Annotated in this window: 50 protein-coding genes (1 of these 50 cut by a window edge); 32 read left to right on the top strand and 18 right to left on the bottom strand. The window is 42.3% G+C overall.

Going from position 1 to position 57,671, the window contains the following annotated elements; translation table 11 throughout:
• Together ASG14_RS14130 and ASG14_RS14125 are read right to left on the bottom strand one after the other, a co-directional pair.
• Positions 1-2,138 carry the 5' portion of an ABC transporter permease gene (locus ASG14_RS14130; RefSeq protein ID WP_056871678.1) on the bottom strand. The gene continues 409 nt to the left of window position 1, outside the view, so only the first 2,138 of its 2,547 coding nucleotides appear in the window; its start codon is at positions 2,136-2,138; its stop codon lies off the left edge, out of view.
• Positions 2,128-2,820 carry an ABC transporter ATP-binding protein gene (locus ASG14_RS14125; RefSeq protein ID WP_056871796.1) on the bottom strand — a complete coding sequence of 231 codons (693 nt, stop codon included), beginning with the start codon at positions 2,818-2,820 and terminating at the stop codon, positions 2,128-2,130. The genes ASG14_RS14130 and ASG14_RS14125 overlap by 11 nt, the downstream gene beginning before the upstream one ends.
• A gap of 102 nt (positions 2,821-2,922) precedes the next feature.
• Between ASG14_RS14125 and ASG14_RS14120 the strand changes: the two genes are divergently transcribed.
• Both ASG14_RS14120 and ASG14_RS14115 read left to right on the top strand, forming a co-directional pair.
• The gene (locus tag ASG14_RS14120; RefSeq protein WP_056871677.1) at positions 2,923-3,603 is read left to right on the top strand and encodes an arylesterase; all 681 of its coding nucleotides are present in this window, start codon (positions 2,923-2,925) and stop codon (positions 3,601-3,603) included.
• A 9-nt stretch (positions 3,604-3,612) separates the two neighbouring features.
• Positions 3,613-4,158 carry a hypothetical protein gene (locus ASG14_RS14115; RefSeq protein WP_157274933.1) on the top strand — a complete coding sequence of 182 codons (546 nt, stop codon included), beginning with the start codon at positions 3,613-3,615 and terminating at the stop codon, positions 4,156-4,158.
• On the opposite strand, the gene ASG14_RS14110 is transcribed toward ASG14_RS14115, so the two are convergent.
• Positions 4,155-5,369 carry a glycosyltransferase family 87 protein gene (locus ASG14_RS14110; RefSeq protein WP_082491589.1) on the bottom strand — a complete coding sequence of 405 codons (1,215 nt, stop codon included), beginning with the start codon at positions 5,367-5,369 and terminating at the stop codon, positions 4,155-4,157. The genes ASG14_RS14115 and ASG14_RS14110 overlap by 4 nt on opposite strands.
• Positions 5,370-5,952: 583 nt before the next feature.
• Here ASG14_RS14110 and ASG14_RS14105 point away from each other — a divergent pair.
• Complete coding sequence (locus ASG14_RS14105; RefSeq protein ID WP_056871674.1) at positions 5,953-7,155, top strand: GAF domain-containing sensor histidine kinase; 1,203 nt, start codon at positions 5,953-5,955, stop codon at positions 7,153-7,155.
• Positions 7,156-7,441: 286 nt separating this feature from the next.
• Here ASG14_RS14105 and ASG14_RS14100 read toward each other — a convergent pair whose 3' ends face one another.
• Entirely contained in the window at positions 7,442-8,728 is a 1,287-nt protein-coding gene (locus ASG14_RS14100; RefSeq protein WP_056871673.1) for a gluconate:H+ symporter, read from the bottom strand.
• A gap of 3 nt (positions 8,729-8,731) precedes the next feature.
• The gene (locus ASG14_RS14095; protein WP_056871672.1) at positions 8,732-10,216 is read right to left on the bottom strand and encodes a gluconokinase; all 1,485 of its coding nucleotides are present in this window, start codon (positions 10,214-10,216) and stop codon (positions 8,732-8,734) included.
• A 315-nt stretch (positions 10,217-10,531) separates the two neighbouring features.
• Between ASG14_RS14095 and ASG14_RS14090 the strand changes: the two genes are divergently transcribed.
• Positions 10,532-11,410 carry a manganese catalase family protein gene (locus tag ASG14_RS14090; RefSeq protein ID WP_056871671.1) on the top strand — a complete coding sequence of 293 codons (879 nt, stop codon included), beginning with the start codon at positions 10,532-10,534 and terminating at the stop codon, positions 11,408-11,410.
• 136 nt (positions 11,411-11,546) lie between these two features.
• Here ASG14_RS14090 and ASG14_RS14085 read toward each other — a convergent pair whose 3' ends face one another.
• From ASG14_RS14085 to ASG14_RS14070, 4 genes are all read right to left on the bottom strand, one after another.
• The gene (locus ASG14_RS14085; protein ID WP_056871670.1) at positions 11,547-11,927 is read right to left on the bottom strand and encodes a LytTR family DNA-binding domain-containing protein; all 381 of its coding nucleotides are present in this window, start codon (positions 11,925-11,927) and stop codon (positions 11,547-11,549) included.
• 170 nt (positions 11,928-12,097) lie between these two features.
• Positions 12,098-13,342 carry an arsenic transporter gene (locus ASG14_RS14080; protein ID WP_056871669.1) on the bottom strand — a complete coding sequence of 415 codons (1,245 nt, stop codon included), beginning with the start codon at positions 13,340-13,342 and terminating at the stop codon, positions 12,098-12,100.
• Positions 13,343-13,697: 355 nt separating this feature from the next.
• A complete protein-coding gene (locus ASG14_RS14075; RefSeq protein ID WP_056871668.1) occupies positions 13,698-14,402 on the bottom strand; it encodes a response regulator transcription factor in 705 nt (234 codons plus the stop codon).
• A 2-nt stretch (positions 14,403-14,404) separates the two neighbouring features.
• Positions 14,405-15,853 (bottom strand): sensor histidine kinase KdpD, encoded by a 1,449-nt coding sequence (locus tag ASG14_RS14070; protein ID WP_056871667.1) that lies wholly within the window; start codon positions 15,851-15,853, stop codon positions 14,405-14,407.
• Positions 15,854-16,039: 186 nt separating this feature from the next.
• On the opposite strand from ASG14_RS14070, the gene ASG14_RS14065 reads away from it, so the two are divergent.
• Positions 16,040-17,440: an alpha-L-fucosidase gene (locus ASG14_RS14065; RefSeq protein WP_082491588.1), complete on the top strand. Its 1,401-nt coding sequence runs from the start codon at positions 16,040-16,042 to the stop codon at positions 17,438-17,440.
• Between the two features lie 24 nt (positions 17,441-17,464).
• Here the strand turns inward: ASG14_RS14065 and ASG14_RS14060 are convergent, their stop codons facing one another.
• From ASG14_RS14060 to ASG14_RS14045, 4 genes are all read right to left on the bottom strand, one after another.
• Positions 17,465-18,100, bottom strand: coding sequence for an alpha-ketoglutarate-dependent dioxygenase AlkB (locus ASG14_RS14060; RefSeq protein ID WP_056871666.1), 636 nt, complete (start codon positions 18,098-18,100; stop codon positions 17,465-17,467).
• A 33-nt stretch (positions 18,101-18,133) separates the two neighbouring features.
• Entirely contained in the window at positions 18,134-19,711 is a 1,578-nt protein-coding gene (locus ASG14_RS14055; protein WP_056871665.1) for a glycosyltransferase family 39 protein, read from the bottom strand.
• 53 nt (positions 19,712-19,764) lie between these two features.
• Positions 19,765-20,067: a hypothetical protein gene (locus ASG14_RS14050; protein ID WP_056871664.1), complete on the bottom strand. Its 303-nt coding sequence runs from the start codon at positions 20,065-20,067 to the stop codon at positions 19,765-19,767.
• A gap of 113 nt (positions 20,068-20,180) precedes the next feature.
• Positions 20,181-20,567 carry a hypothetical protein gene (locus tag ASG14_RS14045; RefSeq protein ID WP_056871663.1) on the bottom strand — a complete coding sequence of 129 codons (387 nt, stop codon included), beginning with the start codon at positions 20,565-20,567 and terminating at the stop codon, positions 20,181-20,183.
• 456 nt (positions 20,568-21,023) lie between these two features.
• Here ASG14_RS14045 and ASG14_RS14040 point away from each other — a divergent pair, with 456 nt between their 5' ends.
• The 3 genes from ASG14_RS14040 to ASG14_RS14030 all read left to right on the top strand — a co-directional run bounded on the left by ASG14_RS14040 (position 21,024) and on the right by ASG14_RS14030 (position 24,495).
• On the top strand, positions 21,024-22,235 hold the full coding sequence (locus ASG14_RS14040; protein ID WP_056871662.1) for an AraC family transcriptional regulator: 1,212 nt from the start codon (positions 21,024-21,026) through the stop codon (positions 22,233-22,235).
• Positions 22,236-22,328: 93 nt separating this feature from the next.
• On the top strand, positions 22,329-23,282 hold the full coding sequence (locus ASG14_RS14035; RefSeq protein WP_056871661.1) for a TonB-dependent receptor: 954 nt from the start codon (positions 22,329-22,331) through the stop codon (positions 23,280-23,282).
• On the top strand, positions 23,257-24,495 hold the full coding sequence (locus ASG14_RS14030) for an outer membrane beta-barrel family protein (protein WP_082491586.1): 1,239 nt from the start codon (positions 23,257-23,259) through the stop codon (positions 24,493-24,495). Before ASG14_RS14035 ends, ASG14_RS14030 begins: the two co-directional genes overlap by 26 nt.
• Positions 24,496-24,589: 94 nt before the next feature.
• On the opposite strand, the gene ASG14_RS14025 is transcribed toward ASG14_RS14030, so the two are convergent.
• The 4 genes from ASG14_RS14025 to folE all read right to left on the bottom strand — a co-directional run bounded on the left by ASG14_RS14025 (position 24,590) and on the right by folE (position 27,527).
• Positions 24,590-25,426: a phytoene/squalene synthase family protein gene (locus tag ASG14_RS14025; protein ID WP_056871659.1), complete on the bottom strand. Its 837-nt coding sequence runs from the start codon at positions 25,424-25,426 to the stop codon at positions 24,590-24,592.
• A 127-nt stretch (positions 25,427-25,553) separates the two neighbouring features.
• Positions 25,554-26,156 (bottom strand): MarR family winged helix-turn-helix transcriptional regulator, encoded by a 603-nt coding sequence (locus ASG14_RS14020; protein ID WP_056871658.1) that lies wholly within the window; start codon positions 26,154-26,156, stop codon positions 25,554-25,556.
• A gap of 10 nt (positions 26,157-26,166) precedes the next feature.
• Entirely contained in the window at positions 26,167-26,886 is a 720-nt protein-coding gene (locus tag ASG14_RS14015; RefSeq protein WP_056871657.1) for an SDR family NAD(P)-dependent oxidoreductase, read from the bottom strand.
• A complete protein-coding gene (gene folE / locus ASG14_RS14010) occupies positions 26,883-27,527 on the bottom strand; it encodes a GTP cyclohydrolase I FolE (RefSeq protein WP_056871656.1) in 645 nt (214 codons plus the stop codon). Before folE ends, ASG14_RS14015 begins: the two co-directional genes overlap by 4 nt.
• 185 nt (positions 27,528-27,712) lie before the next feature.
• Between folE and ASG14_RS14005 the strand changes: the two genes are divergently transcribed.
• From ASG14_RS14005 to ASG14_RS20050, 15 genes are all read left to right on the top strand, one after another.
• Positions 27,713-28,846, top strand: a complete 1,134-nt coding sequence (locus ASG14_RS14005) for an NAD(P)/FAD-dependent oxidoreductase (protein WP_056871655.1) — start codon at positions 27,713-27,715, stop codon at positions 28,844-28,846.
• The gene (locus ASG14_RS14000) at positions 28,847-29,557 is read left to right on the top strand and encodes a methyltransferase domain-containing protein (protein WP_056871654.1); all 711 of its coding nucleotides are present in this window, start codon (positions 28,847-28,849) and stop codon (positions 29,555-29,557) included.
• On the top strand, positions 29,554-30,606 hold the full coding sequence (locus tag ASG14_RS13995) for a type III polyketide synthase (protein ID WP_056871794.1): 1,053 nt from the start codon (positions 29,554-29,556) through the stop codon (positions 30,604-30,606). Before ASG14_RS14000 ends, ASG14_RS13995 begins: the two co-directional genes overlap by 4 nt.
• A gap of 1 nt (position 30,607) precedes the next feature.
• The gene (locus ASG14_RS13990) at positions 30,608-31,054 is read left to right on the top strand and encodes a 3-hydroxyacyl-ACP dehydratase FabZ family protein (RefSeq protein WP_056871653.1); all 447 of its coding nucleotides are present in this window, start codon (positions 30,608-30,610) and stop codon (positions 31,052-31,054) included.
• Positions 31,047-32,327, top strand: coding sequence for a beta-ketoacyl synthase (locus ASG14_RS13985; RefSeq protein ID WP_056871652.1), 1,281 nt, complete (start codon positions 31,047-31,049; stop codon positions 32,325-32,327). The genes ASG14_RS13990 and ASG14_RS13985 overlap by 8 nt, the downstream gene beginning before the upstream one ends.
• Entirely contained in the window at positions 32,320-32,580 is a 261-nt protein-coding gene (locus ASG14_RS13980) for an acyl carrier protein (protein ID WP_056871651.1), read from the top strand. The genes ASG14_RS13985 and ASG14_RS13980 overlap by 8 nt, the downstream gene beginning before the upstream one ends.
• Positions 32,570-33,115, top strand: a complete 546-nt coding sequence (locus tag ASG14_RS13975; RefSeq protein WP_056871650.1) for a 4'-phosphopantetheinyl transferase superfamily protein — start codon at positions 32,570-32,572, stop codon at positions 33,113-33,115. Before ASG14_RS13980 ends, ASG14_RS13975 begins: the two co-directional genes overlap by 11 nt.
• 137 nt (positions 33,116-33,252) lie before the next feature.
• On the top strand, positions 33,253-33,726 hold the full coding sequence (locus ASG14_RS13970; protein WP_056871649.1) for a Dps family protein: 474 nt from the start codon (positions 33,253-33,255) through the stop codon (positions 33,724-33,726).
• Between the two features lie 67 nt (positions 33,727-33,793).
• On the top strand, positions 33,794-34,489 hold the full coding sequence (locus tag ASG14_RS13965) for a LytTR family DNA-binding domain-containing protein (RefSeq protein WP_056871648.1): 696 nt from the start codon (positions 33,794-33,796) through the stop codon (positions 34,487-34,489).
• Between the two features lie 78 nt (positions 34,490-34,567).
• Positions 34,568-36,772, top strand: coding sequence for a hybrid sensor histidine kinase/response regulator (locus tag ASG14_RS13960; protein ID WP_056871647.1), 2,205 nt, complete (start codon positions 34,568-34,570; stop codon positions 36,770-36,772).
• Positions 36,773-36,783: 11 nt separating this feature from the next.
• Positions 36,784-37,842, top strand: coding sequence for an NADH:flavin oxidoreductase/NADH oxidase (locus ASG14_RS13955; RefSeq protein ID WP_056871646.1), 1,059 nt, complete (start codon positions 36,784-36,786; stop codon positions 37,840-37,842).
• 20 nt (positions 37,843-37,862) lie between these two features.
• Positions 37,863-38,414, top strand: a complete 552-nt coding sequence (locus tag ASG14_RS13950; RefSeq protein WP_056871645.1) for a hypothetical protein — start codon at positions 37,863-37,865, stop codon at positions 38,412-38,414.
• A 272-nt stretch (positions 38,415-38,686) separates the two neighbouring features.
• Positions 38,687-39,508, top strand: a complete 822-nt coding sequence (locus ASG14_RS13945) for an alpha/beta fold hydrolase (protein WP_056871644.1) — start codon at positions 38,687-38,689, stop codon at positions 39,506-39,508.
• Positions 39,509-39,606: 98 nt separating this feature from the next.
• Positions 39,607-40,851 carry an FAD-dependent oxidoreductase gene (locus tag ASG14_RS13940; RefSeq protein WP_056871643.1) on the top strand — a complete coding sequence of 415 codons (1,245 nt, stop codon included), beginning with the start codon at positions 39,607-39,609 and terminating at the stop codon, positions 40,849-40,851.
• A 4-nt stretch (positions 40,852-40,855) separates the two neighbouring features.
• Positions 40,856-41,128 (top strand): UBP-type zinc finger domain-containing protein, encoded by a 273-nt coding sequence (locus ASG14_RS20050; RefSeq protein ID WP_082491584.1) that lies wholly within the window; start codon positions 40,856-40,858, stop codon positions 41,126-41,128.
• 164 nt (positions 41,129-41,292) lie between these two features.
• Here the strand turns inward: ASG14_RS20050 and ASG14_RS13935 are convergent, their stop codons facing one another.
• On the bottom strand, positions 41,293-42,027 hold the full coding sequence (locus ASG14_RS13935; protein ID WP_056871793.1) for a GntR family transcriptional regulator: 735 nt from the start codon (positions 42,025-42,027) through the stop codon (positions 41,293-41,295).
• A 380-nt stretch (positions 42,028-42,407) separates the two neighbouring features.
• On the opposite strand from ASG14_RS13935, the gene ASG14_RS13930 reads away from it, so the two are divergent.
• The 9 genes from ASG14_RS13930 to ASG14_RS13890 are packed head-to-tail and all read left to right on the top strand — an operon-like array spanning position 42,408 to position 57,345.
• On the top strand, positions 42,408-44,228 hold the full coding sequence (locus tag ASG14_RS13930; protein ID WP_200940345.1) for a class I mannose-6-phosphate isomerase: 1,821 nt from the start codon (positions 42,408-42,410) through the stop codon (positions 44,226-44,228).
• Positions 44,229-44,234: 6 nt separating this feature from the next.
• Complete coding sequence (locus ASG14_RS13925; protein ID WP_056871642.1) at positions 44,235-45,656, top strand: sugar porter family MFS transporter; 1,422 nt, start codon at positions 44,235-44,237, stop codon at positions 45,654-45,656.
• Positions 45,657-45,711: 55 nt separating this feature from the next.
• Positions 45,712-48,864 carry a TonB-dependent receptor gene (locus tag ASG14_RS13920; protein ID WP_056871641.1) on the top strand — a complete coding sequence of 1,051 codons (3,153 nt, stop codon included), beginning with the start codon at positions 45,712-45,714 and terminating at the stop codon, positions 48,862-48,864.
• Between the two features lie 22 nt (positions 48,865-48,886).
• Entirely contained in the window at positions 48,887-50,509 is a 1,623-nt protein-coding gene (locus tag ASG14_RS13915) for a RagB/SusD family nutrient uptake outer membrane protein (RefSeq protein ID WP_056871640.1), read from the top strand.
• A 12-nt stretch (positions 50,510-50,521) separates the two neighbouring features.
• Positions 50,522-51,649: a SusE domain-containing protein gene (locus ASG14_RS13910; protein ID WP_056871639.1), complete on the top strand. Its 1,128-nt coding sequence runs from the start codon at positions 50,522-50,524 to the stop codon at positions 51,647-51,649.
• 48 nt (positions 51,650-51,697) lie between these two features.
• Positions 51,698-52,903, top strand: a complete 1,206-nt coding sequence (locus ASG14_RS13905) for a glycoside hydrolase family 76 protein (RefSeq protein ID WP_056871638.1) — start codon at positions 51,698-51,700, stop codon at positions 52,901-52,903.
• 15 nt (positions 52,904-52,918) lie between these two features.
• Entirely contained in the window at positions 52,919-55,276 is a 2,358-nt protein-coding gene (locus ASG14_RS13900) for a GH92 family glycosyl hydrolase (protein WP_056871637.1), read from the top strand.
• Between the two features lie 25 nt (positions 55,277-55,301).
• Positions 55,302-56,480 carry a glycoside hydrolase family 76 protein gene (locus ASG14_RS13895; protein ID WP_056871636.1) on the top strand — a complete coding sequence of 393 codons (1,179 nt, stop codon included), beginning with the start codon at positions 55,302-55,304 and terminating at the stop codon, positions 56,478-56,480.
• A 4-nt stretch (positions 56,481-56,484) separates the two neighbouring features.
• Positions 56,485-57,345 carry an ROK family protein gene (locus ASG14_RS13890; RefSeq protein WP_056871635.1) on the top strand — a complete coding sequence of 287 codons (861 nt, stop codon included), beginning with the start codon at positions 56,485-56,487 and terminating at the stop codon, positions 57,343-57,345.
• Positions 57,346-57,671: the final 326 nt, after the last annotated feature.

Below are 57,671 nucleotides of genomic sequence, written 5' to 3'. Positions count from 1 at the left end.
TCCAGAAGTCTCAGCACTAGCCCTAAATCAATAACAGAAATGTTAGCGAACTTGCGCACAACTGTGCCTTGGAATTTTGCCGATGTTTCGCTATTCGGTACGCGGGTCATTAGTACATGAAACTGAGGTGCCTGCTCGAGCACGCCCGAGGGAAAAACAACGCGGAAGTTTGTCTGCATCCTGCTCCAGTTAACCTCTCGCAAACTTCCTACCACGGTTGGTAGCAGCATACCCTGGACATTAAAAACTACTTTATCATTCACTTTAGCCTTAATGCTTCTGGCAAAGTTTTGATCTAAAGAAATGTAGATAACATCATTTGGGGCCGTTACTCTTCCCGTCCATTTTCCTTCTACGAGCTTCTCTGCAGCGGTAAGCGTATCCTGATATGTTGCCCTTATTTCGTTTCTAAATGCTCTTTTATTTGTACTGTCTGCACCAGCTTTTTTTCCATTTATCTCCTCAATACGCATGGTGATAACGGGTACCTGATTCATTAAAGGCAGGCTGAATGATTTTGCCAAATCCGTAACAGCCGCACGTTGCGAAGTTTGAATGTCAAACAAAACCATATTTGGCTGGTTACTACCCGAGGAAAGCGTAACGCGGCTTATCAGGATTCCCTGAACAAAATAAAGTGTACAGATAAAAGCAGTCGACAGGCCAATTGACACCGTTAACATAAGGGTTTGATTATTTGGACGATAGAGGTTTGCGAAACCCTGGCGCCAAAGATAGTTGAGCGATGCTGGCATTAGTTTTTTGACTAAGAACATCAGCACGCCCGAAAACAGCATAAGCAGTAAGAAGGCGACAAAAATCGCTGTTGTAAATGCAATGGCTTGCATCCAGTTATTCATCTGTAAATAAGAAAAAGCGATTACGAAGCCAATCATGAGCAAATAAACCACCAACTTTAACAAATCTCTTTTCGCCGGTGCGTTCTGTTCAAATATTGCACGTATCGCGTTGAGTGGAGAAATTTTCCTTACAGCCAGTAATGAAGGAAGCGCGAATAGCACAGAGATTACCAGACCAAGTAAAATGCCCTGGCCAATTGCTCCCCAAGAAATTTGCATCGTGATTTCGACAGGTAAAAAATCTTTTAGTACAATCGGAATTAAAAACTGAATTAGAGTTCCTAGTGTAGAACCAATAATTGCAGCAACTAAGCCAATAAATGATACCTGAATTAAAAAAATTAAGAAAGCATCCCAAGCTTTTAATCCCATGCAGCGTAAGGTGGCAATTGCGGATAGTTTTTCCTGAATGTAAACGTGAATTGCGCTGCCTACACCCACACATCCAAGCAGCAAAGCAATGAAACCAGTTAACGCCAAAAACCGGTTTAAATCGCGGAAGGAGCGGCCGGTTTGCGCTTTTCTATCTGCAACGGTATCTATATCCAATCCTTCTTTTTCGAGTTTTGACTGAAGCTTTTTTATCGTTGCATCGAGCTCGGCTGCATTGTTAAATTTATAATAGTATTTATAGTTTACCCGGCTTCCTGTTTTAATTAAACCGGTTTTACTCAAATATTTTAGTGGTATGTAAATTATCGGTGCCACGCTTGCTGCAATGCCTGTTTGGCCTGGCGCCTTATCTAACACGCCGGCAATTTTAAATCTCAGATCGCCAATGCTAATGGAATCTCCGGTTTCCGCGTTAAACTGTAGCATCAGTGTTTTATCAACCAATGCATCTTGTGCGGTAAAAAAACTTTTTGCAGCGCTGGCTGGTGTTGTTTCAATACTGCCATAAAATGGATAATTGCCTTCTAAGGCCTTCATTTGTACCAACCTGCTCCCGCCGCTTTTAACGAAATAAACCATTGATGCGAAAGTGCTTTCAGCCGCACGGTCATTGCCCATGGTTTCCAGCATCCGCTGGGTCTCCTTAGTGGCAGCTTTCCGGCTTTCCACAATTAAGTCGGCGCCAGTTAATTCTTTCGCTTGCCGGTCTATATCATTTTGGAGATTATCTTTAAAGGAATAAACAGCAACCAGTGCTGCAATGCCCAGTACAATAGAAGATATAAACAAAAGTAAACGCGATCGGTTCTTGCGGCTATCCCGCCAGGCCATTTTAAACAACCACGAAATTGGAACGCGCTGCTTAGGAAGGTTATTATCGGGCATAATTTGGGTTCTCGTCAGCTATAATTAATCCACCTTTCATTTTAATCACTCTGCCGGTTCTCATTGCCAAATCAGGGTCGTGTGTTACAATCACAAGCGTAGTTCCGGCATCTTTATTCAAATCGAACAAAAGTTTAATGATTTTTTCGCTTGTTTCTGCATCAAGATTACCTGTAGGCTCGTCGGCGAATAATAAGGATGGTTTATTCGAAAATGCCCGTGCCAATGAAACACGCTGCTGTTCACCACCCGAGAGCTGGATGGGGTAATGATGGCTTCTATCAGCCAAACCTACCTTATCAAGCAACTCCATTGCATGTGCTTTAATGTTTTTTTCGCCTCTCAATTCGAGCGGAACCATCACATTTTCGAGGGCAGTCAGGGTAGGTAACAACTGGAAATTCTGAAAAATGAAACCCACATATTGGTTGCGGATGGCCGCACGCTCATCCTCCGAGCGCTTATCAAGCAGCACCCCGTTTAACTCAATACTGCCTGTACTTGACCGGTCTAAACCGGCACATAAGCCAAGAAGTGTTGTTTTTCCACTTCCCGAAGGACCGGTAATGGCCACGGTAGAACCTTTTTCTATTGCAAAGTTTATATCATTCAATACAGTGAGTTCGCGGCCGGCACTTTGATAAATTTTACTTACATTTCGGACGTTCAGTATGCTTTCCAATGGCTGAATTTTAAAGTTTAAAACAGGCACATCGAAACATTCATGCTGCCTGCTTGGTTAAAGATAATGGCTTTTTGATTTTAAGAGATACATTAAATAGATATGTTACGAAAACGTGTAATGGCATTAATTGTTTTGACAGGAATATTACAAGCCTGCTCGAATACAGACAATAAGGCGGAATCTGCAGGAAAACACTCAGCTCAAAACGTTGTAAAGGAAACTGCAAAGGCAACAAAAAATATTTTGTTTTTTGGAACAAGCTTAACGGCGGGATTAGGGCTTGATCCAACAGAAGCTTATCCTGCATTGATTCAAAATAAAATTGATTCCCTTAGGTTGCCTTATAAGGTTATCAATGCTGGCCTTAGCGGTGAAACTTCAGCCGGTGGTAAAAGCAGAATAGATTGGCTTTTGAAACAGAGAGTTGATGTGTTTGTGCTGGAACTTGGTTCTAACGACGGTTTGAGGGGCGTTCCGACAGATGAAACTACAAAAAATTTGCAGGCAATAATAGACAAGGTTAAAGCAAAATATCCTGATGCAAAGCTGGTGATGGCAGGCATGCAGATGCCACCAAGCATGGGTAAAAAATACACTTCTGATTTTAAAAATATCTTCCCGGATTTGGCCAGGAAAAATAATATGAGTTTAATACCTTTTTTGCTCGAAAAAGTTGGTGGAATCCCAAAGCTAAACCAGCCTGATGGCATTCATCCAACGGCAGAAGGTGATAAAATTCTCGCAAAAAATGTTTGGGCAGTTTTAAAGCCTTTACTGTAATTGACCGTTTTGTCTGAGGAAAAACTAGCTAAATGGGTTGCACAAAAGCATAATGGGCAGCTAATAAAGCAAACGGGTTTGCCTTACTTCAGTCATCTTTTAAATGTTGCAAACACCAGTAAAATTTTTTCCGCATTTGGTTTCGAGATCGGGCTTTGTCATGATTTACTTGAAGATACACAAACAACGTTTAGAGAACTTATTGATGCGCTTAAAAAATCAGGATATGATGATGCAGTTGCCAACCACATTGGAAAATGTGTTACCGAATTAACAGATGTTTATGGCAAGCGGGATTTCCCCGCGTTTAGTAAAAAAGAGCGTAAAAAACGCGAAGCGAGACGCCTGTTAACAATCAGTCCGGATGCCCAAACCGTAAAATATGCCGACCTTATAGACAACATCGCATGGATGTTAGCATTTGATAAAAAGAACGTGAAAAAATACCTTAAAAGAAAGCAGATACTGGTGCTCAATCTCGATCAGGGAAATCCTCAACTGAGAGCTAAGGCGCTTAAATTAATTGTAAACAGTCTGAAAAACTTGAAAGCTTAAAGCGTTTGCAAAGTTGTCCTTAGCAGTGCATCCTCTTCATCATGTTTAAATATTTTTTTGTACATGAATGCTTTATACAATACTCTAATCCAAACCAGAAAGTAAGGAAAACTAAGCATAGAAAGCAATATTCTGTGGCTCTTTGAGAATTCGGGAAAAAACAAGAGTGGAAAATCGCAGGCTGTTATCAATAAAACAGGCAATAGTATGTACTTCAAAACTTTGTTTTTTTCCAAAACATACCAAATGCCAACGCCTGCAATCGAGATTATAAAGGTACAATCTTCAGCGCCGGTGCTAAAAAGTATCGGAAACAGTAAGGCAGACGAAAGCATCAGAAGCTGAAACCTTTTTTTATTATAGCATTTGTAGTTCAGGAACGGGATAGTAAAAAGAATCGAACCAATGGCAATGCATATGGAATTTGTTAAGACAGGCAAATGAAACAGTTCCCTGAAAAAACCCATTATAGACATGTCTATTCCTTCACCGGAAACATTGGTTGCATTTTTATGGGTAAGGGAAATAAACCAGTCGAAATAGGAATCTGTAACAAAAAGCGGCGAGGAAAACAACATAGGTAAAGTAAAAAACACAATTGCCCAAAGCAGCGAATACAAAATGTATCTTGGTTTATCCTTAACAAAAAAGAAAAAGGCCATACCAACTATTCCGTACAATTTAACAAATACACCTAAAACCATAAACATTGCAGACCAGAACCCCTTTGCCTTGTTAAGCTGAGTATAGTTTAGTATTATTAAAGCGCCCGCAGCAGCATTAAATTGCTGATTTAGCATCGATTCGATTAAACAGGGTATTGCGATGTAGCAAAAAATTAAACGGTCTTTTTGGCTTACGGGCAGTGTTTGAACAGCCTTGAAAAGAAATACGCAATTGAACAGGTTCCAGAAAAGCAAACCCAGCCAATTGGGTAGTGCCGCGAATGGTGCTACAATCAGGCTGAAAATTGGACCGTAATGGTTTGCATCTTCATGAAAGGCCGGATACAAAGCGTAAAACGATTGCTGGTGCAGCAAGTTTCTAAAGGTGTTTTCAAAAATGAGGTAATTGTTAAGTCGCTGCGTTATCCAGGAGTCTATCACGAAGAATAGCGTTACTGCAAGCCAGAGTGAGAGTGCAAAACGATTATCTTCGTTAAGCTTTGATAATAACGAATTAGGTTGGTTAGGATGGGATGGGGAATTCATTGTAATGATTGTGTTACACAATGATAGAATGAAGTTTCAACATTTCAAAATTGACAAAACGAAAATTTCTAGATTTCGCACTTCGTAAAGTTGTATCATCAGGAATACATAAATTTACTTTTTTGTTAAAATATCATGTAAATTTTAGCGCTTTCTATCGACTTTAGATTGAAACCGTCTAAACTGAAAACATTTTATCAATTAACTTGTATTTCTAAATGAGGCGCAGATTTTAGATGGCAAAGGCATTCCCCGGTTAATGGTTGTTAAGACTTAAATATTTGGGATTTCAGTATTTTATTGTGCAGAGGATTAATGCGGGGTACTCAAGCAAGCCATTTCATAGCTGCGCCTTTTATCAAATTTAGCCAGTTAAGTCAGGTTTTTAGCGAATTGAGTTTGCTTTTTGACTACAATGTCGTTCGGCACCACTAAAAGAAGAACTGATGCTCATCGCAACAATTTCACTTATATTTTTCTTGAATTAATTGTTTATGTAAAGTTGCTGTGTATTTTTGCCGGATTTATTTTAAATCAGAGATGGAAATCCTAAATTGCATCGCGCTCTGATTTTACCAAACATATGGCATTAGCAACTGAACCCATTCGTCCAATCCCGGCGAACGAAGTAGAGCGATTAAAAGCATTAGCAGCATTCGACCCTGACTATACTGCGCTTCAAGCTGAATTTGAAAACTTAACGGCTTTAGCCGCGAAGATTTCTGGCAACGACATTTCGCTGGTCAACTTAATTGATTCGTTTACACAGTGGACAGTCTCCAACCATGGTTTGGACATCGACCAAATGAAGCGGGAGGAATCAATCTGCCAGTATACTATATCTGGCGACGACCATTTCGAGATTAGTGATATGTCGCTTGATGAGCGGTCAAAAGATTTTTTTTACGTTGGCAGCCCTTTAAACTTACGACACTATTTAGGCATTCCATTAAAAACGAAAGATGGCTACAACATCGGCGCCCTGTGTGTGCTCGATGCTAATGCTAAAAAATTAAGTGCTGAAAAGATTGAGTTGCTTAAGTTGCTGGCCAGTGAAGTGGTAGATAAGATGATTAAATTAAAGTCGTTACAGCAAACCAGGCAAGCTTTTGATGAACTTAAGAAAAAACAACGCAAATTAGCACATGACATTCGTGGGCCGCTATCCGGTATAAATGGCATTATTGAGATTATTAGAAAACGAGGTTACCAGAACAAAATGTTTGATGTAATGGATTACCTCTTCATGATTGACAAAAGCAATAATGAAGTGCTGAATCTAACTGAAGAAATTTTGCTTCAGGATAAGAAAATCATCGGCGAAGTTTTCAATATGGTAATTTTTAAAGATAAATTAGATAAGCTTTATACGCCACAAGCCAAAACAAAAAATATATTCTTCAAGGTTAAAGTTATTGGCGAGCATAAAGAAGTTAATTTCTCCAAAGACAAATTGCTGCAAATTACTGGCAATCTGGTATCTAATGCAATTAAGTTCAGTTCTGATTATGGAACGGTTACCGTGAAACTCGATTTAGTAATTGTTGACAAACGTAAAAGCCTTAAAATTAATGTTTCTGATAACGGTAACGGATTATCTCAGGAAGCCATTGATAAAATCATGAACGGAAAACTCGAATCTTCTGAAGGTACTATTGGTGAACGAGGTTACGGACTTGGGTTGCCAATGGTAATGGCCGACATCAAGGCGCTGAACGGAACCATGGAAATTTCATCTGAAGAGGGTTGGGGAACAAATTTTGAGATAACAATACCGCTTTCTTAATCCAAAAATTACGAGTCGTTTTTTGCTTTTTTTTGTGTGCGTGAGCATACAATTATATCCAAAATGCTACAGAAAACGGAATTTCAAATGATTATATTTGGCTATGCAGCATCAGCGTCAAAATATGGTTGTCCAGTCTTCAAAGCCACAAAACACTTCGAATGAAATAAAAACATTCGATAAATCTATGGCGGAAAATCTGAAAGCTGCCCTGCTTTTCAGTCAATGGCAGAGGCAAAAATAAGCTACAAGCTGTTTAACGTTGTTTCTAAATCTTATCTTTTGGTTAAAGTGAATTTATAAGTAATACGCCTAAAAGGCCTAATACCGATACGATACTTTCCATCATTGTCCAGGTTTTAAATGTTTCCTTCAGGCTAAGGTTAAAGTATTCTTTGAACATCCAAAACCCCGTATCATTAACGTGCGATAGCATCAGGCTGCCTGCGCCAACCGAAAGTACCATCAGTTCGGGCGGTGCATTTAAGCCCACCAATGGCAATACAATGCCCGATGCGGTTAACGCCGCTACGGTAGCCGAGCCTAATGTTACCCGCAATGCCGCGGTAATTAACCAGGCCAGGAAAAGTGGCGACAAATTCAGGTCTGCAGTTAATACTTTTACGGTTTCGCCCACGCCACTATCTACTAAAATTTGTTTAAAAGCGCCCCCGGCTGCTATAATGAGGATTATCATCGCAATACTTTTTACACCCTCAACGCAGGATTCCATTGCTTTGGAAATGCCAGATTGCTGAAAGAGAACGGTAATCACTACGGCGAGCAACAAAGCCGCAGTTGGATCGGCCAGAAAGCTTAAAACCGGTTTAAGATAATAATTTCCCTGGATGGCGCTTCCGATTGTGCCGGCCACAATTAGTACCACTGGCAACAATGCGGTAAAAAAACTTTTCAGGCCAGACGGCAACGTTTCTACTTCCGATAGAAAAAAATCACCCTGAACAATGCCCATATTTCGCTTAATAATCAATTTTGGAAAATAAACGCCCGCAATAATCGCGATTGGAATGCTCAGGCATAGGCCGTATATTAAAGTTTTTCCAATATCAGCATGAAAAATTGCAGCGAGTGCAACTGGTCCCGGATGCGGCGGCAGAAAGCCATGAGTAACCGACAATGCTGCGGCCATTGGAATGCCGACATAGAGCTTTGGAAGCCCAGTGGCAGAAGCAATTGCAAATACAAGAGGTATCAATACAACAAAACCTGCATTATAAAATAGGGGAATGCCTACCAAAAGTCCGGTTAACAAAACCGCCCACTGGATATTTCTGCGCCCAAAGAGTTTAATTAGTACGAAAACAATTTTCTTTGCTGAACCACTATCTTCAATAAGTTTTCCCATCATAGCCCCCAATGCGAGTACCATAACCATACTTCCAAGCGTATTGCCAATTCCGGCACTTACAGAGGTCATTACTTTTGCTGCAGGCATGCCTAGAAATAAGCCAGTAATTATTGCAGTAATCAGTAAGGCAATCATTGGATTCAGTTTTTTGATGATCATCAAAAAAAGCAGCAAAATGCCACCAAGAACGATTATTAACGACATGTTTTAGGAGTTTAAATGCTGGTGCATGGTTTCACTTAAATTTGCATATACCTGCTTAAATATGAGGAATTTTTTCTCGTAAATCATTTGATTTCCCCGGTTTGGCAGTATCACTTCCGGTGTTAAATTTGCGAAAGCGGGATAATCTTTTGACAGGTTTATCGTTTTTGCAGCCAGGTAAGCAGCACCCACCGCCGATGCATCCTCCTGCATTATCAAAACCAGCTTTTTCCCTGTTATATCTGCCAAAATCTGCATCCAAACTTTGGAATGGATGAATCCACCGCTCACATTAATTTGGCTGACTTTATGTGAACTGCTTTCGAGCGCAATTAGTACATCAAATAATGCATAGCAAATACCTTCAATAACTGCTCTGGCCATATGTGACTTTTTATGCCTCAAATTTAAACCAAAGAAAGTTCCGCAAGCTTCGCTATCCCAAATCGGCGCACGCTCGCCAGTTAGGTAAGGGAGAAAAATCAAGCCCTCGCAACCTGCAGTTACGGTAGCCACAGATTGAAAAAGCGAATCGTAAACCGCTTCCGACAGGGCTTTTTCTTCAAAAATATTTTCAAGTAGCCATTTTAGTGCAATTCCTCCGTTGTTTACGGGTCCGCCACAAATAAAAATTTGATTATCCAGAATATAGTTAAAAGTCATCGCCTTGCGATTGATCAATGGTTTGGTGCTGGCCATCCTTACGGCGCCGCTTGTGCCAATGGTTATCGTTGCAACACCTTCTGTCGTTGCTTCGCTGCCAAGATTTGCCAGGCATCCATCGCTGGCACCGATTACAAACGTTGTTTTTAAACCCGGCAACAATGCTGCGGCATCTGCTAGTAAAACGTTATCTGTATAGTTTGTGGGTACAGGCTGCGACAATTTTTCCTGATCGATATTCGCTATTTGCAGGGCATTTATATCCCACTTAGTGTTTAAAATATTGAATAAACCAGTAGCGGATGCAATGGAATAATCTATTTTGAAAGTGCCGAATAACCTGAACCATATGTATTCTTTTATCGATATAAATTTGCCTGTTTTATAAAATAAATTTTGGTTATGCTTTTTTAGCCATAGCAATTTGCAAAGTGGCGACATTGGATGTATTGGCGTACCGGTTTCCTCGTAAATTGTGTAACCATAATCCGATTGCTTCAGGCTATTGGCTTCCTGCGTACTGCGGCTATCTGCCCAGGTAATCATTGGCGCCAGCACGCCACCTAAACTGTCTACCATAATCAGACTATGCATTGCAGCACTTAAACCAATTGCTTTTACATCAGGCCCAAGTGCGGCCACGAGCTGATTGATAGCGTTAATAAATGCTTGCCAGATAAGTGCTGGTTCCTGCTCACTATACCCTTGAGATGATGAAGTTGTGGGATAAAAGAATTGACTGGTTTGAATAGGTTCATAATTTAGATTTAAAGCCACCGCTTTAGTGCTACCTGTACCAATATCAATACCGATTAAATATTCCATGCAAAAGGTTTAAACTGCAATCTACATTTTTTATCTGCACCTGTAAAGCTTAATGTTAAATTAGAAGCGGGCATAACTACACCCTAAATGAGGTATTTTCTCCACCCAATACCGTATTTATCAAGGTTTGGGATTTAAACTTTAGGTTTTTTGGGAATGTTTTTTAAAGAGCTCATCTTGATTTTTTCCATCGCCATACAGCAATGTTCGCCTTGTTTGACTAGTCACTAAAATTCAGGCGGTTTAAGGTTTTTGGAGGATTTCGATAGCTACAAAAGATGTTAATAATCAATTCATTAATTTAATTTAAAATCTATGTTTTATCATGACAACAGTTTGCAGTACAAAGTACGGGTAGACAAACCAAATCCTGCATTTGCAAAACTATTACAGCAAGCCATCGGCGGAATCGAGGGTGAAATCAGAGTCTGCTTACAATACCTTTTTCAGGCATGGGGAAGCCGGGGTCCGAAGAAGTACCGCGATATGCTGCTTGATACCGGTACAGAAGAAATCTCGCATATTGAAATGCTTTGCACTGCGGTAGCCTTAAACCTTGATGGTGCTACAAACGAGTTGAAAGATAAAGTGGCAGGCGAAAATCCAATTGTAAGTAATATTCTGGGTGGAATGGATCCCCGTCAGGTTATCTCATCCGGACTTACCGCAATGGCAGTGGATAGCAATGGTGTCCCTTTTAACGGTTCGTGGGTGGTAGGAAGTGGAAACATTGCCGCAGATATGTATGCTAACGTGATGGCAGAATCTACCGGAAGGGTATTGGCCACGCGTTTGTATGAGCTAACAGATGACTTCGGTATGAAAGATATGCTGTCATTTTTAATTACCAGAGATGCGATGCATCAAAATCAATGGTTAGCGGTGTTGGAAGATTTAGGCGGCGTTGGAGTAAATTTGCCAATCCCCAATACATTCCCTACGGAGATAAAAGTGCCGGAATTTGACTATGCATTTGTATCAACAAATATCGACCAGTCAATGACACAGGACGGAAGGTGGACAAGTGGTTCATCAATTGATGGTAAAGGCGAATTTCGTGTTGTTCCGGCGGTTCCTGGTGCTCCAACGCCCGATTTAGGTATGCCCGACGTAAAAGGTTATGCCCAGGCGCAGCAAATGAGTGGGGAAGATAAAGGCCTTTTAGAAAACATTAAAGACACTATTCTACCTTAATATTTAAATTCAGCCTTTCGTTGTTCTAAATACTGGTTTCTACTAGGTCACGAGCAGCGGAAGGTTTTTTTTGTTAAACAGTTAAATCTGTTATTGTTTGCTTGGGCATAATAGGCCTTAAACATTCGACCCACAGTTATAGAACTTTGGAAGAAATGCCTGCATTCAATACATTCAGGAATTTAGAAAAACTCACTGGTTTTACGAGGAAATTATCAGCTTCGGCGCCAAAAGCAGCCAATGCATGCTCGGGATGGCCGGTAACGAAAACCAAATACTTAACCTTATCTCTCAATAACTTTGCAACGTCAAAACCCGAAACAGGCATGTTAACATCCAAAAAAAGGAAATCTATTTCACCGCCTTTCGTGAGGTCTTCTATTGCCGTTAATGGATTTTGAAAACTCTTGTACAATTTCAATTTTGGAACCATTGATATGTATTGAGTCAAAATTCCTATCGAACTGAAGTCGTCATCTATTACAGCACATGTATATTTCCTTTCCGAAATTTTCATAAAGAATACAACATGAACTTCGTTCAAAAGTTTTCAGAACTATTGTGCTGATTTGCCAGGATAACGGTATAAGGGGTTGAAAATTAAGCTAAAATCAAAGCCTAAGGCTTTTAAGGATTGTTGCCGTTACGGACTTTACACTTTTTTTTAAGTGAACAAACTTCTACCCTTTAAATAAATAACGATGCGATAACCAGAAGAAGTGGAATTGTCATAACAAAAATGCCCGTTTTTAAGAAACTCCAGCCGCTGATCACATAATTTTCACGCCTTAAAGCAACCAGCCACAGAATTGAAGCCAGAGAACCAGTAAGAGAAAGATTCGGTCCGAGATCTATACCGATTAAAACTGCCCTTCTAATTAGTTCTGGTGGATTTGCAGCAAGGATTACATTAGATGCGGTGAGCCCCGCAGGAAGATTATTCATTAAATTGCAGGCAAAGGCTGTTAAAATTCCACTTTGCCAACTTGTAGCAACCAAACTTTGCCGGGCATGCTGCATAAGTAAATGTGCGGCAGAATCTGTTAAACCTGTTTGGCTTAGTGCCTCCACAATTACAAACAAGCCTGCAACCAGCGGTAAAACTTGCCACGATATACCCTTTGCAATATAAATCGGATTTCTTGCAGCAATAAAAAATACAACAGTTACCACCATCAAACCTGCAACGAACGTTGGCATGCCAAGCGCAATATCTTTTGCAGAACAAATGAGTAAAATGACTGCGGATAATACAATGCCTGCAAGTGCGGTTTTTCCACCAGGTGATAAATTGGGAACCGGGATTTCTCTTTCTACCGGCTGTTTTAATCCTTTAAGTTGCAAAAGGAACAAAACAACGAAGGTTGCAATAATAGAAACGATTGAAGGAAGCAAGAATCCGGACATCCATTGGAGTAGGGAAGGAAGATGTTTCCCATACATGACCAGGTTTGCAGGATTTGAAATTGGTAAAACAAATGATGCCGCATTGGCGATAAAGGCACATATTAAAAGATAAGGCATCGGGTTTTTGACTTTCCCGGCTTTCATCGCCGCAATTACCGCTGGGGTAAGTACAACTGCGGTTGCATCGTTAGAGAGGAATACCGTTACAATTGTGCCTACGAGGTAGATAAGGAAAAACAATTTTATAGCCGAGCCCTTTGCGAGGTTGGTGGCTTTGGCAGCAAGCCAGTCGAACAGTCCTTCAATTCTTGCAACTTCAGCAAGCATCATCATGCCTACAAGAAAGAAATACACATCGGTGCCTTTCAATATACCAGAAAGGGCTCCGGAAACTGTCAATAAACCCAGCAAAACTAAAAGCACGGCACCTGCACATGCCCAAATGTATTCGGAAACTTTTAAGGGTCTGAAAATTACGCCCGCTATCGCCAGAATCGAGATAAGTATTATTAATGTTGTATCCATGCGTTCGCCTGCAACTTGTTTATAAAGGAATGAACGTCTTTATCTGTGCAGGGTTTAGTTTGCAAGATAGCTGCTTTTAATTTGGCATTGAGGCGAAATACTTATCACATCAGTTTTGCTAAAAAACAATACTAAGTAATTGCAGAGCGCATGCAGAAACCATAAAAGCAATACGCCCATACCGCCAGAAGTTATCAATTAATTGCGCATGCAAGTGTATATAAAATTCTTTTAATACTAAATATTGAGCGCAAACAAAAAAGTTCTAATTACTATCCAGCCTTGCTTAGGATTTTAAGGAGAAAGCATTTTAAGCAAACTTAGATTAATGAAAACGGTGTTTGCTTTACGTCATTTACCTCACCCGCAGAATGTAGCCCATTCCATAAACATTTTCAATACTAACTTCATTTGAAGATTTAAAAAGCCTTCTTAGTCTGGATATAAAAACTTCGAGGCTTTTTCCGTTGAAATAGTCGTCATTTCCCCATAACGCGAAAAGGATATCTTTTTTCTTAACGAGCGAATTAATATTTCGTGCCAGGTGCTCCAAAACTTCGGCTTCACGCACGGTAAGCGATACTTCACGATTATCCGGCATGATGAGGTAAAGCTGATCGGGATGGTAGCGCATGTCGGCAATTTCTATAAATGAACGTTGCGTGTGAGCAGTTTTGGCAGGCAGCTCTGAGAATTTGCTGATGACATTACCAATCCTAAGCACCAGTTCTTCAATTTCAAATGGTTTGGAAATATAATCGATGGCGCCTAATTTCAGCCCTCTTATCCGGTCTTGTTTCTCGTTGTGTGCAGTAAGGAAAAAGAAAGGCTGATTCGCATTTATTTTAATTATCTCGGCGGCGAGTTCAAATCCGTTCATGCCGGGGAGCTGAACATCTACAATAAAAAGTTTATTATTGGCTGGGCTTGCCTTGTAATATTCGATAGCTGCCGCCGGTGTATCGAACCAAAGCACACTGAAGCCGCGTAACTTTAAATACTCCGTAATCACATTTCCGAGGTCAGCCTCATCTTCGATTATGACGATATCGTAACCCATATTTAGTCGTTTTTAGTACCCTTTTCTAATCTGTTCTGAAAACTGATTCTGGGAATTCGGATAATGAATTCCGTACCCTTGCCGACTTCTGTTTCTAGCTTTATGCTCCACCCATGAAGGTCGATACATTGTTTCACATAGTAAAGTCCAAGACCCAGTCCAGGTACCGACGTATCTGTTTGGGCTCGAAAGAACTTGTCGAAAATCTTCTTTTCAAGTTTTTTATTCATCCCGTTGCCATTATCGTTAATGTGTAAAAAAAAGCTGTTTGGGCCTTCGCTGATAGAAATTTTGACTTTTTTGTTTACACTAACGTTATGTTTAAAAGCATTATCAACGATATTCTGAACCATTGCTGTAAACGCAAAATTGTCGAGCATCACCAGATTTTCTGATTCATGTAGGTCAAAAATTAAGTCATCAGAAGATTGAAGTTTTATTCGGTAATCGCTTACAAATGTAAGTATCGCGTAATTCAGATCAGTTTCCTGCAGGCTGATGTGCTTTCTGATTTCCGAAATTTCGAGCATCTGGTTAATATGGGCATGTAGGCGCCTGGCTTGCCGTTCAACAATCTGAGCCAGGTTTCTTACCCGGTTTTTGTCCGTTATAACATCTTCCTCATCGAGGCTTTTGCTGGCAATAAGAATGGTGGCAATGGGCGTGTTGAGTTCGTGTTTTATACTGTTTAAAAAATCTGACTTTACTTCTGCCTCTTTTTTCTGCCGCATCCAGTTTTTAAAAGTATAGTAATTAATTGCAAACATAATAATGATGCAAAGTCCAACAAGTAAAAAGGTTGGCAGCATATTATAGAAAACCTTTAGCGGGCGATTGGGCGAATCAACGAAAAGGTCAAAGGTAACGCGGTAATCGTAAAGCAAAGTCCCGTTAACGGCGAGGCTGGTAACCATGTTCAGTTCACTGGGCGATGCAAGCGTACCATCGATTATAAAACCGTAATTGCCAGCATTGGTATTCTGAACCTGTTTCCCAGAGGAACCTTTATACACATAAATGTTATCCGTCCGGTTGTTGAAGTTTACCTCAATAGATTCGAATGTGAGCAGGTATTTGAGACTTGGGTCGAGCTGGTTGCGCTTAATTATCGACTGAAATACGCTATCCATCGTGCTCCTTTTTTTTAGCTCAGTAAAGATTGCGCTGCTAACCAATTGCGCAGTTCCTTTAAATTTTTTCGGATTTTCAAGGTAGGTTCTTTTTAGCAAAGGCATTTTTTCAGACAGGATAGAATCGAGGATTTTGCCCCCACCTTGATAAACCTTATCATCGGCGATGCTTTTTCCGTACGCATCCTTAATAAGCTGTTTTTCCTTAAGCCTGTATTCTCTGTCTCGCAAAACATACGTGTTGTAGGTAAGTTCGAGTTGAACCAAAATAAGAATCAGAAAACTGATTAAAACGACCCATTTATAAACACGCACTTTCATTAGCCAATAAATGTAACGGATTTTTTTTATTAAGCGTCCGTCGTTAAGGTTCTGTTAAACATCTGTTAAACATTCATTATATAAATTGCAAGCATTTGCTTCGTAACTTTGAATTTTGAATACCGAGGACGCCGTTAAAACCTAAATGCATCGCGGTTGGCAAAAAAATAATAAACATCCAGAGATATGACGTTTAAAAAAAGTATAACTGCATTTTTTTTCCTTTTAGGATTTACAATTTTTTCTTCAAATGCACAGCAAAATGCATCGCCTAAACCTCTTCGCGAATTGCAGCAGAAATTTGTTGATCTCGGGTTTGGTATGTTTATTCACTACGGGATGCCAACCTTTATGGATCAGGATTGGTCTGATCCTAATGCGTCACTTTCGCTTTTTGATTCTCCAAAGCTTGATGCAGACCAATGGGCAAAGGCAGCAAAATCTGCAAATATGACTTATGGTTGCCTAACCACTAAACACCATAGCGGCTTTCCAATCTGGGACACAAAAACAACCACTTACAATGTAATGAACACGCCTTTAAAGCGGGATGTTGTTAAGGAATACGCAGATGCCTTTCGCAAAAACGGCCTTAAAGTTATGCTTTACTATTCCATCTTGGATACCCATAATGACATTCGCCCGAACCAGATAACGGCGGCACACATTAAATTGATTAAGGATCAGATAACGGAATTGCTTACTAATTACGGGGAAATTACCGCCCTTGTTATAGATGGATGGGATGCCCCTTGGTCTAGAATTTCTTATGATGATGTTCCTTTCGAAGATATTTACAGACTTATAAAATCGCTCCAGCCTAATTGCCTGGTGATGGATCTTAATGCAGCAAAATATCCAACTGAGGCGCTGTTTTACACTGATATTAAATCTTATGAACAAGGCGCCGGCCAATTTATCTCCAAGGAAAGCAACAAATTGCCGGCCCTCGCATGCCTTCCACTTCAGGCTAACTGGTTCTGGAAAACTTCCTTTCCAACTACGCCGGTTAAAAACGCTGCCGAACTAATTAACAAGTTTGTAGTCCCATACAATGGTGCGTACTGTAATTTTATACTTAACGTGGCGCCTAATAAAAATGGATTGATTGACGATAATGCCCTGCTTGCATTGCAGGAGATGGGTAAAATTTACAAAACACCGGCTAAGTCTGCAAAACTTGGTAACTATCCGGCACCTATAATATCCAGTAATATAGCAAAGCATGCCAAAAGCGATGCAAGCTGGAGCGATGACATGAACATTATGGATTTTGCAAACGACGATAGTTTTCGCTCGAGCTGGTCATCTAACCCTACGGTAAAAGCGCCTTGGTATGAAATAACCTTCGAGCGGGCAGAGGCGTGCAACATGGCGGTAATCACATCGAAAAATCCATGTGAATATACCCTAAGCTATTTTGCCAACGGAAAGTGGAATCCTATTAATGCAGAGCAAACCGGCGAACGGAAAGTGAGTATCTTTCGGTTTGATAGAATTTGGTGCGAAAAAATTAAAATTACCTTTTCAAAGTTTAGCCGCCCTCCTGAACTTGCAGAATTTGGCGTTTACAATGAACGGAGGTAGAGACATTTAAAATCTGGCTGGTAGCTAAATATCGCCCGGCGGTATGTGGAATTTCTCCTGTAAAATTGCCGCAACGCGTCCTTCAGGGTTGATGCTTTTTACCTTCGAAGGTTTTACTTTGCGGTAAGTGATGGAAACCCTTCGGTCACGATGATGTAGTGCTCCATTAATATTATCTTTTTTTCGTGGCGGAATTCCGTGACTCCACTTCGCACGGGCGTCATACTGCATTATGTACAACGATCGCCTGGGAATTTCTATATCCACTACTTCGATATTTTTTGCCTTAATAAACCGCATCACGCAGCCACTTCCCAAATTTACGCCACAAATCTGATTCTCGTAATAATTTCTGTCCTTGTGTGGCTTAATGCCTTCGCCCGGTAAATATTCGTTAATAATTACCTGGTCAGGACGTTGGATAAGAATGTTTTTATCAGTTATCTGCGCTGCCAACTTAGCAATCTGTGGCGGAATCGACAAAGGGATCGAAATCAGATCGTACGGTTTTTCAAGTTCGTTTCTAAAGCCGTAATATTGCAGCCGACGCAAATAATCAACCATCCAAGTCTGGCTGTCAATCTCAGCCATCAACTTTTCTTCCAACTCTTCATCGATAAAATTCGGGTATATATATAAACCGGGTACTGCTGTTTCCATGCTTTTAACAACAAAATATTTGTCGGATTGTTGTTAAAAAGCATGTCTGGCTTGCGGGTAAAAAGCTTCTCTTTCGGAGCGATAAATCTTTTGTAAATGTGGACTCGCATTAAAAAGTATATAAATGTGGATGCCGTTTAAATGCGAATTTTCTATCTCGAGCGCCTCAGCAAACTTCACGTTTTCCGCTAATAGTTCAGCTCTTTCAATCTTGTTTTTTAAGAGGTAAATAATATTTTTTCCTTTTAAGGAAGCCGGAGAATGGAGCGAAAAGCTATTTTGTGGCGACACGACCTGAGGCATGTCAGGACCGCCAAAGTACTTCATTCCTCCCGCTATGGCGTAATCGTCGGTTAGAACCATCATTTTTTTGTCGGGGTAGCTTTCTGCAATCTGCATCACTTTCGCTGCCGCCGTATCCCAGCCCGTCATGTCTGCAAAAAATTGGGGTATCGTTCCCACGGTGTTATCTTCCCAAAGCATGGGCCTCGAAAAGCTGGTCAACTTAATCATTTTTGTGATGTAGATTTTCGACACCGGCAATGAAAATAAAGGAATTACCAAAGGTAGACTGAGGATACCGAATAGGTAAACAACAATGAAAAACAACACTTTGAAGGTTCGGTTGCTTTTGTTGAACATCATCTCCCAGCAATACCCACCATATGCAAAAAAAAGCGGAAAGATTCCAAGTCCGTAGTACAGTTTTCCTTTGAGCAAAAGGAGGGAAGCAATTATCAGCAGAAAGGAAAATGCCCATATCCTTTGACTTTGTTGATTCTCTTTCTGAAAAATGATGAAAAAAAGGCCTGCAGTCCACACGGCCACGCTTGCGCCGTGGAAAAAAAATAATTGAAAAAGGTAATCTCCTACGTCAACCTGTAATGCCCCGCTGGCAACAACGCCAGAATAATGAAAAATTGGAAAGCCATGCTGCCATTGCCAAAGCATGTTAGGGAAAAGCACGGCAACAGAAAGCATACACGGACCTGCCCAAAGTTTCAGTTCACTAAAGCGGAATGTTTTTCGATAAAAGATTAAATAACCGAGCACCAGCGAAAGTGCGTAAAAAAGAATGGTGTATTTATTAAGCATCCCGAAAGAGAAAGCCAGGGAGGCTAGATATAAATACCTTCTTTGCCTTTCTTTTTGAAAAGCAATAAGTGCGAATGTTAACAGCACCCATAAAAACTGGTCAAAAACCGCCGGTTGAAGCAGGTAGGAGGTGGCAAGTACGGCTGGTGAGCAAATAATTGCCGAACATGAAATGGCAATCGCTAATTTCCCACCGCCTAATATTCGGGCTAAATATCCCGTAAGCATTACGGTAAAAGAAGAAAACAGGATTGGGAGTAAACGCCACGCGAAGGTCGATTCTCCAAAAATTGAAGCACATCTGGCCATCCAGGTTACAAACGGCGAAATATCCAGGTAACCCCATTCAAATCGACGGCTTAATTCGATGTAGTATAATTCATCAGCATGCAAACCATAGCCATTTATAGTAATGAGGTGCAAGCTGAATTTAAGAATTCCAAAAAAAAGGATTAAAAGATGTGCGCCATAATCCGGATTGACGCCATCCTTAATCTTTAGAGACTTTATCAGCATTCAATGCCCTTTTCTTTCATATCGATAATGGAATTCGAATAAAACTAAAAAATTTAATTGCAAGTTTCATCCTGCGATGATTCTGGAAGGCCCGCCAAAATAAGCGAGATTTCCCTGCCAATCTCTTCTATCGGAACTTCTAAAGCAGCGCCCTGCTGGTGAACACCGCTAGATTTTATTTCAAGGTCGTGACTATGAACTTCTGCAAGCGGAATCTCAACCCAGTTTCCATCTTTTTCTTCAATAGCACAAATTATCTTATCATTAAACATTATCGAATAATAATCCTTTTCGGGCAGTACTGTATACGATTGACATAAATCGCCTTCGCCAATTTTTACATTGAATGGTTGCATGGTAGTTTTATTTATAAAGACAACACTTTTCCAAAGATTGTGTTTTGCCAATGCTGTTAAAAGATTAATCTGCCATTTTAATCGCGTACAAAACCTCGGTCTGGTAGGGAAAATTACGGCATTGCCCGGGTTGCCTTATCGAAAGAGAAAATTAAATTTGGCTGGTCAATTGCCTTCAGCGGAACTTCATCATCATTTTTTTTGGCGGAAGATGTGAAGTATACGCTCATTTTATAAACTTTATTTCTATATACGCCATCTTCAAACAAGGCGATGCCAAAAAGAGAGGGATCAGACTTTGATTCTGCGATAATACTCACTGTACCTAAATCAAATTTCCCGTTGTTTTTTAATGTTACAACACCATCTTTGTAAGTATAACTAACGCCTTTGAGCGTTTCCCTATAGGTTTTATTGGTGCTTACAATTGGTTTATAAATTTGAGCAAAGCCGGAAACTCCAAATAGGAACAGGCTGACTGTTAATGCAAATGCTTTCATGTTTTTTTTATCAAAATACAGAGAAGCAAATGTAATTTCGAAATTAAACGGTAAACGTTTTGTAAATAATTAGGGAGATTTGTCCATTAAATTTTCTTTGATGGAGCGCGAAAGAAGTGTGTGAAAAGGCAAATCGCCTTTAGTTTGCCGTAAAACAGAAACTAAATGCGATTTACAAATTGATATTCATTTTAACCTTTTTTGGCCATATCTATCATCATGGAAATTTCATCAACGGCTGCTTCATTGCTCCCTTCTAAACCCATCAGGTTAAATCAGATATTGCCTTGTCGCTTTGCGTGGTTTTCTATATTTCCTAACTTTGCCATCGCTCAACGAAATCCCAACCAAAAAATCCTATCATTTCGCTCAATATAATTTAAGATATTGATCTACGGCCTTGCTATCACCAATTTATACGCCTAAATTAGAAATACTTTTTGCTAAATTCCGCCTATGCTTTTCCAATTCGGCCTGCAAAGCTCGCTGCTTTTAATTTTCTTTTTTCATATTTTGGTGTACGCTTTTCTCTGCTTTAAGAGAAGTTTCAGTCAGGATAATTATGCCGACAAATTGCTGGGCTGGTTCCTGCTTATTGCTGCATTGCTCATCGTGCCATTTATGGTCGGTTTCGCAGGCTGGTACGATAATCAGCCTTATCGCGATATCCTGTTCTTTATTCCCTTCGTTCACAGTCTGTTTATTGGTCCGCTTTTGTATTTTTATACGCGGTCGATATTCAATTATAGCTTCCGCATTAAAGGTGCTAACTGGTTACACTTTTTGCCCGGATTTCTTTATCTGTTCATTAGCGTAGCTACAAGCCTCGCAGATCTCATTTTTTACAAAGGATATCATTTTACGAATGAATATGAAGATGCTGATTTTGCAGAATGCTATACCATGCTATCGATGGTTAGCGTGTTAATTTATCTTTTTCTGGCAATCAGGTACTATAACCAATATAAGCGCTACACTGCAATTGCAACATCTTTCGCCGATCAGGCAAGTTTAAAATGGTTACGAAACTTTCTTTACGCTTTTGCTTTATTGAGTGTTTTGCCAATCATCAGAACGATACTTTCAAATTTCGAATTTTTTGAGCGGATGCGGTATTTCGGTCCCTGGTATTATTATCTCGGATTTGCGCTTGTTGTCTATTACATCGCCATAAATGCCTTCCATGCAGTACACCTTCCTTTGCATAAACTGCAGTTTTACCCAGCGCTGCTTTCCGGTTTCGATGAGCCAAAAATACTTTCGCCAGCTGAAACCATCGAGGAAAACAGCAATTCGGGCATGCCGGTAAAATCAGACGAAAAAATGATTACACTCGGGAAAGAACTTTTAGAACTGATGGAAAAGGAATTTCTTTTCGAAAGGGCTGACCTTACTTTGAGTGAGGTAGCAAAAAAACTTGGAACAAATCAGGTGCTGCTCAGCAGGGTTGTAAACCAGCAATTTGAACTTAATTTTAACGACTATATAAATCAATATCGGGTTAATGCGGTGATCAACAGACTGGCAATGCCAGCTTTTAAAAACCAGACATTGCTTGCAATTGCCTTCGATGCGGGCTTTAATTCGAAAGCAACCTTTAACAGGAGTTTTAAAAAATTTACCGGTAAAACACCAAAAGATTACCTCGAACCTGCCTATAAGGCCTAAATTATAATCTGATACCTATAGTTGTTGTCTCAAATTATAATGTGAGGCGATGGGCATTACCATAATTCGGAGTTTTGAAGAAAAAACCGATATATGAAACTCCTATCAATTTTATTTCTACTTCTGATTATCAACTTTGTCGCACTTGCACAAACTGAAAACGCAACGGTCGATAGAAAAATAGACACGACGAAAACCTACAAACTAAATGATGTGCAGATAAAAAGCACTGTGCCAATCGTTCAGATTAAAACAGGAAAAATACTACTAAATGTAGAGTCGATGGTTGCTGCTGCCGGACTAAATGCGCTCGAAATTTTGCGCCAGGTCCCGGGCATAACTGTAGATGGGCAGGACAATGTAAAGATCAGTGGCAAAGCAAGTATTCAGGTAATGCTAGACGGGCGGATGCAGATGCTTAATGCGCAGCAACTCGCAACTTTGCTGAAAGGTACATCTGCGGCTACACTGAAAACCATAGAAGTAATTTCCAATCCTTCAGCAAAATATGACGCTGCAGGCAACGCAGGGATTATCAACCTTGTTTTCAAAAAATCAGATGCCAATGGCTTGAGCGGAAACCTTTTGGCCGGGTACCAGCAAATGCAACACTACAAACAGAATGATGCCGCTAATTTGAATCTAAAAACGAAAGCAGTCAGCGCTTTTTTTAATGCCAACCTCGACAATAGTCTTCAGTTTACCGAAGTTACGAGCGATCGCATACTTGCTGACAAAGTGTTAAACCAATCTGGAACGGAACGTCAAGGTTACAGCAATACCATGTTGCGCTCGGGAATGGAGGTTGAATTAAACAAAAAAAGCAAACTTGGTACCATTCTTTCTTACCAGAGAACATGGGATGACTTTCCTTCAACTGCAAAAACGATTGTGTCTGGTAGCGATGCTGATGTGCTTTCAACTACTGCACTGGCAAATATGACTGAAAATCGTTTCGGCGCCAACCTTAATTACCAGTTCACGGGCAAAAAAGATGAAAAGCTAGTACTAGGCCGATTGGCTGCATTACACCGCAATTCTTGGTAACCATGTAGATAATGTTTTTGCGGTTACCAAACGAAGTTCAAAATCTCAAAATAATACCGACAACAAAATAGATCTTATTTCCATCAAAGCAGATTATACTCAAAAGCTGGGTAAAGCAAATTTAGAATCCGGAGTCAAATTTTCTTCTAGTGAAACTGCCAACCTGTTGCAGGGCGTTCAAACGGCTACTGATAATTCACAAATCTTTCAAAAGAATGATTTCAACTATGCTGAAAAAATAATGGCGGCCTACCTTTCACTAGAAAGAACTTTTGGTAAAATTAATGTTCAGGCTGGCCTCCGGGGGGAATATACCAACATGAACGGACTTTCGATAGATGAGTTGGGAAACAGGACCGCCAAGCCAGATACGTCTTACCTCAACCTTTTTCCAACCTTCTTTTTTAGGTATCAGATAAATGAAAATAACAGTATCGGCCTTACCTATAACAGGCGCCTTGGCCGGCCATCTTTTCAGGATCAAAACCCATATCTCTATCGTACCGATTTTTATTATGCTTCGAGGGGAAACCCGCTTCTTTTGCCTCAGTTTACGCAAAGTGTAGAACTCGATTATACTTTTAACGGGCAGCGCCAGCTCAAACTGAGCTATAGCACGACAGCAGATCTTATAGATGTGATAAGAATCCAGCAAGGCGATCAAACTTTAGAACTGCCCGTAAATGCCGGTCGCAGAAGCTTTTTGAATATGAGTTTATCTACACCTTTTAAACTTTTTAGAGCCTGGAGCGGTTACTTTTCTGCTGAACCATATTATCAGTTTTATAAGGCAGATTTGTCTCGCTACCCCGGTTTAACTACAATTAACCAGGGCGGGGTTGGTTTCAACAGTTATTTGAGCAACACGGTCGAACTCGGTAAAGGCTGGAAAGCAGGTCTTAGCGCCTGGTTCAATTACGCAAGTCGCTCATCTATTTATGAAACGAAACCAATTTACAGCGTAGATTTTACGCTTAAAAAACCTTTATTTAAAGAAAGGATTAACTGCAGCCTCGCCATGCGAGACATCTTCGATACCCAAAAATGGACCCAAAACGCAGTAATTGGCAATGTAAGTCAACGCAATTCCAGGAAGTGGGAAAGTCGCGGCTTGTATGTTGGCTTAAACTATAATTTTGGAAACAAAAAAGTTAAAGCTTTGAGTGGCAAAGAGAAAACTGAAGAGCAGGGAAGGATTAAATCGCGAGGTTAGCAACTTATCGTTCTGTTTGTATCGCTAAATGCTTTGGCCAATCTTAATTTGGATTAGATTGGCCAAAGGTATTGAAGCAATTTATAAAACGCTTTTATAACTTATTTGCTTTGTAGCGCAGGGAAGCATTACACATAAGCAGAAATTTTTTGAAGTTCGATATCCGGATTCTTTCCTGTAAAACCGCTTGCGAATCTTTCCTTCTTATTTTATCAAAAAGCTTTTTATAATAAGTGTATGCAAGATAAACACCATTTCTCGAAGAAGCAGGTAATAATTTGATGCCCTCCAGCGCCGAGTTAAATTCATCGGATATTTCTTTTTCGATTGACAACTTTTCCCGGTTGGAAAATTTCGGAATGTCTACACCAGGAAAATAGCTGCGGCTCAGCTTAGAGTAATCATCACTAATATCCCGTAAAAAATTGACTTTCTGAAACGCAGAACCAAGCATCATTGCTGATGGCTTAAGCTGCGAGTAAGCATTGTTATCGCGGTTGGTGAAAACCCGAAGGCACATTAACCCCACAACCTGAGCCGAACCCAAAATGTATTTTTTATATTTTTTTGGGGTGTATTCATTCTTGAGCAGGTCCATTTCCATGCTTTCAAGAAATAGCTCAATAAGCTCCCGTTCAATCTGATACCGGTTTACTACAGCCTGGAAGGCGTTCAAAATCGGGTTAATGCTAATCTGCTCCTCCAACGCTTCGAAGCATTCTCTTTTCAGTTTCCCAAGCATGGCTTCCTTGTCGTAATCGTGGAAACTATCCACAATTTCATCTGCAAGGCGAACAAATCCATATATCGAATATATCGGCTCCCTTAGCTCTTTTCCCAAAAAGCGTATTCCCAGTGAAAAGCTGGTGCTGTACCTTTTGGTGACTAATTGACTGCATTGTGCAGAAACTTCATCAAATATTTTTTTCATAGTTTTTTAAAACAGCGGCAAGGAAATCTTAAATCCATGCCACCAGTTAGTTGGCGTTTGCTTTTCAAATTAGGCGTAACCTGCAAAATTTGAAATCTTCAGATGCCAAAATCTTCCATAATCCTGATTATTTTTCATTCTTTGCATGATGAAAGTCTTCCAGCTTAGCAAGAAGTTCAATCAGCTTTGTTTTCTCCGCTGGCGAAAGTGGTTCAGTCACGTTTGCAGAGGCCGCCCTAATGGCAGTCATCCGTTCTTTTAGGGCTGTTCTGCCCCTCTCTGTAATGTGAATAATCCGGCTTCGCTTATCACCCTCCATAGATTTTTGCTCTACAAATCCTTTTTCAATCAACCTGTTGATAATAAGCACACCCGCGGGCTTTTCGTGAATGTTCTCCCGTATCAGCGCAGTTTTACTCATGCTGCCCATGCTTGAAAGTGTAATCAGGTAAATAAATTCATCAGGCGTGGTAAAACTGCTACCCGTTATGGCTGCCCGTGCGTGCGACCTCGCAAACCGGTATACGTGTACAAGGGAGGTATTGATAACACTGTCTGCAGATCTGCCGCTTTCCTTTCCGGCCCAGTTAGCCCCAGTGATGGTGTCGCCCGTTTTTACGTTGTCTTTAAGCCAGTCAATAAAAGAAGAAACATCCTCCACTGCATTTGTGCCAGATTCCTCGTAGGTTTTCACCGAATTAACAAGGTCGTTGATTAGCTTGTACATCATAATTTTGGCTTTAAAGGTTGGTTCGCAAAGTGCTCATACCGCCGTCAACGGAAATTACCTGTCCGGTTATCCAGCTACTATCTTCCGATAATAAAAATGCAATCATGGCGCTTACGTCTTTCGCTTTTCCGTATCGCCCTATCGGATGTCTTTTGTCTGATGCCTGGATCTTTTCGGGCGTATTCAGAAATTTTGAAGCCATTGGCGTATCTGTTAGCGATGGAGCGACTACATTTACCCTTATGCCAAGGCTGGCGAGCTCGGCAGCAAGCGACAAAGCAAGTCCTTCTACCGCGGCTTTGGAAGTGGCAGTACTTGCATGGAAACCCATTCCGGTTCTTGCGGCAACAGAACTTATCAATACTACCGACGCTTGACTAGCATTTTTTAAAGCATTTAGCGAAGCCTGAATTGACATCGCGGCACCGAGCACATTCAGCCGAAAATCTTCAACGAAGTCTTTTTCAGTCAATCTGGAAAAAGGCTTCAAATTAATATTCCCCACGCTGTAAATAAGTCCGTGTAGCTTTTCGGGTAAGAATTGGCCGAGGGTATCAAACCCTTCGGTTACATCGAGCGTTTGAAATTTTACAGACTCAGGCCAACTGTCTGAACGACTACGGCTTGCCGCAAATACCTTTGCGCCCTCGTGCTCCAAAAGCCCGGTAAGCGCAAGACCAATACCAGAACTGGCGCCTATTACAAGGATGTTTTTATCTTCGAATCTCATTTGCTGATGTAGGTTAAAAATTCATTTTTTTTATCTTTATCCTTAAACTGACCTCCAAAATAAGTGGTAATGGTTGAACTTGAAATGTCTCTAATCCCCCTTGCAGATACACAATGGTGGTTTGCATCAATCATGACTGCAACATCGTCAGTTGCTAAAACCTGCGCAATTTCTTCGGCAATCTGGATAGTAAGCCTTTCCTGTATTTGCGGCCTTTGCGCATAGTATTGAACAATTCTGTTGAGTTTGGAAAGTCCAATAACCTTTCCGCTACTCACGTAAGCCACATGAGCTTTGCCGGTTATGGGCACAAAGTGATGTTCGCAGTTGCTAAACACCGATATGTTCTTTTCTACAAGCATCTCTCCGTAGCTGAAGCTGTTATCAAACAGGGTGGGTTCTGGCCGGTTCGCCGGATTTAAGCCGCTAAAAATTTCCTTAACGTACATTTTAGCAATTCTGTCTGGCGTGCCTTTCAAACTGTCATTGCTCAGGTCAAGCCCTAAAATTTCTAGTATTTCGCCAAAACGCTCGGAAATCAGCGATATTTTCATTTCATCATCCATTAAAAAAGCATCCTCCTTCAATGGTGTTGAAGTTTTCGTGTTTAAAATATTTAGTGAGGAACTATCGTTTTGCATTGTGCAATATAGTATATTTATATATTATTTATATATTTATAACATTATTAATATACTATTAAATTTTAGGGGCGTTATAATTTTAAAGTTATAACCCAAAAAATGGCGCTCACTTACAAATGCAACTTTATAAAACTGCAATTGTTTTTTGAACAATAAACCAGAGAAATTGTTACCTTAAACATATGCAGATTGAAACTGAAATCCTTATAATTGGTGGTGGACTAGCTGGCTTAACTGCGGCGCTGCATTTACAAAAAACGGGGTTTCAGGTCACACTAATTGAAAAAAATACTTTCCCACACCATAAGGTTTGTGGCGAATATGTTTCCAACGAAGTACTTCCTTATTTAAAATGGCTGGGTATTTCGTTTGATGATTTAAATCCATCAATAATTACACAGTTGCAATTCACCTCGCCAGCGGGCACTTCTATGAGTGCAAATTTGCCGCTTGGCGGTTTTGGCTTGAGTCGTTACGCGATGGATCATTTTCTTTACCTTGAAGCCTTAAAAAGAGGGATTTCGTTTGTTTTTGATGTAGTGACTAACATAAAACATCGTGATGAAGGTTTTTATATTGAAACCGCTTCTGGAAAAGAACTGAGTGCAAAACAGGTTCTTGGGGCCTTTGGTAAAAGGTCTACCCTCGATAAATCTCTAAACCGGCGTTTCATTCAACAAAAATCGCCTTATCTTGCCGTTAAAGCACATTACCAGGGCGATTTTCCTTCAAACCGCGTTGCCTTACATAATTTTAGTGGCGGCTATTGTGGTGTATCAAAAGTCGAAAACGATAAATTAAACATTTGTTATCTGGCAGATTATAACAGTTTTAAGCGTTTCAAAAACATCGAAAATTATCAGCAACAGGTTCTCTATAAAAATAACTTTCTGAAAAAAATCTTAGAAAGTTCAAGAATGCTTTTCGAGGCACCAATGACCATAAGTCAAATTTGTTTTGAGGCAAAGGAACCGGTTTTTGAGCACATCATTATGCTGGGCGACACAGCTGCACTAATCCATCCGCTTTGCGGAAACGGGATGGCAATGGCAATACACAGCGCAAAAATCGCTTCTGAACTGGTTACGCGTTTTCTAAAAGACAGGCAAATTTTAAGGGAAGAAATGGAAAAAGAATATACCGCACAATGGAAAAATTTATTTCAGCGCAGGCTCATTGCGGGCAAACTGTTATCTGCCGTTTTTGCAAGCGCACCAATACAGAAATTCGCATTGGGTACACTTGCAAAACTACCCAAACTGCTTTCTACAACCATTAAATTAACTCACGGAAAACCAATTTCAATCCCTGATTAAATGCCAATAGATACAACGAAACGAAGTACCGCTCCAGAAATTATGGACGATTTTGCAATGGAAGGTGATATTTTAACCGATGCGCTTGATAAAATCGCCGCAATTAATAAGCTGCTTGGCGGCAATAAAGTGACGCTGGAAGGTATCAGGATGTTGATGAAAAACAACCAAACCGCAAAGCTAAGGATTACAGATGTTGGTTGCGGCAATGGCGCAATGCTCAGGATGCTATCCGATTATGCCAAAAAACATAAACTCAACTTCGAGTTAAAGGGAATCGACGCAAACAAGTGTACCATCGACCATGCGATAAGTTGCTCGCAGGCTTACCCCGAAATCCGGTATCAGTGCAGCGATATTTTCGATGAATCGAAAGAACCGGAAACATGCGATGTTATGCTTTTTACCCTTACACTGCACCATTTCTCGGATAGCGAAATAATAAAGCTTTTGAACAACCTTCGTAAAGGCGTTTTCGTAGGTATTGTAGTTAACGACCTTCAACGGAGCAGTATCGCCTATCGGCTTTTTACGGCATTAAGTTATGTTTTCAGACTAAACGATATGTCTAGGGAAGACGGCTTGGTTTCCATACTTCGGGGATTTAAACGCGAGGATTTGAATGGCTATACGAAAGCTTTGAATACAACTTCGAGCTATATTGGCTGGCGATGGGCTTTTAGATATTTATGGGTTATAAAAACAATATGAGCGTAAAAATAAAAACAGTAAGTAAAGCCTTACCCGAATTTTCCAGGGAAACTTCTGAAATTTTGCCCTTTCTGGATGTTTGGCTAAACGGTCAGGATGAGCGCTTTATTAGAAAAGTTAAAAAGATATTTGAAGGCGCAGCGGTAGATAAACGGTACTCGATAATGGCGCCAGAAGAAGTGTTTTCTGAGTTGAGTTTTGAAAAGCGGAACGACATTTACATCAGGGAAGTAATCAAACTAGGCAAAGAGTGCCTATCTGTTGCCCTTGGGCAGGCAAACTGGCAACCAAAGGATCTGGATTTCATCATTACCGTAAGTTGCACCGGCATTATGATACCCTCGCTGGATGCTTACCTGATTAACGCCCTCGGCTTAAGGCAGGATATTGTGCGCCTGCCGGTTACCGAAATGGGTTGTGCAGCAGGTGTTTCCGGAATTATTTATGCGAAGAACTTTTTGAAAGCAAACCCCGGAAAGAGAGCTGCTGTTGTTGCTGTGGAATCGCCAACGGCCACTTTCCAGCTAAATGATTTCTCGATGGCCAATATTGTGAGTGCGGCAATTTTTGGAGACGGAGCTGCCTGCGTGCTGCTAAGTTCTGATGAAGCAGACGAGGGTCCGGAAATTGTAGCTGAAGAGATGTATCATTTTTACGAAGCGGAAGATATGATGGGTTTCAAACTAACCGATAGCGGACTTCAAATGGTGTTGGATGTGGAAGTTCCTGAAACAATTGCCTCACATTTTCCGGAAATCATTCATCCTTTTTTATCGAAGAATGGGATGGAAATTGCCGATATAAACCACTTGATTTTTCATCCCGGGGGAAAGAAAATTATTCAGGTAGTTGAAGAACTTTTTGGTGCGCTCGGAAAAAACATCGACCAGACTAAAGAGATTTTAAGGCAATATGGCAATATGAGTAGCGCTACGGTACTTTACGTTTTGCAGCGTTATCTGGAAACGAATCCACCGCCTGGTGAAACGGGATTGATGCTCAGCTTTGGCCCGGGCTTTTCTGCGCAAAGGATACTGTTGAAATGGTAGCATGACAAAAGAAGAGATTTTAGCCAAACTCCCATACGGGAAAGACTTTTTATTTGTAGGAGATTTGCTTAGCATTAGCGAAAATGGCATCACTGGAACATACACATTCGATGAGTCCCTGCCGTTTTACCAGTCGCACTTTAAAGATTTTCCCATTACCCCAGCCGTGATACTCACCGAAACGATGGCACAAATAGGCCTTGTTTGCCTGGGTATTTTTTTAACGGCAGAAACAGAAGTGGTGAAAGGTATCGGAGTGGCAATGACCTCCAGTTCAGTTGATTTTTTAAAGCCAGTTTACCCCGGAACAAAGGTTTTGGTTAATAGTGAGAAGATTTATTTCAGGTTTAACAAACTTTCTTGCCGGGTTATTATGAAAGATGAAAGTGGTGATACCGTTTGTAAAGGAACAATATCAGGTATGTTAACAATGAATTCAAATGAGTGAAAACAGGGTTGTAGTTACGGGATTAGGAATTTGTGCGCCAAATGGAACAACTGTGGAAGCATTTACAGATGCCATTAAGAGCGGCTTATCTGGCATAGCCCATCAGCCTGAACTCGAACGGCTCGGATTTTCCTGCCAGGTAGCGGGTAAACCAACACTTGATGAAGAGCGGATAGATCAATATTTTTCTGCCCTTGAAATGCGCAGTATGGATAGTTCAGGAATTGTATATGGTGTCATTGCCGGTCTTGATGCCTGGCGTGATGCTGGTTTACTGCCCGCCGGCGCAGATGAGCCCGATTGGGAAAGCGGTACTTTTTTTGGTACGGGCACCTCGGGCATTAATAAGTTTAGATGGGCAATTAACAAGATAGACGAGCTCGGAATCCGTAAACTTGGCAGCAGTGTTGTTGCCCAAACCATGGCCAGCGGCGTGAGTGCCTTTATAAGCGGAAAACTTGGCCTTGGCAACCGCGTCAGCACAAATTCTTCGGCCTGTGCGACGGGTGCAGAAAGCATATTGCTGGCTTATGAGCATATTAAATCGGGTAAAGCAAAAAGAATGCTTGCCGGCAGCACAAGCGATAGCGGCCCCTACATTTGGGGCGGCTTTGATGCGATGAAGGTTTGTACTTTTAAACACAATGATACACCGCATACTGCAAGCAGGCCAATGAGTGCAACGGCAAGTGGCTTTGTACCGGGTAGCGGCGCAGGGGCGCTGGTGTTGGAATCACTCGACAGCGCCCTATCTAGAAAAGCTAAAATTTATGCCGAGATAATTGGCGGTTCTCTAAATTCTGGCGGGCAGCGTGGCGAAGGCACTATGACTGCGCCAAACCCCCTGGCCGTTCAGCGTTGTATTATTGCAGCACTAGAAAATGCCGGTATCAAAGCCGAAGATGTTGAAGTAATTAACGGACATTTGACAGCAACAAGTAAAGATGCATTAGAGATTGAAAACTGGAAAATAGCCCTGAACCGCTCGAAGGAGAACTTCCCCTACATCAATTCGCTAAAAGGAATGATTGGGCACTGCATCAGCGCTTCGGGAAGCATAGAATGTGTTGCAAGTGTTTTGCAACTGCATGAAGGTTTCATTTTTCCTAACGTAAACTGCAATGACTTAAATCCGGAAATCGCTTTACTTATAGATGAACAAAAGATACCCCGTAAAACAATAAAGAAAAACTTTGATATTTTAGCCAAAGCAAGCTTCGGTTTTGGAGATGTAAACGCCTGTTTAATTTTAAAAAAATACCACAATGAATAAAAACGACATACTTGCCGGCCTTAAAGAGATTATTACGCCTTACACGGAAGAGAAGACTGCATTGGAACACATCACTGAAGACACAGATTTTATTACAGACTTGAAAATAAACTCTGCAAACCTGGTGGATATTGTGCTCGACATTGAAGAAAAATTCGACATCGCAATAGATAATGACTCCATGGCAAAAATGCTGAATGTAAAAGCAACACTGGAAATTATAGCGCAGAAACAAGCTGAAAATGCTGGGTAATGATGTAGTGGATTTGAAGCTGGCCAAAATCCAAAGCAACTGGCAAAGAAAAAACTATTTGTCGAAGGTTTTTTTGCCAGCCGAACAGCAATTTATTCGAGATTCAAATCAACCCGATTGCGTGGTCTGGTTAATGTGGAGCATGAAAGAGTCAGTTTATAAAATCGTGAACAGAAACACGGGTCATCGCAGTTTTAACCCCTTAGCCTTCCAATGTAGCTTCAATTTGTTTGCTGCCCATGCAATTGGTTCTGTAAATTATTCGGGTGAAACATTTTCAACCTACAGCGACATTACACAGGCTAGCATCCACACGCTAGGTTATCAAAGTCCTGCAAGCTTTGAAAACTGCAAAATTATCCAAACAGAAAACCATGCCGGCTATGCAAGTAATTTTGATAAGATGTATCCGGCTTTATCCCTTCAGAAAGACAAATCCGGCTTGCCTGAAATCTATATAGAAAGCACTCGAAGCACTCATATCGCTTCAGTAAGTCATCATGGTCGTTTTCTGGACCTGGCTTATCTGCTATAACGTTTTTAGCAGTGATGCTGCCGTTTCAACGATAGATTTTGCCCTTTCACCGAAATGCCGGCCAGTTTAATGAGAATCCTTCAGAGATTTAGTCTATCAAAACAAAGCAATTCAGCTTTAACTAAAAAAACTAAATCATGAAAGCTAACATCGGAATCACAGAACAAAGCACAAATGCAGTAACAGACATACTTGCAAAACTATTGGCAGATGAATTTTTGCTCTATACCAAAACCAGAAATGCGCACTGGAATGTAACGGGAGACAATTTCCATGCAAACCACATTTTCTTTGAAAGTCAATACAAACAGCTCGACGAAATGGTTGATAGTGTTGCCGAGCGCATCAGAAAAATTGGCCATTTTGCACCTGCCACAATGAAAAGTTACCTCGACCTTACGCATTTAACCGAGTATCGCGAGGGCGCAAATGATGGACCAGGTTTTATGAAAGATTTGTTGGCAGACCACGAAAGCATTATCGAATTCTTACGTGGAAACATCAGCCCCCTGGCAGAAACCTATAAAGATTACGGTTCGAGCGATTTTATTACCACCCTTATGGAAACCCATGAAGAAATGGCATGGATGATTCGCTCTTATTTCAGGTAATATTCGGCATTTATCAGGTAAATAAAATTCGTTGGCTATATTTGTTTTATACTAAATTATTGCACCAATGAAAGCCCTGATAGTTGATGATAATGATATCGCCAGAACAACGCTTGTGCACCTGGCCAAACAGATTCCAAACCTTAACATTATAAGCGAGTATAACAATGCACTTGCAGCGTACAATCACCTGCAAAGTGAAAAAATTGATTTGCTTTTTCTAGACATTGAAATGCCGGAAATGACAGGTATTGAACTAACGCGGAATCTTAACGACAAAGAAATCATTATCATCTTCACAACTTCTAATAAGGATTATGCATTAGAAGCTTTCGAGCTCAATATTGCCGATTATCTGCTGAAGCCTTTTACTCAATCGCGATTTTTACAGGCTGTAACGAAGGCCCGGGCCATATTGGAAAGCAGGAACGAAAATGTACAGATTAGCAAAGATGAATTTCTGTTCGTAAGAGACTCAAATGTGACCAGGCGACTAAAGCTCGACGATATCTTTTATGCGGAAGCTATGGGTGATTATGTAAAGTTTTACACAAGGGAAAAAATGTTTGCCATACATGGAACGATGAAAGCTGCCGAAGAACGTTTGTTAAAAGACAATTTCGTTAGGGTTCATCGCTCTTACATTGTTTCGCTGGGTAAAATCGACACCTTGCAGGATGGAGGTCTGGTTATCAACGGGCAATTTATTCCCGTTGCAGATGCTTATCGCAAAGCGTTAAATGCCAGAATGAATGTATTTTAACGATGCGCTTTCATTCCAGTCCAGTAAATCTTGTAGCTCATTTATTATCCCGGCTATACCTTAATTTATTATATCATCATGATCAACATATCTACGGTTATGGGCAATAAGCGCTTTGCTTATCTGATTGTATTCACCTTCATTGCAGATTCAATTTTATTGATTGGGATACAGTTAAACTCGGCAAGAAATACCAAAGCGCTGATAACAAACAACAATACGCTCTTACACGAATTACGATCAAGCAACCACCTTCGGGAAATCGATAGGGATATTTTAGGCGTTGAGAGTAGAATCAGGGCCTCCATTGCCACTAACGATACCACGCATCTTGAAGGAATTGACCAAAAAATAAATCAGATTGAAGGATTTCTCGATTCATTATCTCAGGATAACAAAGACCCTGGCGAAGAAAAGCTGATTCGGCGCTTAAGTGTGCTTGCCCTGGATAAAAAGATTGTCAAAGAGCGCCTTTTGCATCGGTATCATACTTTAGGTAATATGGACGATCAAACATCGATTGCCAATCCGCGGGCACGAAAAATTTCCAATGAGATTACTTCCATCACTGCAAAAATCAATAAAAGCCGCCAATTGGATATGCTCGAACTGAGCAGGCTTAGCGAAGAGATGGGCAGCAAATCAAGATTCTACGACATCTGTTTGTTGATTCTATTGGTACTAAGCGGTGCGGTAATCGGTTACCATATTGTGCGTCAGTTTCGCCGGCAACATTTATTAATTATGGAACTGAATGCTGCAGAAAAAATGGCTTCAATAGCTGCACAAACTAAAGAGAATTTTCTTGCAAACATGAGTCATGAGATTCGTACACCTTTAAGTGGTATTTTGGGTTTTACAAATTTGCTTCAAAAGCGAAGTCTCGATTCCACATCCGCAGAGTTTGTATCCTCAATTCAACGCTCAGGAGAAAACCTCATGGCAATTGTAAACGATATTTTAGACCTTTCCAAAATTGAAGCAGGAATGGTTCGCATTAGTCCGGCAACGTTTAGCATAAATGGCCTTACAAACTCTGTTGAAACTTTATTTTCAGAACGGGTAAAAGAAAAAGGGTTAACCATATCCACTAAAGTGGATGCCTCTATCCCTGATACGCTGATTGGAGATGCAACAAGGTTAACGCAAATCCTGGTGAACCTTATCGGCAATGCCATAAAATTTACGCACCAGGGAGGCGTTGGTATCGAGGTTTACACGAAAGACCGGATTGAAAATAAAATCACCATCGGCTTTAGGGTTTCCGATTCAGGAATCGGCATTGAAAAAGGAAAACTTAATGAAGTTTTTGAGCGCTTTAACCAGGGCGAGGATTCGACAACGAGAAACTTCGGTGGAACGGGGCTGGGACTTTCGATAGTAAAAAGTCTAATCTTACTTCAAAATGGAGACATTAAGGTAGATAGTGAACAGGGTAAAGGAACCACATTCGATTTTTATATCCCGTACTACATCTCCCAGGAGCAGCTTAACGTGGTGCCGGCTAAAGATGCAAGTTACTTTAAAGATAAAGCCAATATGGCCTTAAAGGTTTTGGTTGTAGATGATAATGCCATTAACCAGAGTTTGATGAAGCATCTGCTGTTGCAGTGGAATATAGACTTTAATATTGTTTCCAACGGCGCTGAAGCTGTGGAACAACTCGCCAATATTAGCTACGATTTGGTGTTAATGGATATACAGATGCCACAAATGGACGGCTATGCCGCTACTCAGCACATACGCGAGGTTCTAAAATCCGACATCCCAATTATTGCAATGACCGCACATGCCCTGGCGGGAGAACGTGAAAAGTGCCTGAGTCGCGGCATGAATGAGTACATATCCAAGCCCATTAAAGAAGACGAACTTTTTAAACTTATTGCAGGTTTCGGTTTACAGGAGCATGCAATAACGGAAAGCGAACAAGGAAAGGAAAGCGACTTTCGACTTTTGGATTTAACCTATATGCGCTCGATAAGCGGCGGCGACAACAGCTTTGAGCAAACCGTTACCAGGCAATTTATTGAAAACATACCCCTTCACCTGTCGCAATTGACTGCAGCTTATCAGGAGGGAAACTTTAAGGTAGTTAGGCTCCGGGCGCACGACCTTAAAACGAGCATCGCCATGATGGGCTTACTTACACTTCTCGAAAACCAACTCAATGAACTTGAAACTGCCCTGGAGATGACGCCTCAATCCGATGCCATTTTAAATCAATTAAAACAGGTGCTAACCGCCGCGACGGTTGAGGCAGAATTATTTTTAAAACAACTTTAGAAAAGCAGAAAATGAACCTATTCTCTACCTTAGTTCTTCGCGAACTCAATTTGAAAAACAGAATCGTTGTATCGCCAATGCAGCAGTATAGCGCAAAAAATGGCATTCCAGGCAACTGGCACCTTGTTCACCTTGGTAGCCGTGCTGTAGGCGGAGCAGGCCTGATAATTACCGAATGTACCGCGGTTGCTCCGGATGGCCTTGCTACCCTGAACGATGTGGGGATTTGGAACGATGAACAGGAAAAAAGCTGGGCAAACATTGTTGATTTTGTGCATGAACAAGGTGCAAAAATCGGTATCCAATTATGGCATTCGGGCGGAAAAGGAAGCCTTCGCCATCCTAATTTAGGGATGAAGCCATTATCGGCAGAGGAAGGCGGCTGGACAGTTAAATCCTCATCGGCAACGGAAATGAATGGTGTAGTGCCACAACCATTAACTATCGAAGAAATTGAAAACTTGCAGGAGCAATTCGTAAAAGCTGCGCAAAGGGCTGTTCGTGCAGGTTTCGATACCATAGAACTGCATGCAGGCCATGGATATCTGTTCCACCAGTTCTATTCTGCTTTAATTAACAAACGCCAGGATAAGTACGGCGGCTCTTTAGAAAACAGGATTCGTTTTCTCATAGAAACAGTTGAAAAAGTGCGTTTGGTCATTCCGGAAGGTATGCCTCTTTTGGTGCGCATTTCAACAGTCGATTATGTAGATACGCCAGAAGGATGGAGCCTGCAGGACAGCGTTTCCCTTTCAAAAGTGCTCAAAGAGAAAGGCGTCGATTTGATTACTGCCTCAGGCGGAGGATTTACGAACGTAAGTAAAGACAAAGTTTATCCAGGATATCAGGTTCAGTTTGCCACAGCCCTTAAAGCGCAGACCGGCATTGCAACAGGAGCCGTTGGAATGATAACTGATGCTGCCCAGGCAAATGAGGTTATCGAAAGCGGGCATGCGGATTTGGTTATTGTTGCGAGAGAACACCTTCGCGACCCTTACTTTGCCATTCATGCAGCAAAAACACTGAAGCTGGAAATTTCAATTCCATGGCAGTATAAAAGAGCTTTTTAACAGGAAACTGATCAAAACTTATGGAAAATCAAGGCGCCTCAGTGGTGATTACGCATCATATTCTCGAGGGTAAGAAGCTGGATTACGAAAGATGGCTGGATGAAATACTTCCGGTTTCTAAACATGCCCAGGGCTTTATAGATTTGCAGATTGTAAAGCCAATCCCCAATTTAACATTCGTTTATACCGTAATAATGAGGTTCGATACGATTGATAATCTCAAAGAGTGGATGGAATCTCCGGAGCGAAAAAGATTTATCGAAAAAGCACAACCGTTCTTCAGGAAAAGTGATCGGTATCAAATAAAGTCCGGTCTCGATTTTCTTTTCAATTCTGAAAGTGTAACAGGTAAGGTTCCTGTACGATGGAAGCAGGCCCTGGCAACCTGGTCGGCAATTTATCCAGTATCTCTGCTCGTTCCAGTTATTATTTTTCCATTCCTGCGTTTAATTGGCCTCCCCAAAAATCATTTCTTCGACAGCCTTATTAGCACAGGCTGCGTTGTTTTTTTAATGGTTTACCTCGTTATGCCAAATTACACCAAACTCATTAGAAAATGGTTGTTTAAATAGCCTAATTGCAACACGCCATCTACACTTTATAAATCACCACAACTATGTGGTGATTTTTTTTTGTTCCTTTTGAAAATGATTTCAAGCCAACCGAAATGCTTCGCCCTCCATCGCACCGCAAGCTTACTTAACGAACTTTTTTGCCTGTTCACCGAATTCTGCCTGCGTAACCATTGGCGCTGCGGTAGATTTACCTAAGAAAACAACGCACAGCATTTGCCGGCAAAAAATATCACTCAAATAATAAATTTAAAACTTAAACTCAAAGCAACATGAAAACTCTAAAATTAAAAGACGGAACAGAAATTTTTTACAAAGATCTTGGCAGCGGCCAACCCATCATGTTCCACCATGGCTGGCCACTATCAGCCGATGATTGGGATGCACAAATGATTTTCTTTCTTCAAAAAGGCTACCGCGTCATCGCACATGACAGAAGAGGTCATGGCAGATCTACACAAACAACCAGTGGTCACGACATGGAAACCTATGCTGCAGATGTGGCTGAATTAACCGAATTTCTGGATCTGAAAAATGCAATCCACATCGGCCATTCAACAGGAGGTGGCGAGGTCATTCGTTACGTAAATAAATACGGTAAAGACCGTGTTGCAAAGGCGGTTTTAATAAGTTCAGTTCCTCCGGTAATGGTGCAAAGCGAAACCAATCCAGATGGCGTTCCCATTTCAGTTTTCGATGACATAAGAGCACAAACACTTAACAACAGGCAACAATTTTATATTGATTTAACCATGCCCTTTTATGGTTACAACCGCGAAGGTGCCGACATTAAAGAAGGGATTAGAAGAAACTGGTGGAGACAAGGAATGATGGGCAGCATCCTGGCGCATTATGAATGCATTAAAGCATTTTCCGAAACGGATTTTACCGAAGATTTAAAAGCTGTTGAGATTCCGGTTTTAGTGCTTCACGGAGAGGATGACCAGATCGTGCCTTACCAAAATGCAGGTGTAAAATCGGCAAAACTGCTTAAAAATGGCACACTTATTACCTATCCGGGATTTCCACACGGCATGCCAACCACCCAGGCTGCAGTAATTAATAAAGATATTCTGGCATTTATTCAGGCGTAATATTGAGTAGCTCCATTGTTAATTGATGAGCCATCGCCTAAAAATAACGGGAAGCGATCGTATCTAATTTTAAATTGAGTAAATTAAGCCCTATCAAGATGAGCAAATTAAAACTTTACGGAAAGCCTGATTCGGCAGAAGTCTATCAAATTATGGACTTTCTGAAAAGGAGTGTTGTCGCTTTCGACTGGATAGATATTTCAGCAGACAATACTGATTGGCATTTGCATACAGGCGAATTTACAAACGATGAAAAACATCCGATGGTCGAGTTTCCCGACGGAGCATTTGTTGTAAACCCAAGCATTGAACAAATTGCAGCCAAACTCGGCTGGATAAGCAAACCACGCCTTAACGAATATGATGTATCTATTTATGGCGCCGGCCCTGCCGGACTCAGCGCTGCGGTTTACGCTGCGTCTGAAGGTTTGAAGACTGTGCTGGTTGAGCGGGAAGCCGTTGGCGGACAAGCCGGAACGAGTTCTCTGATAGAAAATTACCTCGGATTTCCTGAAGGCATATCTGGCGCTGAACTCGCTGAAAAAGCGAGGCAGCAGGCTTTAAAATTTGGCGTGGAAATTTTGCTCCTCAGAGAAGGGGTGAAAGGCACTTTTTACAATGGACACATAAGAGGGGAGTTTGCCACCGGCGAAGCGCTTATTGCTAAAGCAAATATTTGCACCACGGGTGTAGAATATGCTAAGCTTAACCTGCCGGATGAACAGCGTTTTCTCTACAATGGCGTTTACTATGGAGCGGGAGCGAGCGAAGCGCTTTTCTGCCAGGATAAAGACTTATATATCGTTGGAGGTGGAAACTCCGCAGGTCAGGCTGCATCATATTTTTCGGGATTTGCGAAACGGGTATTTATGGTGATACGGAAAGGCAATCTTTCTGATACCCTTTCCGATTACCTGATTCAGCGCATTGCAAGTATTAAGAACATCACAGTACTTTACCATTCTGAGGTTACAGGTCTGGATGGCGACCATTCGCTTAGGAGAATAAAAATCAGAAATAGCCAGGATGGCGCCGAAAACTGGCATGATACCTCGAAGTTGTTCATTTGCATCGGCGGTAAGCCAAATACAGAGTGGGCGAGAGACACAGCGATTTGCCGCGACAAAAACGGTTACATTTACACCGGTAACGATTTGGTAACCCTTGATCAATATAAAGTTTGCTGGAACCTCGAGCGCCTACCTTACTCATTGGAAACCAGCGTTCCGGGCTCATTTGCCGCTGGTGATGTAAGGGTTGGCTCGGTAAAAAGGGTTGCATCTGCGGTTGGAGAAGGCGCCATGGCCGTAACACAAGTTCATCAATATTTATCTAAATTATAATAAAATGGAAGATCAGAATATTTGTAGCCACATCAGCGCAGTTAAGACGCTGAAAACTGAGAAAGAACATGTTTGTGAAGTTTGCGTAAAGGAAGGAAGTGACTGGGTACACCTGCGTACCTGTCAAACCTGCGGAAAAACATTGTGCTGCGATTCATCACCGAAACAACACATGTCTCACCATTGCAAAGCCGAAAAACATCCGGTCGTAATATCGTCTGAGCCGGGAGAAAGATGGCTTTACTGCTATGTAGATGATGAGGTTGCGGAATATTAATTTTCCAGGCAGAATATCAAAATTTCAGCTTTACTAATAAGTTAAAGGAGACTTCGCCTCCTTTAACTTATTAGCTTATTAAATTAAGAGCGGTTTAAAGTTCTGAAATAAGCAATGACTGATTGTTAAAACCCGTTAAGAATATACACACCTCGACTTCGTAATCATTCCCGCCTGCTTTCAACGGTATAAACAAAGCTATCAGCCTTGTAGAAGCCAAGGTTATATTCGATGGGTTTTTCATTGACGTCATAAACAAAGCGTTTTCGAAACAGTATGGGCAGCCCTGCCTTTGTTTCAAGCTTCTCAGCAATAAACTCATCTGCAGAAATCGCGCTGATTTCTTCCTTTGATACCATTGCAATAACTGCGTGTTCATTTTCCAGCATCTCATAAAGTGGCGCTTTATAATCTTCATCGCCCGTCAGGCCAACACTTGGATGGAAATAAGATTCAAAATAGACAAAAGGGCCTTCGGGTCTTCCCCGGAGTCTGACCAGTTTTAGTATCTTTTTATCTTCTTTAATCTGGAAAAAGCTCGCAATGCGTTTTTCGGGATATACCCAGCTTACATGTAGCTCAAAATTTCTAATCGGAATTCCACGCGCGCTCATTTCCTGCGAAAAGCTCATCCAGTTCTTGGATTTCGAACTCAACGATTTCGATTCTGCAACCTTGGTACCAACACCCTTCTTGCGCACCAGCAGACCATCATATACTAACTTATTTATGGACTGTCTGAGTGTGGTGCGGGAGATCGAGAGATCTTTTGAAAGCTCAACTTCGTTGGGAAGCAATTTGCCGCCGACGTATTCGGGACGCTCAATTAATTTCCTCAATAATTCCTCCGCCTGAATGTGTAATGGTACCGGGCTTTTATGGTCAATGGTAAGTTTCATACTTAATACAATAATATAAAAATTTTGATAAATTAACATATATGTATGTACAATCAATTCGCTTAACTCAATTTAATTAGTCCTCTTGATGGAGATATAGATTGTTTGTTAAATATTTTTGTTTTAAAACGCTTGCGTAATTATAAATAAATATTACATTTGTATATACATACTAATGAATGTATTGTCTAACCAAATTTTTTTCAATGAAATCCCCTTGATTAAAATTGCTAAAATTTGCCTGATTCTGTGACTTTATTCCGGTATCGTCTGATGCATTGGCGCAAATGATTACACTTTAATCCTGAACCTATCTTGATATGGGCGGGTAATTAGAAAGGTTGCAATTTGAAGTTGAGGCTAGATACAATTGTATAAACATGAATCAAATCACAGAAGATATTTATCAGAATTCCAACGTAGACATGTCGATAGAAGAACCAATGCGAAATACCGAGCAGGAAATTATGCCGCCATCAATTGCTCAAATCAATAGCCCAGAGGGGTATAATATTTATCCTTATTATCCTCTGGGCGAAGGGCAAATCTTTGAGGGCTTCAGGCAACTCGCCGACTACATTATAGCCCAAAAGACAGTCATTATCGATGGTTATGTCGGGGTTTACTGGACACGGATTGTGCGTTCACTTGAGCGGGAGTTCCAAAGACGGGGCATCCGGGCAAATGTCGTGGAAGCTTCCTCTTTTTTAAAGCAGGAAAAGGTAATTGATGCGCTCGCGGATGAATTTTTGGGAGAAAAAGATGCTGTATGGGGCAAAAAAACTAGCATGGAACTGGCGGATTTCTTTGATTTAGATGCGCTTAGAAGTTCGGCTATTTTACAGGATTACGAGTTGAACCTGCTGGTTGGATGTGGCGCTTCGCTGAGCGGCTGGGATGCTGCACTTGCCTATGTTGATTTGCCAAAAAATGAGCTTCAGCACCGAATGAGTGCAGGAGCAATCTGCAACTTAGGTAAATCCCGACCTCAGGATCCCGCCGAGATGTACAAACGTTTTTATTTCATAGACTGGGTGGTACTGAATGCCCATAAGCAGGCTTTATTACCAAGAGTCGATATATTCATCGATGCACAGTGGGAGGAAGAAATTAATTTTGCCTATGGGGAATCGATTCGCAAAGGACTTCAAAAGATGTCCCGCTCAGTATTCCGGGCTAGACCCTGGTTTGCTCCGGGTGCATGGGGTGGTCAGTGGATGAAGCAGCGAATGCCCCAGCTGGATCAACATGAGGTAAATTATGCCTGGTCGTTCGAGCTAATCGTTCCTGAAAATGGTTTAGTCTTTGAAAGTGCCGGATTACTTTTAGAGGTATCGTTTGACCTTTTAATGTTTCAGCAGAGTAAAAATGTCCTGGGCCGTCATGCTGAAAGGTTTGGTGCCGAATTCCCAATCAGATTTGATTTTCTAGATACTTTCGACGGCGGGAATCTTTCCATACAGTGCCATCCGAGTTTAGATTACATAAAAACGCAGTTTGGCGAGCAAATAACCCAGGATGAGACCTACTACATTTTAGACTGCAGGGATAATGCGGGAGTCTACCTGGGTTTCCAGGAAGATATCGAAGCTGAGAAATTTAGAAGCGTACTCGAAGAAAGTAACCGGGATGGTGTAGAAGTGGATATTGCGAAATATGTGCAGCTCCACAAAGCTAAAAAGCATGACCTGTTTTTGATTCCCAACCGTACCATCCACAGCGCTGGTGCGGAGAACCTGGTGCTGGAGATAAGTGCCACGCCATATATTTTCACCTTTAAAATGTACGACTGGCTGAGGCTGGATTTAAACGGTAAACCGCGGCCAATAAATATTGAACATGCCTTCAGAAACCTTGATTTTTCAAGAAAGGGAGAAAAGGTAAAGCAGGAACTGATTTCCAGGCCTCAGGTGCTTTTCGAAAAGGATGGCGTGACCTGTTACCATCTTCCAACCCACAAGGAGCATTTCTATGATGTGCACCGACTTGACTTTAGCTCGCAGGTCGAGATTAAAACGGAGCAGGTATGCCATGTCCTGATGCTTGTCGAAGGTGAGGCTGTGCAGGTCTTGACTGAGGATGGTACTGAAATGGACTTTGTCTATGCAGAAACTTTTGTAATTCCCGCCTCTGCCGGAAGTTATAAGCTTATCAACAAGTCTGCGCTCCAGGCAAAGGTAATTAAGGCCTTTTTAAAATAAACCTATATGAACTTAGAACCACAATACAATAGCGATACAAAAGTCGGGTATTATCTTTATCTGGTGTGCCTTGTTGCCGCACTAGGCGGATTTCTTTTTGGCTTTGATACCGCAGTAATTTCCGGGACCATTAGCTTGGTGACAAGAGATTTCGGACTGGATGCGGTAAGCGAGGGATGGTTCGTTAGTTGCGCCCTTCTTGGCTGCATAGCTGGTGTTGTCATTTCAGGCAAGCTCAGCGATAGCTTTGGGAGAAAAATTGTACTCATCCTTTCTGCATTTTTATTTCTTGTATCTGCAGTCGGGTGCATGTATGCTGGCTCTTTCGCTACATTGATTGTCTTCAGGCTGATAGGCGGAATAGGAATTGGTGTGGCATCGATGGTTTCCCCGCTCTACATCTCAGAGTTTGCGCCCGCAAGGCTTAGGGGAACTATGGTCTCACTATATCAGCTCGCCCTCACAATTGGCATCGTAACCGCTTATTTTACCAACGCATATCTGGCCAGTCGTGCAAGCGAACTTCCATCACAGACCACACAGGCCATAATGTCTCAGCAGGTCTGGAGAGCGATGCTTGGACTTGGCGCTGTGCCGGCATCGATATTTCTGTTGTCACTAATTGCTGTGCCGGAATCGCCCAGGTGGCTGCTTTCTAAGGGACGAGAAGGTGCTGCGCTGAAAATTCTGACGAAGATTGACGGGCCATATGCTGCCAAAAAGGAGCTTGATGCCTTCCATGCGAACAACGCAAAAAGTGAAGATGGTTCATTCAAGACACTTTTTCAACCAGTTTACCGAAAAGCGCTGTGGATAGGTTTGCTGCTGCCTTTTTTATCGCAGGTGTGTGGGATAAATGCGGTCATCTATTACGGTCCCAGAATTTTAGAACAGGCTGGCTTCACGTTAAATAATGCCCTGGGCGGACAAGTAACGATTGGGCTTGTCAATGTACTTTTCACTTTTGTTGCAATATTCACCATTGATAAATGGGGACGTAAGCCGCTCCTTTATATTGGCATTGGCGGGGCAGTGATTTCGCTGATAATTATTGGTATGCTTTTTTATTTCAATGTGATTTCGGGTCCCTGGATTCTGATTTTTATTCTTGCTTTCATTGCCTGTTTTGCTTTTTCCTTCGGGCCTGTTTGCTGGGTTGTCATCGGGGAAATTTTTCCGAACGGGATCCGGGGTAAAGCCATGTCTCTTGCGACATTGACACTATGGATAGGCAATTTTTTTGTCGGGCAATTGACCCCTGTGCTGCTCCAGGGACTCGGTTCATCCTGGACATTCTGGATTTTCGCAATCTGCTGTTCGCCCGCACTATACCTGACATGGAAGCTAATTCCTGAAACCAAAGGCCGTTCCCTGGAGGAAATCGATGCACACTGGCAGTTGGATTCAAACTCAATTCATAAAACCTAATAGCCCTGAACACATTTTCAGAATGCCTCAGGGCATCACCACTTAACCAAATATTATGAGACTCAAATTTTACCAAGGCAAAAACAAGGGCCGGCTGCAGGTTCTGCAACTCGCTGTATTGGTGTCAGTTTTGCTTCCTTTCAGCCCCGGGCCAGCTGCGGCGAAGGCTTCAGATTTTCCATTAAGCGTTTCCCCGGCACGCGAAATTTCTATTACGGGTAAGGTCCTGGATGAAAAAAACATCGGTCTCCCGGGCGTAAGCGTGCAGATTAAGGGGACTTCCGTCGGTGCTGTGACTGACCCAAGCGGTGCATACAGCATTTCCATTCCCGAGAACCTATCTGGCCGGAGCCTGACCTTTTCATACCTTGGATACCTGAGTGAGGATGTTCCCATAGCAGGAAAGCGAACGATTAACGTACAGTTGAAACCCAGCGCAGCAAACGCATTGGAAGACGTCGTGGTTGTGGGTTATGGTACGCAAAAAAGGGTTTCCATAACCGGTTCAGTAAGCACAATTGATTCAAAAAATATTGAAAACAAACCGGTACTGAATGCTTACCAGGCTTTGCAGGGAGAGGCGCCGAACTTAATTATCCAGCAGTCAAATCTAAATCCTGGTAGTGATGTTACCGTCAACATCAGGGGCGTGGGTACCCTTGGCGACAATACCCCTTTGGTTGTGGTCGATGGTATAGTCGGGGGGAACCTGAATACCATCAATCCAAATGACATTGCCAGCGTTTCGGTTTTGAAGGACGCGGGTTCTGCAGCGATTTATGGCTCCAGGGCAGCAAACGGCGTGATACTCATCACCACAAAGGCGGGAAAACTCAACCAGGCAACAACAGTTTCTTACAACGGAAGCTATGGCATTCAGGATGCAAATGTTTTGGTCCATAAAGTTCCGGCATGGCAGAACGCCTATTATAAAAATGAGTCGCTGGTCAACTCTGGACTGAGCCCGGCCTACACGCCTGACCAGATACAGCAACTCAAAGATCAGGGTGATGGCACATGGGATATTGAACACCTCTTGCGCACGGCGCCTCAACAGTCCCACAACATAAATATTGCCGGTGGGGGAGAGAAAAGCGCCTTTTATGTTTCTGCGGGTTATCAGGATCAGCAGAGTAATTTTATAGGAAATGGCGGGGATGGTGCGAATTTTGGTTACCAGAAATACAATCTGAGACTCAATCAAACCAATGTAATCGGTAAGTTCAGGACTAACTTTATCTTACTTTATACCAAGACCAGAAACAAAACCAATAGTGTCGGTGATAACAATATTTTTGCCGACGCAAACCGGGTACCGCACAACTTTAACTGGCAGGATGAAAATGGGAACTATCTGACCAATCCCTTCGCTTCCCAGTATAATGAATACGGGGTACTGGAAAAAGGTGGATTCAACCAGGCAGACAATGATGAAATTTTTGGTTCATTCAATGGACAGTTCAACATCACAAAAGATTTGAAACTTACCGGTGAATTTGGTGGCACGCTCCAGAACAACGGCACTTTCTTTCGCCGTGTACAGGTAAACTACCTTCCATCGGGTGTTTACGGGGATGACCGGTCCGTACTGGATGCCAACAGCAAGTCCCAGCTTTTCAATACTAAGCTTTACCTCGAATATGGAAAAAAGATTTCGGAACATGATTTTAAGGTTCAGCTTGGTGCCTCCAGTGAAAATTATTCACAGCGCGGATTTCAGCTGCAAAAAACGTTAACCGATCAATTGCTGGGTACACCAACGACGGGCACCCTGGTTGATCCAATTAATTCTAATAACAGCTTGGGCATAAATTCCAACAGCCTGCTTTCTTTGTTCGGTAGACTAAATTATTCCTTCAAAGATAAATACTTGCTTGAGGCAACGGCGCGTTATGATGCATCTTCAAAATTTGCCAGGGGCAACAGGGGCAGTTTCTTTCCTTCAGTGAGTGCTGGCTGGCTCGTGTCTCAAGAATCGTTCATGCAATCGATAAAGAACACAGTAAATTCTTTAAAGATTCGCGCTTCGTACGGGGTGCTGGGCAATCAGAACGTTGGGAATTTTCAGTATCAGACAACCTATTTCAATTACGCGAGTGCTTACGGATTCAATAACATTCCTGTCGGCGGTGCAGGAACACTGTTGTCAAACCGTGATCTGACGTGGGAAAAAGCTTCAACGTTCAATATTGGTCTTGATGCAGCCTTTTTTGAAAACAAGCTGACCGCTTCGTTTGATTACTTCAACAAAGTAACCAGGGATATCCTTCAGCCCAGGCAGGACATCCCAGCAATTTTTGGAGCGGCCACACCTGATTTTAATGTTGCCAAGGTGCGCAGCAAGGGATGGGAAGCTTCACTGAGCTATAACCTTCGCGGCGAAAACGTGACGCAAAGCTTTAGTATTAACGTTGCAGACAATCAAAATAAACTACTACAGCTATCCGGCGGCGCTACCGAGCAGATTATCAACCAGGATGTATTTCAATTGCTTCGAAGAGTAGGTGAGCCAATCACCCAATATTACGGTTATCAGACCAATGGCTTTTTTCAAAATCAGGCCGACATCAACAATTCCCCAAAGATTGCGGGCAATGCAGTGGTTCCAGGGGATGTTAAGTTCAAGGACATCAACAACGACGGGGTAATTGATGCAAAGGACAAGACAGTGCTCGGAAATCCCTTTCCAAGATATACGTTCGGTTTTACTTACCGCCTGGCAGTAAAAGGGTTCGACCTCCAGCTGTTTATCCAGGGCGTCGGTAAGCGGGAAACATTTCTTCGTGGAGAGCTTGTTGAGCCTTTTCACTATGGATATGGAGCCACGGTGTACGAACATATGACCGATTACTGGACTCCAGATAACCCCGATGCACGCTACCCGATATTTGCCAATATCGGTTCGCCGTCCAATACAAACAACTGGAGAACTGGTTCTGATCTTTATAAATATGATGCCGCTTATCTGCGCCTGAAAAATGTGAATATCGGTTATACACTTCCGGAATCGTTGACCCAGAAAGCCGGATTGAAACGCGTTCGGGTTTCCCTTATCGGACAGAATCTATTCACCCTTTCAAAGCTGAAGTTCATTGATCCCGAAACTTCGGAATTTGGAAACAATGTCAGCACCGGATCGAGCTCAAACAGTGCCCGTCAGTATCCGTTGCCAATATTTTATGGTGCGGGTCTGGACATTACTTTTTAATCACATGGTTAGCATTACTCCTATGAAATTTTTATATAGAAACCTCATAATCGCTTCAATCATTCTTGCCGTGGCAGGATGTAAAAAGCTTGATATCGCACCGACTGACCGCTTTTCAGATTTAACCTTCTGGACTGTGGATGTCAATGTAAACAATGCGCTGAATAATAACTACAGCCTGCTTTATAACAGCTCGCTGTATTTCGAACCTGAAGCGTTATCAGACAATGCCTATTCTCCTTCAGGAGACTTAAACTTAATTGCCAGCGGAAATGCAACTTCGCTGACCGCAAAATTTGCGGGGGACTGGGCAAGCTATTATAAGACCATCAAATCGGTTAATATTTTCCTCGATAACGTGGATCAAAACAAGACCTTGCCCCAGGCAACCATCGCCAGGATGAAGGCAGAGAACCAGTTCATGCGGGCTTTCGCGCTGTTTAACCTAAGCAAATGGTATGGTGATGTCCCACTTCCGGATCACGATTTAACCCCCGAGGAGGCTCAGGTGATTCCCCGCACTTCGAAAGCTGCGGTAAGCGACTACATCATCGCCCAGCTCGAAGCTGCAATCCCGAATCTGCCAAGTAAAGATCAGCTTCCTGCCAGTGAAAATGGCAGGATAACAAAAGGTGCAGCGCTCGCTTTAGAGATGCGGACCTTTCTTTATCAGGGAAATAAAATGAATGAAGTCGTCTCTGTTTGTGAAAAATTAATTAACAATCAGTCAACTTATGGCAACTATGCCCTCAGCCCGAGTTATGGAGCGCTTTTTAGCGATCCGGCAACCAATAAGAACAACAGCGAAAGTATCCTGTCCCTGCAATATGTACCTACAGTAAGGACATGGCAGAATTTCTGGGATTTTGCACCAAGAACCGTGGGCGGCAGGGTAAGCGCAATGGCACCGACCCAAGAGCTGGTAGATGATTATGTGATGCTCAACGGCCGGGGGATAAAAGAATCCGGGTCAGGGTATCTGGAGAGTAACCCATATATCAACCGCGATCCGAGATTGACCGCAACAGTCGTTTATGATAGATATACATGGGTTAATCCAAACAACACCACAAAGACCATTTACATTAAGCCAGGTTCGGATCCGGTTCAACCCGGCCTGGATGAATATTCGCCAGGCTCTCAGAGCGCTTCTGCAACAGGATATTACTGGAGAAAATATTTTGATCCCATTGCGCTTTCAAGTTTTGTATCCGGAAATAACCTTCACCTGTTCCGCTACGCAGAAGTACTGCTTAGTTATGCTGAAGCTAAAAATAGCCTTGGGCAAATGGACGCTTCGATTTGGGCGAAAACGATAGGTGCCCTTCGATCCAGGGCAGGATTTACAGATGCAGCAGCGCTTGCTTATCCTTCAGGTGATTTAACCAATATCATCCGCCGCGAGCGCAGGGCTGAACTTGCCATGGAAGGATTAAGGGCCGATGATATCAGACGATGGAAGGTGGCCGAGGTAACCATGAATGGTTTTGCCCACGGTGCCAGGTTTGCCACAGATCAGAATATTGACGGGGGTTACATCAGGACGCAGCAGCGTAAATTCAATTCAGCAAGAGATTATCTCTGGGCCGTTCCTTCAAGCGAGGTGAGCCTGAATAAAAATTTGACACAAAACCCAGGTTATTAAAATTATCCGGATATGAAAAATCTTAAAAAAATAGTGCTGCTCACACTGCTAGTATGTGCTGCTGCGGTTTCCTGTAAAAAGGATAACAAAACGCTGAATGAAAACATTAGCCAGTTGGGGAGCTTAACTGTCCCGCTAAACCAGGCGAGTATTAAATTAACACCCTCTAATGCCGCGGCCTCACAACAGTTCAAATGGGGTAGCGCCACACCAGATGACGGAGGTCTTGTCCTTTACGAAGTTGCCTTTGATAAAGAAGGCGGGAATTTTACTGCACCAGTATTTAAAGTGGTTTCTGATGGTGGCGGTGTACAGCCCCAGGTGACAATATCGCATAAAGATTTAACCAAAATCGCCGCTTTGTGCGGAATTAATTCTTCCTCCACAGGCAAGGTCAGCTGGACGGTCATCAGCTCAAAAGCATCAAGCAGAAAAGCCAGTGGAGAAACCAGGATGCTACAATTGGAACGCCCTGCAGGATTCGCGGAAGTGCCAGCCGAACTATACCTGACAGGTTCGGCAAGTGAAGGTGGTGATGATTTGAGCAAAGCGGTAAAATTTAAAAAGCTCGAAGACGGCGTTTTTGAGCTTTACACTTCATTAAAGGCTGGGAGCTATCAGCTGACTGATAAGCAGGCCCAGGCAGGCAGGAAATTTTCCACAGAAGGTGCTTTGATAAAAGAGGGAACCCAGGTTGTTACTGTTTCAGGTAACACAAAGTTGTACTATCTAAAATATGATTTCAATGTTGCCAGCGTGGTCGAAGCCAGCGAAATTCAAAGCCTGGGGCTTTATATGTCTGCTTACGCATCAGAAATCGGGCAGCTGAATTATACAGCAAATGGTACATGGAAGTCGGGCATCATTCCGGTTACATTTTATCAGTTTTCCTGGGGCAGGGATGAGCGCTATAAATTTGCACTCCATACCTCATCGGGAATCAAATATCTGGGCAGCAGCAATACAAACAACGTTAGTCCGGTTGGGCAGGCGGCATCCTATTTCTACCTCAACCAGGTAAGTAATGATCAGTGGAACAATACCTACAAATTCAACCCTTCAGCAGATAACAAAAGCATCATTGCCACAGTGAACCTGAACGCTGCAGGAGCTTACACCCATAGCATTGTAACGCAGTAAGAAATTTACCAGTCACCGGCAAGTTCCGGTGGCTTAAAAACCTACCCTATGAAAGCGATAGTGAAAAACACCTTGCTGGGCTTAGCGCTCATTTTAGCCATCTCATGCAAGAAAGGAGCGGAGCCACAACCCGTCTCGCCACCGCCGGTTGTTCCACCGGTGGTGCCAGGTGCGAAAGTAGACTACCTGCAACAAGCTAAGGACACACACAACTTCACAGTCAATAACCTGCTCACCGCGAGTTACGGGTATCGCGCAAATACCACCTCAAAATCCGCAAACTGTTTTGAGTGGTATAATGTCAGCCAGATATATGCTGATGCTGCGATGGTCGCAGCCGGGGAATCCAGCTACCTGGTCTACATGAACAATACATTTAGGTTTATGGAGAACATGTGGGACAAGAAAGATCTCAGAGGTGGCTATTTTGCCTCTGTGAACTTAGACGGTAGCGGCGCTGGTGGCGATAAATATGTTGATGATAATGCCCTGAGCGGGATGGTTTACCTGGAAGCCTACGAGGTCACCTCGGGAACGGACAAACAAGCTTACCTTGCCAAAGCCAAGGCCTGCGGAGATTGGCTAATCAATAGCGGCCTTTGGGATAATGTATATGGAGGCGGTTTCTACTGGAACACGCAAAAGCCTGAAAAACCGACCCAGACCAATGGCCTTGCGCTTCAATTGTTTCTAAAACTTTACGAGCTCACCGGAGAATCGGTTTACAGGGACTGGGCCAGGCAGGTCGATACATGGCTCAATGCAAAGATGTTTGATGCAAACACAGGGTTGTATATCTGGAAAATCGACGGCGCAGGCGAAGGACTGAAACATACTGAAAAGTTTACCTATGACAATGCCATCATGGTTGAAGCGTTCTTACTTTACAGCAAAATTATGAATGATGCCGCTTATCTGAACAAGGCTCAAAATCTTGGCAAGGCTATGAATACTACGCTCTGGAACGCATTGTATAAAGGCTACGTTTTCAATACAGCTGAAACCAGAATTAATCCGGCATGGTGCGCCTGGGGGTCTCAGGCCATGATACGCCTCTATCAGGCAGATAAAAATGAAGCGTGGCTGGTCTTTGCAAAAGAAAATATCAACCGGTTAAATCTGGCAAACCGAAATTCTGCTAATTTGGGCTATTATTTCTTTGCAGGATTTGACGGACAAAACCGATCGAGTGAAATGGAAACCGTTGATCAGGCATGGATGCAACGGCTCCAGGCAATGCTCTCAAAATATTAAAATTAAAAGGGCCCTATGAAGAAACAAGAAAAAAGAATACTATCCGCACTGGCACTTTTGCTTTTGATGATACCCGGGGCGTACGCCCAGGATTTGCTCAGATACGTGAATCCAAATATTGGAACTGCCCACAGCAGGTGGTTTTTTTATACCCCTGCTGCCGTTCCATATGGAATGGCAAAACTGGCGCCCTCAACCAACGGGAGTTACGGCAACCTGCAGGGCTGGGAGGCCGTCGGTTATGATACCCGCCACAACTCGATAGAAGGATTTGTTCATTTTCACGAGTGGCAGGTTGGCGGCATCAGCTTCATGCCAACAGCGGGCAAGCTGAAAACTGTTCCCGGAGATCTTGAAAATCCGGAAAGCGGTTTTCGTTCAGCTTTTGACCGAAAAAGCGAAGTTGCCAAGCCCGGTTATTACTCGGTTATTTTAGATGAGTTTAAAATTAAAGCAGAACTTACTGCCACCAAAAGGGTCGGTTTCCACCGCTACACTTTTCCTCAGTCTGCAGACTCACGAATCATGCTGTCGGTAGGCAATGTCCAGGGTGAGAGCGGGCCGGTAAGCGATGCTTCAGTGGAAATGATTGACGATACCCACTTCCAGGGATTTGTTATCACCTATCCGAAATATGTGAAAACCTATGACCAGGGGGGGCGGGTCGCGATGTTTTTTTTCGGTGAACTGAGCAAGCCGCCTGGCTCTGTAGGTGCGTTGAGTCAAGCGGCTTCCATTCCAGATCAGCGTTTTTCAAAGGGAATAGGCGCTGGTCTGTATTTAGGTTATCAGACAGCAAAGGATGAAGCGATAGAAATAAAGGTGGGTCTTTCCTACACTTCCATCTCCAATGCAAGACTTAACCTTAGGACCGAAGCTGCACACATGTCTTTTGACGGTGCAAAAACTGCCGCCCAAAGGGAGTGGAACACGCAGCTGGGTAAGCTTAGCGTTTCAGGAAAAGATGAGGCAGAGAAAACAAAATTTTACACCGGCTTATATCATGCCTTGCTCGGACGCGGGATAGCGAGTGATGTAAATGGAAATTTTCCAAGGCATGACGGCACTATTGGTCAGCTTCCAAAGGATGCGAGGGGCAAATTCAGTTACAATTTTATGAATACCGATGCGATATGGGGAGGATTTTGGAACATCACCCAGCTCTGGGCACTTTCCTATCCATCGCATTACAGTGATTTTGTACATACCCAGCTGGAAATTTATAAGGAGAGGGGGTGGTTCGGAGATGGAATCGCAAACAGTAACTTTGTTTCAGGTGTTGGCACAAATTTCGTCGGACTCGCCATCGCGGGGGCCTATCAGTCCGGCATCAGGGATTATGATGTTGATCTCGCTTATAAAGCGGTTCTGGGCAATGAACTTAACTACGAGAACCGGCTGGTCGGTTCAGGTAAGATGGACACCCGCAGTTTTATCTCGAAGGGCTATGTACCTTACCTTGATGCGGACAAAACCGATTCGACTGGGTCACACTTTTCAGGTTCTCATACGCTCGAGTATAGTTACAGTGCTTTCGCTGCAGCGCAGTTAGCAAAAAAAATGGGCAAACCATCCGATTTTCAAAAGCTGATGGGCCTATCGCAAGGGTGGAAAACTATATTTGATGAGAAGCTGAAGCTCGTTCGTCCGAAAAACGGGGATGGAAACTTTATTGACAGGTTTGATCCGCTTGAAGCGTGGAGGGGGTTTCAGGAGGGCAATGCATCCCAGTACACTTTTTATGTTCCGCAGAACCCCAAGGAATTAATAGCAAAGATAGGCAGAGACACTTTCAATAAACGCTTAAATGACATTTTTGAAACCTCACGGAAAAACGCTTTCGGTGGGGGTAAAACTATTGATGCTTTTGCCGGAATTCAGTCGCTTTATAATCACGGTAACCAGCCTAATCTTCACATCAGCTGGCTTTTCAATTATTCCTTGGCGCCCTGGCTAACCCAAAAATGGACCAGGGCAATATGCAGTGAATTTTATGGAACCGAGCCTATTCACGGCTATGGTTACGGGCAGGACGAAGACCAGGGTCAGTTGGGATCATGGTATGTCATGGCCTCAATAGGTCTGTTTGATGTAAAGGGACTGACAGATTCAAGGCCTGCCTTGCAAATCGGCAGTCCTGTCTTTGACAATTCGCAGATTGTTCTGGGCAACGGCAAGCGCCTGGTCATCGAAGCTAAAAATAACAGCCGCGAGAATGTATACATCCAGTCTGCACGCTGGAATGGAAAGCCATTAACAAATGCCTGGATGTACAGGGATGAACTGATGAAAGGGGGAGTACTGACCCTGATAATGGGCAATAAGCCAAACAAACGCTGGGGTGTAGCGGTTCCGCCGCCATCGGTACAGTAATGAGCGAAATTAACCTCTAATTGATATGAAATACCTTCTTAGCTCGGTGATGATATTGTTGTTTATGGAAAGTTATTGCCAAAGGGTTACTGGAGGCGATTCCGAGAAAAATAGGGCCGATGCTTTTTTTGACAAGGTCTGGAAGAAGTACAGGCTTGATGGGCATCCAGGACTGTTTAGCGAACATTACCCTAGAGGAGAAAAAACCGAACTAGACTATTTCCAGGGCGCTAACGTCCGGGAAAAAGAGGCCAGTTTCCTCTGGCCGCTTTCAGGAATGTGCTCGGCAGCTAACGTACTCATTAAGTTTCCTGACTTAAAGGAGAAATATTCCAGCTACCTGGATACCCTTGCCATTGGCCTCTGGACTTACCGCGACAGCATCCGAAAGCCCATTGGCTACCAGGCCTATCCTGCCAAATTTGAAAAAGCTGACCGGTATTATGATGACAATGCGCTGGTTTGCATTGACTATTGTGAAAGCTTTCAGAATACTAAAAAAGCCATCTATTCCAAAAAAGCCATTGAAGTATTTAATTTTATTATTAGTGGCTGGGATGGGCAACTCGGTGGGGGTGTTTACTGGCTTGAAGGACACAAGGACCAAAAACCTGCGTGCAGCAATGGGATGGCGACGCTTGCCGCGCTTAAGCTTTACCAAACTACGGGCAATAAAGTGTATCTGGAATGGGGCAAGCGTTTTTACGATTGGATGCATTCATCCCTTCGCAATCCTCAGGGCATCTACTACAATGACATGAAAATGGATGGCAAGCCTAATCCAACATATTATACTTACAATACCGGGTCGATGCTGGAGGCATCAGTAATGCTCTACAAGCTTACCGGTAAAACAAAATACCTTACTGAGGCACAGCTGCTGGCCAAAAACGCCTTTAATTTTTTTTCCAGTGAAATAAGTGGCCGAAGGAGGCTTAGCATCGACCTGCCCTGGTTTGTGACTGTTTTATTCAGAGCTTACCAAGCGCTTTACGAAATAGATAAGAATCCCGAATACATCAAAGCCATTACCTATGAACTAAATGAAGCCTGGCAGAACTCCATGGATAAATATGGCCTGCTCAGCGCCAAGTGGCTTAACGACAAGCAAAGTAAAGAAAAGCCCAAATGGCTCCTGGATGAAGCATGCGTGGCCGAACTTTACGCAAGAATCGGACTGCTTAGCATGACCAATAAAGAATAAGGAAATGAATGAAAATATAATTCTTGGAGCAGACATTGGCGGCTCCCATATTACTGCTGCGCTGGTAAATGTAGCTAACGGTCAGATTTTGCCGGGCTCTTTGCATCGCGAAAAAGTCAACTCAAAAGCAGGCGCTTCCGAGATCATCAGCACCTGGTGCCGGGTGATTTCCGGCAGCTTAAAATCCGCATCAAACTCCGGAAAGATTGCAATAGCCATGCCCGGACCATTTGATTATCAAAAAGGCATATCCTATATGAAAAACATGGATAAATATGATGCCCTTTATGGCCACGATGTTCGCAGGCTTATGTTAATGGAACTGGCTGGGGATGTTGCGGAAATCCGGTTTATTAATGACGCCGGATGTTTTCTGCAGGGCGAACTCAAGCATGGAAGCGCTTCTAAGTACGATAAAGTCATCGGTTTTACCCTCGGCACAGGATTCGGTTCGGCATGGGGCATCAAGGGCACAGCAACAGATGCAGATTACTGGCAATATCCTTTTATGGGCAGTATTTGTGAACACTTTTTTTCCTCCAGGTGGTTCGTGTCCAAACACGCTCAATACTCAGGACTTCAGGTGCCAAATGTGAAACACTTAATTGAGGAAGCGGACTCCGGAAATTCTTTACTTGAATTATTTGATGAGTTTAGTATGAATTTCGGGATTTTTCTGAGTAAGATTTACAAAAAGGAAAATTTTGACTGCATCGTTCTTGGCGGAAACATTTCAAAAGCGTCCTCACTGTTTTTGCCTCAGCTTCAATCATACCTCAGCACCAGGTCAGTTCTTGTCCCGGTCTATATCTCAACCTTTGGAGAATCTGCAGCATTGATCGGTGCGGCTTGTTCGATAGCATAAACGCTGTAATAAAAGCTTGACAAATGACTTCCCGGCTACGCTGGGATATGTGTAGGGTGGAGAATAATAGCATTCATGATGCTTTGTTAACCGAGATTCTTAGCATACCCTTGCAACAATTCCGGAAGAATATCTTTTTATCTTAAAATATTAAGGCAGCAGTTGCGCTAGGCAGTCCTCAAGTGACACAGCCCGTAAATTTAAATGCTAAATCATTTAAATTCAGGCGAAGCCCTTTATCTGCAATCAATGCCCGTTAATCAGGTCATCTACATTTCAGCGTTTTTCAGGGATTAATAATTTAATTATTGTTAACTTATTTTCTT

The organism is Pedobacter sp. Leaf194, assembly GCF_001423945.1.
GTDB lineage: Bacteria > Bacteroidota > Bacteroidia > Sphingobacteriales > Sphingobacteriaceae > Pedobacter.
Note: the sequence above shows the minus strand (reverse complement) of the source record. Positions and strands in the feature narration are given on the sequence as shown.

Bases quoted from the DNA above. Each gene is read 5' to 3' on its own strand.
- ASG14_RS14040 (WP_056871662.1), top strand. From the start codon at position 21,024: ATGCTTTTCCAATTCGGCCTGCAAAGCTCGCTGCTTTTAATTTTCTTT.
- ASG14_RS14015 (WP_056871657.1), bottom strand. From the start codon at position 26,886: ATGAGATTCGAAGATAAAAACATCCTTGTAATAGGCGCCAGTTCTGGT.
- ASG14_RS14025 (WP_056871659.1), bottom strand. From the start codon at position 25,426: ATGAAAAAAATATTTGATGAAGTTTCTGCACAATGCAGTCAATTAGTC.
- ASG14_RS13965 (WP_056871648.1), top strand. From the start codon at position 33,794: ATGAAAGCCCTGATAGTTGATGATAATGATATCGCCAGAACAACGCTT.
- ASG14_RS13975 (WP_056871650.1), top strand. From the start codon at position 32,570: ATGCTGGGTAATGATGTAGTGGATTTGAAGCTGGCCAAAATCCAAAGC.
- ASG14_RS13890 (WP_056871635.1), top strand. From the start codon at position 56,485: ATGAATGAAAATATAATTCTTGGAGCAGACATTGGCGGCTCCCATATT.
- ASG14_RS20050 (WP_082491584.1), top strand. From the start codon at position 40,856: ATGGAAGATCAGAATATTTGTAGCCACATCAGCGCAGTTAAGACGCTG.
- ASG14_RS13980 (WP_056871651.1), top strand. From the start codon at position 32,320: ATGAATAAAAACGACATACTTGCCGGCCTTAAAGAGATTATTACGCCT.
- ASG14_RS13955 (WP_056871646.1), top strand. From the start codon at position 36,784: ATGAACCTATTCTCTACCTTAGTTCTTCGCGAACTCAATTTGAAAAAC.
- ASG14_RS14050 (WP_056871664.1), bottom strand. From the start codon at position 20,067: ATGCAACCATTCAATGTAAAAATTGGCGAAGGCGATTTATGTCAATCG.
- ASG14_RS14105 (WP_056871674.1), top strand. From the start codon at position 5,953: ATGGCATTAGCAACTGAACCCATTCGTCCAATCCCGGCGAACGAAGTA.
- ASG14_RS13960 (WP_056871647.1), top strand. From the start codon at position 34,568: ATGATCAACATATCTACGGTTATGGGCAATAAGCGCTTTGCTTATCTG.
- ASG14_RS14000 (WP_056871654.1), top strand. From the start codon at position 28,847: ATGCCAATAGATACAACGAAACGAAGTACCGCTCCAGAAATTATGGAC.
- ASG14_RS14100 (WP_056871673.1), bottom strand. From the start codon at position 8,728: ATGTCGTTAATAATCGTTCTTGGTGGCATTTTGCTGCTTTTTTTGATG.
- ASG14_RS13920 (WP_056871641.1), top strand. From the start codon at position 45,712: ATGAGACTCAAATTTTACCAAGGCAAAAACAAGGGCCGGCTGCAGGTT.
- ASG14_RS14120 (WP_056871677.1), top strand. From the start codon at position 2,923: ATGTTACGAAAACGTGTAATGGCATTAATTGTTTTGACAGGAATATTA.
- ASG14_RS14090 (WP_056871671.1), top strand. From the start codon at position 10,532: ATGTTTTATCATGACAACAGTTTGCAGTACAAAGTACGGGTAGACAAA.
- ASG14_RS13915 (WP_056871640.1), top strand. From the start codon at position 48,887: ATGAAATTTTTATATAGAAACCTCATAATCGCTTCAATCATTCTTGCC.
- ASG14_RS13905 (WP_056871638.1), top strand. From the start codon at position 51,698: ATGAAAGCGATAGTGAAAAACACCTTGCTGGGCTTAGCGCTCATTTTA.
- ASG14_RS13910 (WP_056871639.1), top strand. From the start codon at position 50,522: ATGAAAAATCTTAAAAAAATAGTGCTGCTCACACTGCTAGTATGTGCT.
- ASG14_RS14080 (WP_056871669.1), bottom strand. From the start codon at position 13,342: ATGGATACAACATTAATAATACTTATCTCGATTCTGGCGATAGCGGGC.
- ASG14_RS14085 (WP_056871670.1), bottom strand. From the start codon at position 11,927: ATGAAAATTTCGGAAAGGAAATATACATGTGCTGTAATAGATGACGAC.
- ASG14_RS14065 (WP_082491588.1), top strand. From the start codon at position 16,040: ATGACGTTTAAAAAAAGTATAACTGCATTTTTTTTCCTTTTAGGATTT.
- folE (WP_056871656.1), bottom strand. From the start codon at position 27,527: ATGCAAAACGATAGTTCCTCACTAAATATTTTAAACACGAAAACTTCA.
- ASG14_RS13985 (WP_056871652.1), top strand. From the start codon at position 31,047: ATGAGTGAAAACAGGGTTGTAGTTACGGGATTAGGAATTTGTGCGCCA.
- ASG14_RS13930 (WP_200940345.1), top strand. From the start codon at position 42,408: ATGAATCAAATCACAGAAGATATTTATCAGAATTCCAACGTAGACATG.
- ASG14_RS14045 (WP_056871663.1), bottom strand. From the start codon at position 20,567: ATGAAAGCATTTGCATTAACAGTCAGCCTGTTCCTATTTGGAGTTTCC.
- ASG14_RS13995 (WP_056871794.1), top strand. From the start codon at position 29,554: ATGAGCGTAAAAATAAAAACAGTAAGTAAAGCCTTACCCGAATTTTCC.
- ASG14_RS14060 (WP_056871666.1), bottom strand. From the start codon at position 18,100: ATGGAAACAGCAGTACCCGGTTTATATATATACCCGAATTTTATCGAT.
- ASG14_RS14020 (WP_056871658.1), bottom strand. From the start codon at position 26,156: ATGATGTACAAGCTAATCAACGACCTTGTTAATTCGGTGAAAACCTAC.
- ASG14_RS14110 (WP_082491589.1), bottom strand. From the start codon at position 5,369: ATGAATTCCCCATCCCATCCTAACCAACCTAATTCGTTATTATCAAAG.
- ASG14_RS14075 (WP_056871668.1), bottom strand. From the start codon at position 14,402: ATGGGTTACGATATCGTCATAATCGAAGATGAGGCTGACCTCGGAAAT.
- ASG14_RS14070 (WP_056871667.1), bottom strand. From the start codon at position 15,853: ATGAAAGTGCGTGTTTATAAATGGGTCGTTTTAATCAGTTTTCTGATT.
- ASG14_RS13935 (WP_056871793.1), bottom strand. From the start codon at position 42,027: ATGAAACTTACCATTGACCATAAAAGCCCGGTACCATTACACATTCAG.
- ASG14_RS13970 (WP_056871649.1), top strand. From the start codon at position 33,253: ATGAAAGCTAACATCGGAATCACAGAACAAAGCACAAATGCAGTAACA.
- ASG14_RS13895 (WP_056871636.1), top strand. From the start codon at position 55,302: ATGAAATACCTTCTTAGCTCGGTGATGATATTGTTGTTTATGGAAAGT.
- ASG14_RS14035 (WP_056871661.1), top strand. From the start codon at position 22,329: ATGAAACTCCTATCAATTTTATTTCTACTTCTGATTATCAACTTTGTC.
- ASG14_RS13945 (WP_056871644.1), top strand. From the start codon at position 38,687: ATGAAAACTCTAAAATTAAAAGACGGAACAGAAATTTTTTACAAAGAT.
- ASG14_RS13940 (WP_056871643.1), top strand. From the start codon at position 39,607: ATGAGCAAATTAAAACTTTACGGAAAGCCTGATTCGGCAGAAGTCTAT.
- ASG14_RS14005 (WP_056871655.1), top strand. From the start codon at position 27,713: ATGCAGATTGAAACTGAAATCCTTATAATTGGTGGTGGACTAGCTGGC.
- ASG14_RS13950 (WP_056871645.1), top strand. From the start codon at position 37,863: ATGGAAAATCAAGGCGCCTCAGTGGTGATTACGCATCATATTCTCGAG.
- ASG14_RS13900 (WP_056871637.1), top strand. From the start codon at position 52,919: ATGAAGAAACAAGAAAAAAGAATACTATCCGCACTGGCACTTTTGCTT.
- ASG14_RS13990 (WP_056871653.1), top strand. From the start codon at position 30,608: ATGACAAAAGAAGAGATTTTAGCCAAACTCCCATACGGGAAAGACTTT.
- ASG14_RS14055 (WP_056871665.1), bottom strand. From the start codon at position 19,711: ATGCTGATAAAGTCTCTAAAGATTAAGGATGGCGTCAATCCGGATTAT.
- ASG14_RS13925 (WP_056871642.1), top strand. From the start codon at position 44,235: ATGAACTTAGAACCACAATACAATAGCGATACAAAAGTCGGGTATTAT.
- ASG14_RS14095 (WP_056871672.1), bottom strand. From the start codon at position 10,216: ATGGAATATTTAATCGGTATTGATATTGGTACAGGTAGCACTAAAGCG.